We start from the raw sequence: 48,603 nt of genomic DNA on the forward strand, positions 1-48,603 counted from the left end.
CTAATTGAAAATGATCTTACTGCTGTTTTTTTAGGGCTTTATGTCCCAGCCTGTATTTTATTTTTGACGTTCATCAATCGATGTGTGTATTTGTTCGTCAGTTGGTTTAGTCGTGCGTGTTTCTGTAGATGTTGTATTATTAGAAGCTAAATCATTATCATCTTGTGAATTTAATGATTCGGATTTGTGCTTTTTGCTACTTTTTTTATCCTTTTTACTTTGAGACACATTGACTGGTTCTCCGTTGCGAATAAAGTATTGAACAACACCTAAAGTATTTAAGTAATGTATTATAATAGTGATAATTGCCACTAGTATGATTATAGCAATATGAATGTTATAAGCCAGTGTTTGTGACATATTTTGTAATAAATAGATATCCAACGATGATATAAGTGATATGATGAGTGCGATTAAGTTAATCAATAACACACCTACAAAAAATTTAAACCACGTTTTTTGTCCATTCGCAATTCCTTTAAAACCGTCTTCTAATGAGGCAATAGCTGTTTTATTACGGTCTTGAGTAAATTGTACAGTACTGTTTATCATAGGTATTAATACAATCCACAATAGAATTGAAATAATAAATGAAACAAAAACAAATGTTACAATTTGAATAATCAATAACGTATTTTGACTCTGAATTTCTAAAGGTTTAATTAATTCTCCAACAATTTTGAAGAGATATTTTAAAAGAAATGCATGTATCCAAGTTAAAGCGATATATAGTATTAAACTGATGATACCGAGTAAAATACTAGAAATGTATTTGCCACCTTTAAATGAAACAAGTAAATCTGAAAAGCCAAATTTTTGCTTTTTAATAGATTTTGATATGACATTAATAGAACCAGCTAGTAGTTGATATCCAACAAGAAGGAATATAATCGCTATAACAACCAAAACAATGATATTAATCGTCTGTAATTGCTCCTGTAATTGTTGAGGATCAACATTACCTTTTTGTATCAAAGTCTCTTGCATGTCATTACTAACTTTACTTAGATATAGTTTTGGAAGAAATTGACAAAGCACAAAGAGAATTAACACATTGATCATTGCAAAAACAAATGTTAACAACCAATGTGACTTTGTATTTTTGATTGCTAATTTATGAAATTTAAACAAAATGAAGCACTCCTTTACGTTAATATAAATACAATATCAAAATTCGAAAAAATTTTAAATGAATATCTAACATATTATGACATTAAGTGTTAGAATATGCTAATAAATGAACTAATGAAAGGAGATATCATCATGAAAATTGCAATTATAACCGATGTGCATGGAAATTATGATGCGCTAGAAACTGTTTTGGATGATATTGATCGTAGAGAAGATGTTGATAAAATTATAAACTTAGGTGACAATATTGGAATTGGTCACGAGACAAACAAAGTATTAGACAGCATCTTTGAACGTGAAGACATGGAGATGATTGCAGGCAATCATGATGAAGCGGTGATGTCAATAGTTAATGGCACACCTTATCCGGAAGACTTAAAAGATAAATTTTATGAACATCATCAGTGGATTGAAAGTCATCTTGACGAAGAATATCATGAGGTATTAAATCAGCTTCCACGATTTATTGAACAAACCATCTGTGGTAAAAAAATGCTATTTATTCATTATGAAATTGATAATAGTAAATTAAATACTACAATCGATGGACAACCTTTTAGTCCTATAGTTGAACCAAGTGCACAAAATATGTCAACGCTTTTCCAAGATAAAGATGCTGATGTGATTGTTTTTGGACATAATCATACGTTACATTTATTTGATGATAAGAAGAAACTGTACTTTAATCCAGGCTCTGTTGGTCTTAATAATGGTGCTTATGCCGTATATGGCATTCTGACAATTACTGATAGTGAATTCTCGGTGGAAAGAATCAAATTACCTTATGATAATGAAGAATTTCTTTTAGGATTTAGTGAAAAGCATGTTCCAGCAAAACAATTAATATTTGATAAATTTCTTTAAAAAATAAAGCTATCGTAGTTCCTAGTAAAGAAAGGATACGATAGCTTTTCAATTTAATGCTGGTGTACGTGAGCATGTGAATGATGAAGTCCTGTACATAATGTGGACGTGTCATGTTTATGTTTAGGTGTTTCTAACTGTATGGTCATGTGATGAACATTTAAATGTGATAAGTCATGTTCGATACGTTCGAGTAGTAATTCACATTGCTCTACAGTAAGGGCTTCACTTACTACGGCATGGCAGCTCAATGCATTCATATCATTTGAAATCGTCCAAACATGATAATCGTGAACATTTTGAACTTGACCATGTTGTGTAATAGTTTGAATTATTGCTTCTAAATCAACATCTGTTGGTGTTCCTTCCATCAAGATATTAAGCGATGATTTGGTAATGCCGAAAGCACTTTTTAAAATTAATAGTGAAACAATAATACTTGCTATAGGATCAGCCAGTGTAAAATCAAATAACCATATTAGGATAGCAGCAACGATAGCACCTAATGAGCCCAGTAAATCACCAAGCACATGAATAAAGGCACCACGCATATTTAAATTATGATGCGTATCACCACTTTTAAACATAATTGCTGCGACAATGATATTAACAAGTAATCCCATTACACTGATAACAAACATTTCAGTTGACTGTACTTCTGGTGGTGCGAAGAAACGTTTAATTGCTTCTATAATAATGAGTGCACTTATAATAAATAGAGTTACACCATTAAATAATGCCGCTAACACTTCAAAACGTTTATAGCCAAAGGTTTTTGATGTTGTAGCATTTTTTTCTGCATAGATAAAAGCAATAAGTGCTATGCCTAGTGAGACGGTATCACTGAACATATGGATTCCATCTGAGAGCAAAGCTAAGCTATTAGCGAGATAACCTCCGATAATTTCAATCAACATAAATGAGCCAATGATTAAAAACGAAATAAGTAATACTTTTTTGTTATTTGTGTGTACATGACCGTGGACATGGTCATGATGATGTTGATGTGTGTGATTAGTCATGATAAGATCCACCTTCTTTTGGATGATTTGCATGATGAATGGCTTGTTTTAACAACGTAGCGACATGTTGGTCATCAAGAGAATAAATCATAGATTGACCAGCTCGCTTGGCCTTAACAAGATGAGTTTGCTTCAACAATTTTAATTGATGAGAAACATTAGATTGGCTCATATTTAGCGTATGTGAAATATGGCCAACACTTGCTTCACCTTCTTGAAGTAATTCCATAATTCGAATACGATTTATATCACTTAATGCTTTAAAAATTTGGGTTACACGAGTAAGCGTATCGAAATCAGAACGATGTGATGGCATATGAGTCATATCCTTTCTGTATTTATGAATATATGTTCATATATTAATATAACTTTTTCTCATTGTTTGGTCAACTCATTCAAGAAAGTTAATGTTTGCCAGTTAAATGTAAGTGGTAAAATACAAATTAGCATTTCAAAAGGAGGACGTTATTATGGCTATTTTATTAATTGGTGCAAACGGTGGCGTTGGTAGTCAACTAGTTAAACAATTTAAAGCACAAAATGAAGATTTTACAGCCGGTGTTCGAAAAGAAGAACAAGTTTCTAAATTACAAGATGAAGGAATTCAAGCAATACAAATTGATGTTGAAAAAGATGATATTGATACGTTAATACAAACGTTTAAACAATTTGATACTATCATTTTCTCAGTAGGTAGTGGTGGTAGTACAGGAGCAGATAAAACCATTATTGTCGACTTAGACGGTGCAATAAAAACAATGATTGCTAGTAAAGAAGCAAAAATAAATCATTATGTAATGGTCTCAACATATGATTCACGTCGTCAAGCATTCGATGCTTCGGGTGATTTAAAGCCATATACTATAGCTAAGCATTATGCAGATCATTACTTAAGAGCATCAGGTCTAAACTATACAATCGTCCATCCTGGTGTGTTGACCAATGATGCTGGCACAGGACAGATTGATGCAGGTTTATATTTTGAAGGTAAAAATGCTATTCCTAGAGAAGATGTTGCGCGCGTGCTTAACGAAGTATCGACAAGTAATCAATATATGAATCAAGAATTTCAAATTATTGCAGGTGATAAATCGATTACCGAAGCGTTAGCTAGCTATAGACAGAAATAATTAACAAGTTAAATCAAATAATAAGAAGCTGGTCATATATTCACTCATGATACCAGCTTCTTTTTTTATAAAAGCATGATTACATTTTGCATTTATATTGTATTTTGCATGAAAAAGTAAAGCGCTTGCAATATTGTAAATAACGCAATTACTGTCAAATGTGATACAATCACTAGTGTTAAGTTAGCTATGTTATTATAAACTTAAGTAACGATAATAAATTTGAACTTTAAATGGCTAAATTAGCTTTTATAATAGACATAAATTTTGAAGAGGGGGGCTATGATGCCACTATTTTTAGAGCCAATATTTCACGAAAAGATTTGGGGTGGTGATAAACTCGAATCATTCGGTTATCACCTACCAGACAAACCAATAGGTGAATGTTGGTGTATCTCAGCTCACTCAAATGGTAAAAGTAAAATCTTAAATGGACAATATGCTGGTCAAACATTAGACCAAGTATGGACAGAGCATCGAGAATTATTTGGTGATTTTCCCAGTAAAGAATTCCCATTATTATGTAAAATAGTTGATGCAACGGCCCCGTTATCTATTCATGTGCACCCGGGAGATTCATATGCATATGAACATGAAAATGGACAATATGGTAAATCTGAATGTTTATATATTATTGAAGCAGCTGAACAGGCTGAGATTGTCTTAGGTACGACGGCACAATCACGAGCAGAAATGGCACAGGCTATAGAAGAACAACAAGTGGAAAGTATATTAAAACGTGTTCCTGTGCAAGCTGGTGAATTCTATTTTATTCCTGCAGGTACATTACACTCAATTAGCGCTGGCGTGTTAGCCTATGAAACGATGCAAAATTCAGATATATCGTATAGAATATATGATTTTAAACGTCATCGTCCTAATCAAACAACGCCTTTTCTTAATATAAATAGGGCCTTGGATGTTATAGAATACGGAATTGAAGTACCGAAATTAGTGCCTGAAAGTGAAATTATAGAGAATCATAAATGTTCACATATTGTATCCAGTGATTTCTTTACAATGGTAAAATGGGAAATTTCAGGTACTTTAAACTACATGAAGCCGAGAGAATTTTGTCTAGTATCGGTACTTGACGGTGAAGGCCAGATGATTACTGATGGAGAAATTTATAGAATTCAAAAAGGAAGCCATTTTATATTGACTTCAGAAGATTTAGATAGTGTATTTGAAGGGGATTTCACATTGATTATTAGCTATCTATAAAGAAATTAGTCTGTTTCTTGAATATTGGGAGGTATAAATTTGAAGCAATTTTTATACATTTCATTAGTTTGTGGTGTTATTGCTGGTGCAGGTATCTTTTTTAATCTGCCACATTATCCTACACGACTTATTCCTCAATTTATTGCGTTGATAGGTGTCATCAGTGCAATATTAACATTAAAAGATCATAAAACAAGTGGATTGTTATCATTAGGGGGTGTAATGATAAATTTAATGCCGCTTCTAGCAAGTATTGTGGGTGTTCAGCAATAATAGGAACCAAATAGCAATTAGATGATGAATACTACATCTAAGTAGAAAATATTATAAGAGAAAGTCATAAGCATATAGGCTAGTGATTTTCTCTTTTTTAAAATATGGTATTGAATTTTATGTTATATCTAATTGCTAATTTTTATGAAATTACACAAGATTTTTACGTGAAGTATGATAAAATGAAAAGAAATCATAAGAGAAAGTTATTTTTTCTCACAATGAATAATTAGGGTTAGGAGTTTCATAATGACTGAAGCAGTAAATTACTTTTGGCTAAATTGTGGCTATACAAGATGGAATCATAATGAACCATTAATTGGACAAACGACATTATTTGAATCAGGAGCTCAATTTAATCCTTCTCAAGGTTTTAGAGCATTTAAAAAAGCAGAAATTGGCGACAAAGTGATATTTTACCAAGTTCAAACAGATACTGGTTTATTAGGATTAGGTGAAATCACTAGCGTTCAAACAGGCGCTCAAAATAAAATTCGAGTCACTTTTCGATTTGATGAGCTACTAAAACCATTAACGATTGACTTTTTAAAACGCAGTGAAGCATTAGATTATAGAATGAATAATATGAAAGAAACTTTATTTAATCAACTAACTAAAGAGGAATTTGATCTTATTGTCGCCTTAGGACAAGGCCAAGAAAAATTACCACGCTATTTCTTTTTAGCTGAGTCAGAAGCGTTTGAACCTGGGGAAATTTATACAATATATACACATACCTATAATGGTATTAAACGAAATGGTTACCATTTTTATAATCAATTAGAAGTTGGTGACAACCTAGTATTTTATAATAGAAATAAAAATCAAGCTGTCATTGGTATTGGAGAAGTGACTAAGCATATTCATGAAAAGCCACCCATACCTGGTAGAACGAATAGCACCGCAATCGAAGTGCGCTATGATAAAAATATAACACCAGTGACATTAAGCCAATTAAATAAACATCCAAAGTTAAAGAATTTATATTTTTTACAAGAAAATACGAAACAGGCAATTGCTAGTATGTCTCAAACTCAATATGATGCCATTATTGATATGAGCAAAAATGATGGTGTAAATAAGCCATTTGAGACGATTAATCAACCTGTACATAGCGAACAAACTAAAGATGAAGCGCTTAAACCATTTATCTTACTTGTTGTAGGGCAACATGACGAAGGATTAAAAGCAGCAAATGAATTATTAGATAAGACCAATGCTAATCCAGTCATAACAACTGGACACCCTGATTTTTCTGAAGAAATGTTGTATGGTAAATACTTACCAAATGAAGCAGGTGCATTATATTATCGTGAAGGATTTATTACACATTTAATGCCTAAAAACGATAAAAGTTATTTAGTCATTGATAATTTTAACCGTGTTGATCCAGATATTTTTCAAACGTATATCAATGTGTTGGAAGGCTATGAAGTGACATTGCCACGATATAATAAAGATGGACAAATGATTATATGGTCACGCCAGAAAGATTCATTTTATCATTTTAATCCTAATTGGCATATTATTGGTATTACTTATGATGATATTGATGTAATTAAAGAGAAATATTCAGCTCAATTTTTAAAATATACACGCATTGTTAAAGTAAAACAAGATAAATAAAGTAGTCTTGTTCATGATATAACCTTTTGAAAATATTTTAAGTAGTGACAGTAAAAATAAGATAAAGCTATTCCTTTATGGAATAAGCCTTACAATACAAAATATTGAAATAAATGGAGCCACACTATGACAAAGTAGTGTGGCTCTTAAACTGCAATAATTGATTTTGCCTGTTTCTTAAATGTGTTTTAAGTTGTTTAGCTTGCAACCGAAGAGGAAATAGTAATAATAAAAGTAAGGATGTGAATTTATGCCAATTATTTATTATGATGGAAACTGTGTATATTGCTATAATTACGCAATATGGTTAATACAACATGGTTTATCTAAAAAATATCAATTTGCTACGCTTCAAGGTGAGATAGGGCAACATTTATTCAAACAACATCCAGAAGCACAGCATCAAAATAGTGTTATTCTGCAAGAAGGCCATCATCTTGAGTATCATTCGACTGCAATAGCGACGTTAATTACATCATTAACAACGTTTAAATGGTTAGGGATATTACTAAAATTGGTTCCAAAACCACTTAGAGATTGTGGCTATCATCTTTTTGCGAATAATAGGGATAAAATGTGGAAAACAAAATGGCATCGACCAACATCTTATGAAAAGTCGTTTTTCCTAGATGATAATCAACATGTAAAGTTGATTAATTGAAAATGATTTTCAATTAAGGGATAATAAGAATAACATATAGCTGAAAATAAGCTTATTCAAAGGTTAGGTATATGAATAAATCTTCAATTTGTTTATAATAATTATAAATAAGAGTGTTATTTTGCTTTACAGATTAGAATTATTATAATATAATGATAACATCATTACGATGATATAAGTTAAAAGGAGCGATGAATAATATGGCAAATCAACAAGATGTAGTAAAAGAATTAAATCAACAAGTTGCAAACTGGACGGTGGCTTATACTAAATTACACAATTTCCACTGGTATGTTAAAGGACCAAATTTCTTTTCATTGCATGTTAAATTTGAAGAATTATATAATGAAGCAAGTCAATATGTTGATGATTTAGCTGAACGTATTTTAGCGGTAGGCGGTCATCCTGTAGGAACGTTAAAAGAATGTTTAGATATGTCGATTGTTGAAGAAGCAGGTTTAAATTATTCTGCAGAAGAAATGGTCGAAGCATTTTCTAAAGATTTAACAAATATTTCACAACAACTTGAACAAGCTATTCAAGTGGCTGGAGAAGCTGAAGATGACGTATCAGAAGATATGTTTATCGGCATGCAAACTTCAGTAGATAAACATAACTGGATGTTTAAATCTTATTTAAGTAAATAAATTTAACCATATAATAAACCTTGATATTGTATTACACATGTGATTTTACTAGTGTAATTACAATATCAAGGCTTTTTTTATTCTGCAATTTCTAATGCGACTTCCATCATTTGTGTAAATGAATTTTGTCTTTCTTCCGCAGTTGTTTCTTCTTGTTTGATAATATGGTCGCTTACTGTAAAAATACCTAAAGCTTTTTTACCAGCATAAGTTGCATTAAGGTATAAAGCTGCTGACTCCATTTCGATACCTAAAATACCCATTCTTTTCCATTGATCATTGAAGTGTGGGTTCGCATTGTAAAATGTATCAGACGATAAGATATTACCAACGTGCGAAACTGCACCAAGTTCGTCTGCTTTCTGTTTAGCTTTAGTGATTAAGTCAAAATCAGCAATTGGTGCGAAGTGACCAGGAATTTGATATTGGTCTACATAATTAGAATTTGTTGAAGCGGCTTGTGCAATGATAATGTCATATAAATTGACATTTTCTTGTAGTGCGCCACAAGACCCAATACGAATAATCGTATCTACATTGAAGAAATGGTACAACTCATATGAATATATACCTATACTTGGAATCCCCATACCAGATCCCATAACAGAAATTTCTTTACCTTTATAAGTACCTGTATATCCAAACATATTTCTTACTTCATTAAATTGCACTACATTATCTAAGAAGTTTTCTGCTATGTATTTTGCTCTTAATGGATCGCCAGGCATAAGTACTGTTTTGGCGATTTTATGTTCTTTAGGTTGAATATGTGGTGTACCTTTAGACATTTGTTATCTCTCCTCGACTTTCATTCTTAACATAAAGATAACATTTGTTTAACTTTTTTGCGAATTTTTGTACTATAGAAGGGAAGGACAAAATGCCTATTTTTAAAGTTTAAACCATGCTACGAAAACTTTATCGTAGGCGCAAATATTAAACAACAATTTATAGGAGGGCGTTTTAATGGATTATGCAAAATATATAGATCATACCTTATTAAAACCAGAATCAACAAAGGCACAAATTGATAAGTTAATCAAAGAGGCTAAAACATATCACTTTAAATCAGTTTGTGTAAATCCAACTCAAGTGAAGTATGCGGCAGAACAATTACGAGATTCAGATGTATTAGTATGTACCGTGGTTGGCTTTCCATTAGGTGCGAGTACTACAGCAACAAAAACATTTGAAACAGAAGATGCAATAAAAAATGGTGCTTCTGAAATTGACATGGTTATCAATATTGGCGCATTAAAAGATGGGCGTTATGATGATGTGAAAAAAGATATTGAAGGTGTTGTTGGTGCAGCTAATGGGATTTTAGTTAAAGTTATCATTGAAACAATATTATTAACTGATGATGAAAAGGTCAAAGCTTGTGAGATTGCGCGAGCTGCTGGTGCTGATTTTGTTAAAACATCTACTGGTTTTGCTGGTGGTGCCACCGCAGAGGATGTGGCATTGATGAAGCAAACGGTTGGTAATGAGTTACAAGTTAAAGCTTCAGGTGGGGTACGAAACTTAGCTGATTTCAAAAAAATGATTGAAGCTGGTGCAACTCGAATTGGAGCGAGTGCGGGTGTTGAAATAATAGAAGGTCTTGAGGCTAACACCGATTACTAATGCCATAATCGCATTATCATAAAAAAGCAAACTAGTCGCTTATTGAAAGGGGATATGGCTATGAGAATGGTCGATATTATAGAAAAGAAACGCGATGGGAAAGAATTAACAACGGATGAGATTAACTTTTTTATTGAGGGCTATACAAAGGGAGATATTCCAGATTATCAAGCTGCAAGTTTAGCAATGGCTATTTTTTTTCAAGATATGACAGAACAAGAACGTGCAGCGTTAACGCTAGCAATGGTACATTCTGGTGATGTGATTGATTTATCCCAAATTAATGGGGTAAAAGTTGACAAACATTCTACAGGTGGCGTAGGCGATACAACAACGCTTGTTTTAGCACCTCTTGTGGCTGCAGTTGGTGTGCCAGTTGCAAAAATGAGTGGGCGTGGCTTAGGTCATACTGGCGGCACAATTGATAAATTAGAATCAGTTGAAGGGTTTCATGTTGAGATCAGTGAAGATGAGTTTATTAAATTGGTCAACGAAGATCGAGTTGCTGTAATTGGACAAACGGGTAACTTAACGCCGGCAGACAAAAAGCTATATGCTTTAAGAGATGTGACAGGGACAGTAAACTCTATTCCATTAATCGCGTCTTCGATAATGAGTAAAAAAATTGCTGCAGGTGCAGATGCAATTGTGCTTGATGTTAAAACAGGTAGCGGTGCATTTATGAAAACATTAGAAGATGCTGAACAACTTGCGCATGCCATGGTATCCATCGGCAATCATGTTGGCAGAAAGACGATGGCTATCATTTCAGATATGAGTCAACCGTTAGGCAACGCAATTGGTAATGCTTTAGAATTGCGAGAAGCTATTGAAACATTGAATGGACACGGACCTGAAGATTTAACAGAACTCGTGTTGACGCTTGGTTCTCAAATGGTAGTTTTAGGCCAGCAAGCTGATACATTAGAAGAAGCGCGACGAAAATTAAAACAAGCAATTCAAGATGGAACAGCATTAGCGAAATTCAAGCAGTTTATTGCTAACCAAGGTGGCGATTCACATATCGTAGATCACCCGGAATTATTACCACAAGCGCAATATAAAATAGAATTGCCAGCACAGAAAACAGGAACAATAACTGAGATGATTGCCAATGATATTGGTATTGCATCAATGATGTTAGATGCTGGTCGTCAGACGAAAGAAGATACAATCGATTTAGGAGTCGGTATAGTATTAAACAAAAAAGTTGGAGACACTGTCAAAGAGGGTGAACCATTATTAACGATTTATAGTAATCAGCCAGATATATTTGATGTAAAGGCTAAACTTTATGATAGTATAGCCATTCAAGATACAGGTCATAAACCAACATTAATTCATAAAATTATTACTGAGTAGGAGTGTTAAAATGATAACGCCTTTTAAACGTATACATCTTATTGTAATGGATTCAGTAGGCATTGGAGAAGCACCAGATGCAGCAGCCTTTAATGATGAAGGTGCACACACGCTTAAACATACATTAGAGGGATTTAAGGAATCATTACCTAATTTAGAACGACTTGGCTTAGGTAATATTACTGACTTGCCTGTAGTGCATAAAGTAGATCATCCTGAGGCTTTTTATACGAAGTTAAGTGAAGCATCTGTCGGTAAAGATACTATGACAGGACATTGGGAAATGATGGGCTTGAATATCATGCAACCATTTAAAGTTTATCCTAATGGTTTTCCAGAAGAATTGATTAAACAAATTGAAGAGATGACAGGACGTAAAGTGGTAGCGAATAAACCTGCTTCTGGTACGGCAATCATTGATGAACTTGGTGAACATCAAATGAAGACGGGTGATTTAATCGTTTATACAAGTGCTGACCCAGTATTACAAATTGCTGCACATGAAGATATTATACCGCTTGAAGAATTATATGATATTTGTGAAAAGGTAAGAGAGATAACAAAGGATCCAAAATATTTAATTGGACGTGTTATTGCCCGACCATATGTAGGAGAACCAGGTAACTTTACAAGAACATCAAATCGTCATGATTATGCATTGAAACCTTTTGGACACACGGTTATGAATGAATTAAAAGACAATGGTTACGATGTTATCGCTATTGGAAAGATTAATGACATTTTTGATGGGGAAGGTGTTACAGAGGCGATTCGCACTAAAAGTAATATGGACGGAATGGATCAATTGATAAATGTTACTCAAAAAGCATTTAATGGCATGAGCTTTTTAAATTTAGTTGATTTTGATGCTTTATATGGTCACCGACGTGATAAAGAAGGTTATGCACAAGCAATCAAAGATTTTGATAATCGTTTACCTGAATTGATTGCAAACTTGGATGAAGATGATTTGGTCATCATTACTGCTGACCATGGTAATGACCCGATTGCACCTGGGACAGATCATACGCGAGAGTATATTCCAGTATTAATGTATAGTCCTAAAATCAATCATGGTCATGAATTATCAAGTGACGAGACATTTAGTTCAATTGGTGCTACAATAGCAGATAATTTCAACGTAGAACTACCAAAATTCGGTAAAAGCTATTTAAAAGAAATGGGAGTGGAACATTAATGAAATTATTTAGATATTTGCTTGGTTTAGCATTTGGCACAGCAGGAGTCTTACATTTTACAAATGAACGTCAGTTTAGAAATATTGTGCCACATTACTTACCATTACGAAAAACTGCTGTACTTGTTACAGGAGTTTTTGAAATCTTTTTTGGTATGATGCTATTAATTAAAAGACCAGCAGAATGGTTGAAAAAAGGTATGAATTTATTTTTATTAGCAGTATTACCAGCAAATATTTATATGGCACGTAAAGAATTACCTTTAGGCGATAAAGAAGTGCCTAAGTGGGCACTATACTTGAGATTACCTTTACAATTTGTATTAATAGGATTAATTAAAAAGTTATAAGAAAGAGTTATAATACGAATTTAAGATATAGATTTATCTGACACTAGTAACACAGGCTGTGACATAAATTCCAAAATAATAGCACAAAGATGATTTGAAATTGTATATCATCTTTGTGCTTTATCTATTTTCTCTAATTTTTCTTTATTTGAAAAGGATTATTCAAGCATTTTTTTAAATCTGTTGAAAGTAATCTTTAGTTAGCAATTTGAATAGATAAACTAACAAATCCTACTTATCATAAAGTATTTATAAAAGTTGTACGATGAACCATTACATTGTCAAAGAGTTCATTTACAGGGATGGATTCAAATCGTCGCTTCTCCAATAATTGATAAAACGCATCGATAACGCTTTTTTAGTTTTTGTTACTCTTAAGTCTTGTTCCTTCATAATATAACCTCTCTCATCGGCACTGTAAGTTTAAACGATATCGTTGATAGAAAATGATCGTAATTAAGAAGAATTTAAAATTTATAGCAGTTCTATAAATCGACACAAATAGTTTTTGTAGATATTGTTTTTAATAAAAATTAGTCATATAATTTTCTTAATGATAATGATTATTAATTAATATTTAGAAAGTGTGAGTATTTTGTTGAATTTAAAGACTGGGATAAAAAATAAAAATTACAAAGTTAAAAGTATAAGTATATGTAATAAAAATATGTTATATCGATTAAGTGCATTAGGTATAAAAAAAGGCAGTGAAGTGTGTATTAAACGAAAATGCTTATTTAATGGACCAAGTATTATTGAAGTAAATGGTCAATTTTTGTGCATTAGACAATCTGACGCCAGAAACATTACATTAGAGGAGTAGGTTATATATATGGGCGAAAGTTTTTGTATTTTAGGAAATCCAAATGTAGGAAAGACGTCATTGTTTAATGCATTAACAGGGTCTTATGAATACGTAGGTAACTGGAGTGGTGTAACTGTTGAAAAAAAGGTAGGTAAATTAAAAGAAAACATAGGGCAGCTTATTGATTTACCTGGCATTTATGATTTATCTCCAGTTTCTAAAGATGAGACTGTAGTAACAGATTTTTTAATGGAATCTTCTTTTACAGGTATGATTAATATCATTGATACTAGCCAAATAAAAAGAAATTTGAACCTTACTATTCAATTGTTAGAACTTAATGCACCTTTAATTATTGGTTTAAACATGATTGACGTAGCAGTGCAACATGGTCTTAAAGTCAGATATGATACTTTAATGAAAAAATTAAAAGTACCTGTTTTTCCGATTGTAGCGAGAAAAGCTAAAGGGACTAATGAACTTTTACATGAATTGAAATTTTTAAAACCTGATAAAAGACAACAATTTAAAATTAACTATGGTCATGATATAGAAGATGCTATTGAAAAAATAAGTTCAATTATCTTAAAAGAGACAGAATATCCTAAAGAACGAATACGTTTTATAGCGATACAATATTTACTTGATAATAATCAAATTTATCAGGAAATAGGTTCTGAAATGATTAATTGTTTAGAACCAATAAAAAAAGAATTAGAAAAAAATTTGAATATGCGTGTACGTGAACGTATGGAATTGATTAGAGATAAATTTATAGATGATATCTTAAAAAATGTTGTCGAATATCCTAAAGAAGAAAAGCAATTTTTTACTGCTAAGTTAGATAAAATATTGATGAATAAGTATTTAGGGATACCCATATTTTTAGGCATTATATGGCTCATTTTTCAAATCACATTTACTTGGGTAGGTACGCCTTTATCCGACAAAATGGATGATTTCATTGGTGGGCAATTTACCGACTGGGTAAAGATGATGATGCAATACTTACACTTGTTGCCATTTCTACAAGATTTAATCACAGACGGTATTATTGCAGGTGTCGGCTCAGTGCTTGTGTTTGTTCCTCAGATCGTGGTATTATTCTTCTTTATTTCTTTGCTTGAAGATTCGGGTTATATGGCAAGAATAGCTGTTTTAATGGATAAGACAATGGAATCAATAGGGCTAAGTGGTAAGTCATTTATTCCTATGATTATTGGATTTGGCTGTAATGTACCAAGCATTATGGCTGCACGTAGTATTGAAAATGAAAAAGAACGGCTGATAACAATTTTAATAGCTCCCTTCATGTCTTGTTCAGCACGTTTGCCAATATATGCATTGTTTGTGGGAGTATTCTTTAAAACTTATCAATCTCTCATAGTTTTAAGTTTATACTTGCTTGGGATTTTAGTTGCTTTAATAGTTAGTACTATTATGAATCGATTTATTTTGAAAAACGATAGTTCAGTATTTATTGTTGAGCTACCAACTTATCGTGTACCTTCTATTAGAACTTTATGGCGTAGCACTTGGGAAAAGGCAAAAGGCTTTGTAAAAAAAGCAGGGACATTTATATTTGCTGGCTCAGTAATCATATGGGCATTAACATATACAGGACCTAATGGATTTGATGTAAAAATTAATCAAAGCTTTATGCATATAATAGGAGAAGCAATAGCTCCTATACTTTCACCTTTGGGATTTGGTACGTGGCAAGCAGGTGCCACTTTGATACCAGGATTTTTAGCGAAAGAAGTCATAATCAGTTCAATGGCGATACTTTATTCCTCAAATGAGAATGGGCTTGTTAACGTAATTCAACATCAATTCACATCCTTATCAGCCTATGCTTTTATGATATTTATACTATTATATGTTCCATGTATTTCGACAGTAGCTACAATAAGAAAAGAAACATGTTCATGGAAATGGACACTCATTGCATTATTTTACCCAATAGTTACAGCATATCTTTTAACATTGGCATTTTATCAAATAAGTAATCTTTTTATATAAGGACGATTTTTATGTATATATTTATAAACATCTTGATTATCGTAGTTATCATCTTTTATACGGTTTTAACATTAGTAAAATTTTTTAAACGTAGTAAAGAAGGGCAATGCGGAAGTTGCAAATCTAATTGTCATTGTGATACAACGTCACATAAGAAACATTTAAAGCCTTAAGAATCAAATTTTAAAATAAAAGTAAAAGCTTTTCTATTTTTGAATGAACGAATTCAAATAGAGAAGCTTTTTTGTTGTATGAAACATACTGAGATTAGTTATGTTTCTATTCATTATGAGTTACTTTCTTCTGCTAATAAAATGCCAGTTCACATGCATATACATCGTTTTGAGAGCAAAACTTTAAGTAGGGTTAGGATAAGTTGAATCGCGAGTATCCAATTAAGAAATATTCGAAAATAAAATATCGGTTACTATCCATTGGAATAAGATGGAGTACTGCACTTAGAAATATTAATACGTGATATAAAAAACTCTAGGGGTCGGGACAAAAATCATTTTTGAATTCTGTCCCGCTCCCTAGAGCGAATTTTGAGATTTATCATCCAGGATATTGTAACTAATTATTTAGCTTCACCGAACACATCATGCCATTGATTGCGTTTGTTTAAGAACGCTTTAGCGATTTCTTTTGCACCCTCTAATGAATGACTTGCAGCCCATCCACATTGTACTTCATTGCAAGCTGGAACTTCGTTAGCTTGTAATACGTCATTTAATGTTTTTTCAATAATATTTAAAACATCATTATAATCGTCATGATTAATAAAGGATACATAGAAGCCGGTTTGACAACCCATTGGACTTAAGTCTACAACTTTGTCAGTATGGTTTCTAATGTTTTCTGCCATTAAATGTTCAAGTGAGTGTAAACCAGGCATTTCCATATGTTCTTTATTTGGTTGTTTGAAGCGGATATCATATTTTTTGATTACATCACCGTTTAAGCCTTCCATCGTACCTGCTAATCTCACAAAAGGCGCGACAACTTTTGTATGATCTAAGTTAAAACTTTCTACATTCATTTTTGCCATTTGACATCCTCCTAAATTACTTTTAAAACTTATCTAATATATTGATTGTAACAAGACGACTGTATAATGACAATTTTGACCTAATGCATCATATGCCGTTGAGGCGGGTATAGAACATTATTGTTAGAAAATTTTGTAAATATAATGACAATCAAGTATTATTCCGATAAAATAAGTAATGATTAATTAAAAAACATATTGGGTAAAAGATGTTGTTCGATTATTTGGGTTACGTAAGGGAGATAGTTGTAATAATGAACAGTAAACAAAAAATTTTGGATTATATCGAAAATAATAAATACGATTATATAGAAATCAGTCATAGAATACATGAACGTCCGGAGTTAGGAAATGAAGAAATTTTTGCGTCTCGAATACTTATAGAGAAACTAGCTGAACAAGGATTTGAGATAGAGACAGATATCGCAGGTCATGCAACAGGATTTATAGCCACTTATGATTCAGAACGTAAAGGTCCAACGATTGGTTATTTAGCCGAATATGATGCTTTACCTGGGTTAGGACATGCATGCGGCCACAATATTATAGGTACTGCAAGTGTATTGGCTGGATCGGCATTAAAGCAAACGATTGATTCAATTGGTGGTAAAGTAGTCGTTTTAGGCTGTCCAGCAGAAGAAGGTGGAGAGAATGGAAGTGCAAAAGCATCATATGTTAAAGCCGGCGTGATTGATGATATTGATATAGCATTGATGATTCACCCTGGCAACGAAACATATCCAACCATCAATACATTAGCAGTAGATGTTTTGGATATTAAATTTTACGGAAAAAGTGCACATGCTTCTGAAAATGCAGATGAAGCGCTCAATGCTTTAGATGCTATGATTTCTTATTTTAATGGCGTGGCACAACTCAGACAACATATTAAGAAAGATCAAAGAGTACATGGTGTGATTTTAGATGGTGGTAAAGCAGCAAATATCATTCCAGATTTTACTCATGCACGTTTTTATACACGCGCAACAACACGCAAAGAATTAGATGTATTAACAGAACGTGTGAAACAAATTGCACGTGGTGCTTCAATTCAAACGGGTTGCGATTATGAATTTGGGCCTATTCAAAATGGCGTAAATGAATTTATTAAAACACCTAGATTAGATGCATTATTTGAAAAGTATGCCATTGAAATAGGTGAAGCAGTCAGCCATGACGATTTTGGATATGGATCTACGGATACTGGCAATGTGAGTCATGTCGTTCCTACGATACATCCACATATCAAAATAGGCTCAAGAAACTTAGTTGGTCATACACATCGTTTTAGAGAAGCTGCTGCAAGTGTACATGGAGATCAAGCGGTTGTTCGAGGTGCAAAAATTATAGCATTGATGGGTCTAGAGTTAATTGAAAATCAACCGCTGTTTGAGGCTATAGTCGAACAGCATTCTCATATAAAGGGGAATAACAAATAATGGTGAAAAATAAGCAAAATCAACCACTTACACTCAGTGATTTATACGCAGACAATGTTGTTTACTCATCAAGACCCTCTTATGTTTCTAATCCATGGTTAGAACCAGAAGAACATCAATCGAATTTTTTGACCGGTAGAGAGTTATTGATAGCTAATCAATTACCTGTAATCGTACACGAAGCCAGTGTTACCGATAAATTGGAAGCACTTTTTAATACTATAGGAAAAACGATACCGACCTCAATTTATAAATTTCATGATCAGCAATCTTATGAATCGCTTATTCAACATCTCGCTTATCAAGAAGGGAAAAAGATTTATTTTCAATATATACATGGAGAAGATGTACTTGAATCTTCTTATTACGCTTTAAATAAGGATACATTTGTTGCATTAAATAATAAAGCGCGCATTCCTGAATGGACGAATCATCATTACTTGCCTAACAGAGAAATTGTATCAATCAAAGATTTTAAAGCGCGAGTTCAAGATTGGACATTTCCTTTTGTTATTAAACCTGGAGATGATTTGCCAACTGCAGGAGGATATGGTGTTATGATTTGTTATCATCAAAATGATTTGCAAAAAGCAATGACACGTATTTTTGAAGCAGAAGCAGCTACATCACATTTGATTATTGAACAAAAAATCGAAGAGGTTCACAATTATTGTGTTCAGTTCTCTTATTCTTCAGAGCTAGGTATCCAGTATTTAGGAACCGCACAGCAACTTACAAATAAATATGGCTTTTATGCTGGTAACGAGAATGTCCATGATATACCTCAGCAAGTGATAAACGCTGGTTACGAAATTATGGAAATAGGTGTAAAACAAGGATTCTTTGGAGTGGCAGGGTTTGATTTATTATTAGATCAACATGGAGATGTCTTTGCGATTGATTTGAATTTTAGACAAAATGGTTCTACGAGTATGTTGCTATTAGAAGATGAGCTACATCCAAATTATCAAAAGTTTTATAGCTATGTAGCTAAAGGTGATAATGAACACTTTTTTAATACTATATTAAAATTTGTAAAAAAAGGCGTATTGTACCCACTATCTTATTATGATGGTGATTGGTATGGTAAAAATAAAGTTAATTCTAGATTTGGCTGTATTTGGCATGGGAATAGCAAAACAGAAATAGATCATTATATTAAAGCATTTTATGAGGAGTTAGATTTATAAATAATAAATACTGTACAATCAGACATTTGTTTTAATTTAATAGTTAGGGAGCGGGACAGCATTCATTATGAATTCATAGTCATGCACCGGCAAGGTTGACCAGGATTGGAAAAGGCCTAGTATAAGCGTATGTTCAGTCCAGTCAACTATTGCCAATATTTAGTTCGTATCTTAAAACATAATGATGTCCAAGCTTTATTGACTATCAAAAACGAGTCATTTAAAATTTGGAATAAATTAAAATGAATTGAGGGTTGTTACATGTCATTTAAAAATGAAACATTTTTCAAAGATATATTAATCAATGAGGAATTTTTCTTTGCGAGTACATCTAAAAAATTAGTAAGGATTTATTATCAAGGTCAATTATATCCAGCAGCATGGACGAATGAATACATGGCGCGCACATTCCTTGAAGATCATCAGGTAGATTATGATAAAGTAGTTCAAATTGACATTGATACCTTTGCGACATATGAGCTTGATGATTTATTTGATAAAGGAGACAAAGTGGTTATTAATGCTTCAGAAAATCATCCTGGCCAGTTGATTAACGTCGTTGATACAACTGATGAAATCATGACAGAATTAGATCGCATTCGCACTAAAGAATTTGTTAAAGATATAGCAAAAAATGATGAAGTATTTGGACTAACTCGAAAAGGACAAAAATCTTTTATTTTAATCGGGGATGATAAAAAAGAAAAACCATATATTATGCCTGTTTGGAGTATGAAAGGGCGCGCTTTGAAAGTACGAGATCAAGATTTTGAAGAATGCGAACTTATAGAAGTAGAAAGTAGCGTTTTTGGTGAGTGGTTAGATGAATTAAGAGATGATAATAAAGCTGTAGCTATTGACTTGAAACCCGGTGTGGTTGGTACTATTGTCTCGGCACAGTACTTGTCAAACGAAGCAACATTTTAAATTGATGAATGACGCCCTTCGATGCAAATGCTGAAGGGCGTTTGCTATTATGATAAATGAATAGCACCAATGGCTCCTGAAAAGGCACCATGTTCAATATAATATGGTTGACAACCTCTTAACTTAGTATAATCTTCAATGACTTCTCTTAACAATGGATTATTGTTGAAGGATGACCCGATGTACACGACATTATTTGTTTTATATTCACGAGCTACAGTAATGGACATCGTTGTGATTACCTCGCCAACAACACCGACAACCGATGCTAGTTGATTTGCTGATGTAAAATTTGCATCCAAATGATGCAGGACATTACCAAAATTTGCGGCAGTTAATTCGCCTGGTATAGGAGGTGGGGTATCTTTATAAATATGTTTGACCTTTAAATCAATATGATTTCGATCACCTTGTTGAGCTAAAGTTGTCAATGCCTCATAATCTGATATTTGAGTTAAAAGGTATCCTAAACCTTGTATCATACCGCCACCTGTACCAATACCCCCAACACGTTGTTGAGATATCCCATCATAATAATGGATAGACGTCCCAGTTCCTACGTTAGTAAAAATATATTGGTCAATATCGTGGCCTTGTTCTTTAAGTAACATGCTTAAACCTTTAGAAGAAGCATCAAATTCAACATAGGTTTGCACAGGGTAATCAAGTTGTTCAGCAATGACTCCGGCATTACCACCTGTTAAACTTAAAGAATCATATGATTCATTTTTCAACCAATGAATTACCTGTTGTATATTTGTAGTTAATTCTGTTTTATAAATACGTTCATCAGGCGTTTCTTGAACAATTTTGATTAATGTTCCACCTGCATCGATACCGATATTCATTTCTTTCACCTCTGCAATTAATTAGGGTCAATGTTTATAGTATAATAAAATCACTGAAATACAAGTAGAAATTAAAAAAATTAGGGTATAACATGATATGATAAAATTTAAATAAGTAGTCAGAAGGCTAACAATGTTAGAAATAAGGGGATAGATTATGGTTATAAAACAGCAATATGATAATATAACAATTCAGGTATTTGAAGAACGTTATCGACAACATGTTTTAGATTTTGAATTAAGCGAAAGACAACAAGTTTATTCATCATTACCTAAAACAGTGCTTCAAGAAGCATTAGAAGATGAAAATCGTGTCGCTAACATTGCTATAAATGAACAAGGAGATGTGGTTGGATTCTTTATACTACATCGTTACTATCAACATGAAGGATACGATACACCAGAAAATGTCGTTTATGTAAGATCATTATCAATAAATGAAAAATATCAAGGACGTGGCTATGGCACTACAATGATGATGCATATTCCACAATATGTTCAACTATTATTTCCAGATTTTAATCACTTGTACCTCGTGGTTGATACTGAAAATCAAAGTGCATGGAATGTATACGAGCGTGCTGGTTTTATTCATACAGCAACTAAAGAGGAAGGGCCAATAGGGAAGGAAAGATTATATTATCTAGATTTAGATACGAAACATGTGTCTTCACTAAAGTTACAAGCCAATAGTCAATCTAGTATTGGAACAGTGCAAATCATAGACTTATTGAAAGACGGGGATAAAGTAGGATTTATAGCTGTAGAACAGCATGCGACAAGAATGAATATTGCTGCAATAGAAGTTAATAAAGAACACAGACAATCAGGCATTGCTGAAAGCGCATTGCGTCAGTTACCAACGTATGTTAGAAAACATTTTAATAATATACAAACATTAAATATAATGTTATTTGGTGAACATAATGAATTAAAACCGTTATGTCAGAATAGTGGATTTGTTGAGATTGAACAATCAGAAGATGTCGCAATTTTTGAAAAGTATATTAATTATTAGTAGACATTGCGAAATCAAGAGTTGTCATTTATAATTTAATTTTGTTACTATTAATAAATGCAAAATAACTTATAAATTTCAAAAAATCCTGTGAAAGGAAGTATTTTTTAATGAAAATTCAAGATTACACAAAAGAAATGATCGATGAGAGATCATTCATTGATATGACTTATACGTTATTACATGAAAAAGGCGCAACAATGAATTTATATGATATTATTGATGAATTTAGATCTTTAGGTGGTTATGATTACGAGGAAATTGAAAATCGAGTTGTGCAATTCTATACTGATTTAAATACTGATGGACGCTTTTTAAATGTTGGTGAAAATGAATGGGGATTACGTGACTGGTACTCAGTAGATGATATCGAAGAAAAAATTGCACCAACAATTCAAAAATTTGATATTTTAGATGATGAAGATGAAGAAGATAAAAATCTTAAATTATTGGGCGAAGACGAAATGGATGACGACGATGATATTCCAGCTCAAACTGACGATCAAGAAACATTAGATGATGATGACAATGAACCAGTAGAAGATGAAATGAATGAAACAGATATTGTTTTAGATGAAGATGATGAAGATTTAGACGACGAAGAGGAAATTGACGACGAAGAAAAATTTTAATTTAGTGAGGCCTTGAATGGTAAGGCTTTGCTTAAGTTAATAAAATTGACAATTGACTTTTATTAAAAAAATGATAAAATTTTATTCGGGCTCCTTTAATTAGGACACGTGTATAAATGTTATGCGCTCCCCTTACAATGGATGTGAGAGGGAGCGATTTTTTTATTTTAAAAATTATTTCAGCATTAAATGTATAGAGAAGGAAATGAATAAAAGTTTAAATTATAACTATACATTTTGAATGGAATATTTTAATAATCAAGACTTGTTAAAAAGTGTTAAATAAAGAAAGCAACCCTTTATATATGCAGGAGGTCAAAATATGACAAAGTTTATTTTTGTAACAGGTGGCGTAGTTTCATCTCTAGGGAAAGGTATTACAGCTGCTTCTCTAGGAAGATTATTAAAAGACAGAGGATTAAAAGTTACAATACAAAAGTTTGATCCATACTTAAATGTTGACCCAGGTACGATGAGTCCTTATCAACACGGTGAAGTTTTTGTAACGGACGATGGTGCAGAGACCGATTTAGATTTAGGACATTATGAACGCTTTATTGATATTAATCTTAATAAGTATTCTAATGTAACAGCTGGGAAAGTATATTCACATGTTTTGAAAAAAGAACGTCGTGGTGACTACTTGGGTGGTACAGTTCAAGTCATTCCACACATTACAAATGAAATTAAAGAACGTTTATTACTGGCTGGTGAAAGTACTAATGCAGATGTAGTAATAACAGAAATAGGCGGAACAACAGGTGATATCGAGTCTTTACCGTTTATTGAGGCTATACGACAAATTCGCAGTGATTTAGGTAGAGATAATGTGATGTATGTTCACTGTACATTATTACCATTTATTAAAGCAGCTGGCGAAATGAAAACAAAACCAACACAACACAGTGTTAAAGAACTTCGTGGATTAGGTATACAACCTGATTTGATTGTCGTTCGTTCTGAATATGAAATGACTCAAGACTTAAAAGATAAAATTGCATTGTTCTGTGATATCAATAAAGAGAGTGTTATTGAGTGTAGAGATGCGTCATCGCTATATGAAATTCCACTGCAACTTAGCGCACAGAATATGGATGATATCGTTATTCGACGTTTGGGCTTAGATGCTAAATATGATACGCAATTAGATGAATGGCAATATCTATTAGATACTGTTAATCACTTAGATGGAACAATCACTATTGGCTTAGTTGGAAAATATGTTAGCTTACAAGATGCCTATTTATCAGTTGTTGAAGCTTTAAAACATGCAGGTTATCCATTGAAAAAAGATGTCGTAGTAAAATGGATTGATTCTAGTGTGGTTACAGATGAAAATGTTGCGAGTTATCTGAGTGATGTGGATGGTATCCTAGTCCCGGGTGGTTTCGGATTCCGAGCGAGTGAAGGAAAAATCGCTGCAATTAAATATGCACGAGAAAATAACGTACCATATTTTGGAATATGTTTAGGTATGCAATTAGCTACGGTTGAATTTGCACGTAATGTGCTAGGATTAGAAGGCGCACATTCTGCAGAATTAGATCCAAATACACCACATCCAATTATTGATTTATTGCCTGAACAAAAAGACATTGAAGATTTAGGCGGTACATTACGCTTAGGCTTATATCCAAGTAAAATTAAAAAAGATACATTAGCATACGATATTTATGGTGTAGATCACGTTGAAGAAAGACATCGACATCGTTATGAATTTAACAATGATTATCGTCAACAAATTGAAGATAAAGGAATGGTCTTTTCTGGTACAAGTCCTGATGGCCGTTTAATTGAAATGGTTGAAATTCCAGCAAATGATTTCTTTATTGCTTGTCAGTTCCATCCAGAATTTTTATCTCGTCCGAATAGACCTCAGCCTATATTTAAGGCGTTTGTTGAGGCAGCTTATAAATATCAAAATAAATAATGTAACAAAGCACATCTAACTGTGATAAGGTTAGATGTGCTTTATTGCTATAACTCTAAATCTCGTGTCATTTCCACCATTTGAGTGTAAATATCATAATAAATATAATTAAATGCCATTGAGTGTGGTTGGACAATTTTATCGTAATCTTCAGTATAGACGATAGGTCTCGGTGTCGATAAGTTAATAAAATGTAGTAAGTGTTCTGGGAAATCGTCTGATTTAGGGCGATTACTAACGAGTACAATATCAATATCGCGCTGAAGTAAAGCGGATATATCTTGAGCAACAGCTTCATTATAAAAAGGTGAAAATAAAAATACTCTATCTGTTGTATCTAAATCATCAAAACTGTTTAATGTTGAGAGTTGACGACTCGATCGCAAACGTTCTTGGCTTTGTAATATAAAGGGCTCAAAAAATGCCAAATCTTCATATCCTTTAATATAGACAAAACCTTCTCCACCAATAGCTTGTACGATACATTGAGCAGCCATTTGAATTTCCATAGCTTGTTTTTCTATGCGATTAAAAATACCAGTTAGCTGTGTATTTAATATTTTAGACATTTAAATCCTCCATTCTATGATAATAGTGTAAAACGATGCAATATAATATTCAATAAGTTAGATACTTTAATAATGACATTGTAGGCTATGATAAATGATAAAAACATATATTCAGAAAACAAAGTATATTCCAATGCATTACTAATATAAATTTGGTATAATAAACAAACAAATCGTGCATATGCACAACAAGGAGGAACTTTCATGCCTTTAGTTTCAATGAAAGAAATGTTAATCGATGCAAAAGAAAATGGTTACGCTTTGGGTCAGTACAACTTAAATAATTTAGAATTTACTCAAGCAATTTTAGAAGCATCTCAAGAAGAAAAAGCACCAGTTATTCTTGGAGTTTCAGAAGGTGCAGCACGCTATATGAGTGGTTTTTACACTGTAGTAAAAATGGTTGAGGGCTTAATACATGATTTAAATATCACGATTCCTGTGGCAATACATTTAGACCATGGTTCAAGCTTTGATAAGTGTAAAGAAGCGATTGATGCTGGTTTCACCTCAGTGATGATTGATGCTTCACACAGTCCGTTTGAAGAAAATATTGAAATCACATCAAAAGTGGTTGAATATGCGCATCAACATGGTGTATCTGTTGAAGCTGAATTAGGAACGGTTGGTGGTCAAGAAGATGATGTTGTTGGCGGCATAATCTATGCTGATCCTAAAGAATGTCAAGAGCTTGTTGAAAAAACTGGAATAGATGCTTTAGCACCTGCCTTAGGTTCTGTTCATGGACCGTATAAAGGCGAACCTAAATTAGGATTTAAAGAAATGGAAGAAATTGGAGCTTCAACTGGTTTACCATTAGTACTACATGGTGGTACTGGTATCCCTACTAAAGATATTCAAAAAGCAATTCCATATGGAACAGCAAAAATTAATGTTAATACTGAAAACCAAATTGCATCTGCAAAAGCGGTACGCGATGTATTAAATAAAGACCAAGACGTTTATGATCCACGTAAATATCTAGGACCAGCGCGTGAAGCAATTAAAGAAACGGTAAAAGGTAAAATTAGAGAATTTGGTACTTCTAATCGTGCGAAATAAGTGCAACATAAAAAAGTCATTGAGCCTACGGGTTTAATGGCTTATTTTTTATGCTATAATAAATGAAGAATTTTACTAAACGATAATTAAACTTATTACATTATAAAAAATTGGGGGAGCTGGCGATATTATATATTAGCTGGACTACTAAATGTAATAAAAACAAAGCAGGGAAGTACAATATTTATAATGTTAAATATTGTATTTTGTTGAATGGATTATGTACAATTTTATTAAATATCTAGAGAAACAAAGGAGATTAATCATATGACTCAAGAGGTAATCAAAATTCGTGGTGGTCAAACGCTTAAAGGAGAAGTCAATATTAGTGGTGCAAAAAATAGTGCGGTTGCTATCATACCAGCTACTTTACTTGCACAAGGTAAAGTGCAATTAGACGGATTACCACAAATCTCTGATGTAGAAACGCTAGTAAGCTTATTAGAGGATTTAAATATTAAAACACAACTTAATGACACAGTTTTAGAAGTTGATACTACTGAAATTAAAAATGCACCATTGCCAAATAATAAAGTTGAATCATTGCGAGCTTCTTATTATATGATGGGGGCGATGTTAGGTCGCTTTAAAAAATGTGTGATTGGCTTGCCTGGTGGCTGTCCGCTTGGACCCCGACCGATTGATCAACACATCAAAGGTTTTAAAGCATTAGGCGCAGAAATTGATGAATCAAGTGATACTTCTATGAAAATAGAAGCAAAGGAACTTATAGGAACTACTATCTTTTTAGATATGGTAAGTGTGGGTGCGACAATCAATATTATGCTTGCTGCTGTACATGCTAAAGGCCAAACGATTATTGAAAATGCAGCTAAGGAGCCAGAAGTAGTAGATGTAGCTAATTTTTTAATGAGCATGGGTGCTAACATCAAAGGTGCTGGTACAAGTACATTAAAAATTAAAGGCGTTGATGCATTACATGGTTCTGAATATCAGGTGATACCCGATAGAATCGAAGCGGGAACTTATATGTGTATGGCGGCTGCTTGTGGACAAGAAGTAAAGATAAATAACATCGTACCTAAACACGTTGAAGCTTTAATGGTTAAACTACAAGAATTAGGTGTTGATATTACAGTAGAAGATGAATATGCAATCATAAAAGGTAAAGCAAAATATAAAAATGTAGATATTAAAACATTGGTTTATCCAGGGTTTGCTACAGATCTTCAACAACCGATTACACCATTATTATTTAAAGCAAGTGGGCCTTCTTTTGTCACAGAAACAATCTATCCAGCTCGTTTCAAACATGTAGAGGAATTACAACATATGGGTGCTAATATTGAAGCAGATGAAGTAACCGGTACTGCCACAATTAAACCTTCAACGCTTCATGGTACAGAAGTCTATGCAAGTGATTTACGCGCAGGTGCTTGTCTAATTATTGCAGGATTGATTGCTGAAGGAGTAACGACCATTTATAATGTTAAACATATCTACCGAGGATACACAGATATAGTAGAGCATTTAGAACAGCTAGGCGCAGATATTTGGACGGAGAAAGTTGATTAGTGGTATACTATTTATATCGAAGTTGTACAATTCATTGGATAATTATTAATGAGCAAACGTATGGGAAATAAATTGAAAATGCAAGTTTAGTAAGTATCAACATAGAAGCAGATAGAATTGAGGTGAGCATATTGGAAATTTGTCCTTATTTAGAAGAAACCTTTAAAATTGTAGGAAGAAGTTGGAACGGTTTAATTATTAATTATTTATCGAGATGCGAACAACATTCTGCACATTTTTCAGATATGAAACGAGATTTAAAAACGATAACGCCAAGAGCATTAAGTATTAAACTTACAGATTTAGCCGAATGGGGACTCGTTGAAAAGAAAATTATTTCAACAAGCCCAGTGTCAATTATTTATGAACTAACCAACAAAGGTCAAGCTTTAGCGGAAGCACTAGTGCCTATAGAAAAATGGGCGCAATCATATATTGAATTAGAAGAACCACAACAGAATTAATTTTAAATACAGCGCTCCTTTCAAAGCAGATGATAAATCATATAGCTATGAAAGGAGTACTTTTTGTATCTTAGCAGGTTATGTTAATGCAGGTCATTGAGTGCTAATTAATATTTATGAGTTGCTGTCACTTTTTAATGATTAACTATTTAATATAATCGTTTTCGCGTGAGCAATAAGATGTTTGAAATTAGCGGACAATGGTTATTAAAGTACTATGACTTAAATTACTAAGGAGTGAATATGCAATGAGAAATTTCACTAAACAATATATAAACGGTGAATGGGTTGAAAGTGCGAGCAATGAAACAATAGACGTTATTAATCCAGCCACTGAAGAAGTAATCGGTAAAATAGCAAAAGGAAATAATGAAGATGTTAATAAAGCTGTCCAAGCTGCAGATGAAGTTTATTTATCATTTAGACATAGTAGCGTGGATGAAAGAAAAGCATTGTTAGATAAAATTGTTGCTGAATATAAGAATAGAAAAGACGATATCGTTGATGCCATTACAGATGAACTAGGTTCACCTATTACAGTATCAGAAAATGTACATTATCAAATGGGACTTAACCATTTCCAAGCTGCACGAGATGCTTTAGATACTTTCCAATTTGAAGAACAACGTGGTGATGATTTAGTTGTTAAAGAGGCAATTGGTGTTGCTGGTTTAGTCACACCTTGGAATTTCCCAACAAATCAAACATCACTTAAATTAGCGGCAGCGTTTGCAGCAGGTAGTCCTGTCGTGTTAAAACCGTCTGAAGAGACACCTTTTGCAGCAATTATTTTAGCTGAAATTTTCGATAAAGTAGGCGTTCCTAAAGGTGTATTTAACTTGGTAAATGGCGACGGTGAAGGCGTTGGTACACCATTAAGTGAACATCCAAAAGTAAGAATGATGTCTTTCACAGGTTCTGGTCCAACAGGTGCCAAAATAATGGAAAAAGCTGCGCATGATTTTAAAAAAGTGTCACTTGAATTGGGAGGTAAATCACCTTATATCGTCCTTGATGATGTTGATATTAAAGAAGCTGCAAAAGCAACAAAAGGTAAAGTTGTTAATAATACAGGACAAGTGTGTACAGCTGGAACAAGAATATTAGTTCCTAATAGTATTAAAGAAGAATTTTTAACGGCTTTAAAAGAAGAGTTCAGTCAAGTAGTGGTAGGAGATCCTCGTAATGAGGACACTGAAGTTGGCCCAATAGTAAGCAAAAAGCAATTTGATACGGTACAATCCTATATTGATAAAGGCATTGCTGAAGGCGCAGAATTGTTTTACGGAGGTCCTGGCAAACCTGAAGGCTTGGATGTTGGCTATTTTGTTCGTCCAACAGTATTTGTCAATGTTGATAATCAAATGACAATTGCACAAGAAGAAATATTCGGTCCGGTTGCCTCTGTGATCACGTATAATGATCTAGATGAAGCTATTCGTATAGCAAATGATACAAAATACGGTCTGGCTGGTTATGTGATTGGGCAAGATAAAGACACATTAATTAAAGTAGCTCGTAGCATTGAAGCTGGCACAGTAGAAATTAATGAAGCAGGCAGAAAACCAGATTTACCATTCGGCGGTTATAAACAATCAGGAATTGGACGCGAATGGGGCGATTATGGTATTGATGAATTCTTAGAAATCAAGTCTATAGCTGGATATTATAAATAATTTAAATTTTAATTTAAAAATAAAAAGAAACAGTGCAATGAACGTTTAATGTTCATTGTGCTGTTTTATTTTGTCTATAGTTAATAAAATCATTTTGTAATTAAAATGAAAATTTGCTATATTTAATCTAGTGTTTAACGTCATTTTGTTTTTGGCGTTTATAAAAATATAATGAAATGGGTGCAATCTATGCCTGAAAGATTAAGAACATCACCGCAATATGAGTCATTTCATGAACTCTATAAAAATTATACAACGAAAGATTTAACGCAAAAAGCAAAAGATTTAAAGTTATCTAATTACAGTAAATTAAATAAAAAAGAATTAGTATTAGCCATTATGGAAGCCCAGATGGAAAAAGATGGGAATTATTACATGGAGGGTATTTTAGATGATATCCAGCCAGATGGTTATGGTTTTTTAAGAACAGTCAACTATTCAAAAGGGGAAAAAGATATTTACATATCTGCGAGCCAAATTCGTCGCTTTGAAATTAAACGTGGCGACAAGGTGACTGGGAAAGTTAGAAAGCCAAAAGATAATGAAAAGTATTATGGTCTATTACAAGTAGATTTCGTCAATGATCAGAACGCCGAAGAAGTAAAAAAACGTCCTCACTTCCAAGCTTTAACTCCACTTTATCCGGAAGAACGTATCATTTTAGAAACTGATTCTCACAACTATTCAACAAGAATTATGGATTTAGTTACACCAATTGGCCTTGGTCAACGTGGACTTATTGTTGCACCACCCAAAGCTGGTAAAACATCGTTATTAAAAGAAATAGCTAATGCAATTAGTGTGAATAAACCTGAAGCAAAATTATTTATTTTACTTGTAGGTGAACGTCCTGAAGAAGTCACTGACATTGAACGATCAGTGGAATCTGCTGAAGTAGTAAACTCGACGTTTGACGAACCTCCAGAACACCATACTAAAGTTGCTGAACTTTTATTAGAACGTGCTAAGCGTTTAGTTGAGATAGGGGAAGATGTTATCATTCTCATGGATTCCATTACACGTCTAGCAAGAGCATACAACTTAGTTATACCTCCTAGTGGCCGTACTTTATCTGGTGGATTAGACCCAGCTTCGTTGCATAAGCCAAAAGCTTTCTTTGGTGCTGCACGTAATATAGAAGCTGGTGGCAGTTTAACCATTTTAGCGACAGCTTTAGTAGATACGGGATCACGAATGGACGATATGATTTACGAAGAGTTTAAAGGTACTGGTAATATGGAACTTCACTTAGACAGAAAATTAGCAGAACGTCGTGTATTCCCTGCTATTGATATTGGACGAAGCTCAACACGTAAAGAAGAATTGCTTATTAGTAAATCAGAGTTGGATTCATTATGGCAATTGCGCAATATGTTTACAGATTCAACTGATTTTACTGAGCGATTTATTCGTAAGTTAAAACGTTCTAAATCAAACAAAGAATTTTTTGAGCAATTACAGCAAGCTGCAAAAGAAAGTACTAAAACAGGAAAACCAATTATTTAATAATCTGCTTTAAAGGGTTGCGTTTTAGTATCAAAGCTATTATACTTATCAAGTATTGGGTAAAAACTCACAAATAACTCTGTTCCAGATGGTTCAGGGCAAAGGAGCTGAAAATAATGAAACAAGGAATTCATCCTGAATATCACAAAGTTATCTTTTTAGATACTACTACAGACTTCAAATTTTTAAGTGGTTCTACTAAGACTTCATCAGAAACAATGAAATGGGAAGATGGAAATGAATACCCAGTTATTCGTTTAGACATTTCTTCTGATTCACATCCTTTCTACACAGGACGTCAAAAATTCGCTGCTGCGGATGGTCGTGTGGAACGATTCAACAAAAAGTTTGGTCTCAAATCAAACAACAACTAATAGTGAATATCAACTGTCTGCGTAATCTATCTATAAAGAGATGCAGACAGTTTTTTGTATTTTTACATATCTAAGTACGATATTGTAATCGTGCTAAAGTTTATATAATTGAATAAATTTAATTAAATTCTGAATAACTTGTAGTAGTAAAATATGATATAATTAAGCGATTATGTTTTTAAAAAAGGGTGGAACTAACATGTATGAGACATATCACTCTGGGTGGATTGAGTGTATAACTGGTAGCATGTTTAGCGGTAAATCAGAAGAGCTGATTCGTCGACTTCGTAGAGGAATTTATGCTAAACAAAAAGTAGTTGTGTTCAAACCAGCAATCGATAATCGCTACCATAAAGAAAAAGTGGTATCACATAATGGTAATGCTATTGAAGCAATTAATATTGTAGCTGCCAAAGAAATATTATCACAAGATTTAACGAATGTTGATGTGATAGGTATCGATGAAGTACAGTTTTTTGATGATCAAATTGTTGATATAGCTGAGCAACTAGCTGAAAATGGACATAGAGTTATTGTTGCAGGGTTAGACATGGATTTTAAAGGTGAACCATTTGAGCCAATGCCAAAACTATTAGCGGTCAGCGAGCAAGTTACGAAATTACAAGCTGTTTGCGCAGTTTGTGGTTCGCCATCAAGCCGAACTCAGCGATTGATAAATGGCCAACCGGCTAAAATAGATGACCCTATTATACTCGTTGGGGCTAATGAAAGTTATGAACCAAGATGTAGAGCGCATCATATTATAGCACCAAGTGATGATGAGAAGGAGGAATTGTAGTGTTTGATCAACTAGATATTGTTGAGGAACGATATGAACAATTAAATGAGATGTTAAGTGATCCAGACGTTGTAAATAACGCGGATAAATTAAGAAAGTATTCTAAGGAGCAGGCCGAGTTACAAAAAACAGTTGATGTTTATCGAGAATACAAAAATAAAAAAGAAGAATTATCAGATATAGAAGATATGTTATCTGAAACGGATGATAAAGAAGAAATTGAAATGTTAAAAGAAGAGAGCTCTAATTTGAAAGATGCCTTGCCTTTACTTGAAGAAAAATTAAAATTCTTGTTAATCCCTAAAGATCCAAATGATGACAAAGATGTAATCGTTGAAATACGTGCGGCAGCCGGTGGAGATGAAGCGGCAATTTTTGCTGGCGATTTAATGAGAATGTATACGAAATATGCAGAAGCAAACGGATTTAGAACAGAAGTAGTTGAAGCAACAGAGAGTGATCATGGTGGTTACAAAGAGGTCAGCTTCCAAGTATCAGGTGCTGGAGCATATAGCAAACTTAAATTTGAAAATGGCGCACATCGTGTTCAACGTGTTCCTGAAACAGAGTCAGGTGGTAGAATTCATACGTCTACAGCAACAGTTGCAGTATTACCTGAAGTAGAAGATGTAGAAATTGAAATTCGCAATGAAGATTTGAAAATTGATACGTATCGTTCCAGTGGTGCAGGGGGGCAACACGTTAATACGACAGATTCAGCAGTAAGAATCACACATATTCCTACAGGTGTCATTGCCACATCATCAGAAAAATCTCAAATTCAAAATAGGGAAAAAGCACTTAAAGTATTAAAAGCTCGTTTGTATGATATGAAGTTACAAGAAGAGCAACAAAAATATGCAGCACAGCGTAAATCAGCTGTCGGAACAGGAGACCGTTCAGAGCGTGTTAGAACCTACAACTATCCACAAAGTAGGGTCACTGATCATAGAATTGGATTGACACTTCAAAAACTAGATCAAATTATGGAAGGTAAATTAGATGAAATTATAGATGCTTTAACGCTTTCTGAACAAACTGAAAAGCTGAAAGAACTTAACAATGGTGAACTTTAAAGATAAGTTAACAGAAACAATCCAATCAACCTCACAAAAAGGGTTTGAACAGTCACGTGCAGAATGGTTAATGCTAGATTTGTTTCATTGGACGAGAACAGATTATTTAATGCATATGTATGATGAAATGACTATTGCACAAGAAACCAAATTCAATTTGGCTGTGCAACGTATGCTATTAGGTGAACCAATACAGTACATAGTTGGTTTTCAGTCGTTTTATGGTTATCCGTTTAAGGTTAATGAAAACTGTTTGATTCCTAGACCGGAGACTGAGGAGGTAATGCTCCATTTTCTTAATGGTTGTCATTCTCAAGGAAGCATAGTTGATGTGGGAACTGGAAGTGGTGCAATCGCTATTACGATCAAAAAGCTCAATCCGCAATTGAAAGTCATTGCCACTGATTTATATAAAGAGACCTTGACTATTGCACAAGAAAACGCAAGTTATTTAGACGCTGATATTATCTTTATGCAAGGTGAGGTGTTAAAGCCACTGATTCAAAAGAATATAAAAGTTGATGGCTTAATCTCTAATCCACCATACATTAGTGAAAAAGAAACATGTCAAATGACAAATACAGTTTTAAAATACGAACCGCATCATGCACTATTTGCAGAAAATAACGGTTTTGCAATCTACGAAGCGATTTTAGATGACTTACCAAAAGTATTAAATGAAGATGCGTTTGTAACCTTTGAAATTGGTTATCAGCAAGGTCTTCAATTAAAACAACTTGTATTACAACGTTATCCAAAGTTAGACGTTAAGGTAACGAAAGACATAAATGGTTTAGATCGAATTGTCTCATTTAAGTGGATATAGGTGAAAGACTAACAGTACCGAGGGATGTTTGATAAACTTAGTTAAAACCTTTTTATTATAATTAATGATAAAGGATTTGATAGAACGATGAAGACACAAATTTGGGATATGCGTCAATATAGTCATCATAGCGAGGATTATCCATACTTAGATGAAATTAAGCATGTATATGAACAAGGTGGGTTAATCGCGCTTCCAACTGAGACAGTCTATGGGTTAGGTGCTAATGCAAAGGATCAAGAGGCAGTAACAAAGATTTATGAGGCAAAGGGTAGACCTAGTGATAATCCATTAATTGTTCATATCTATGACCAGCAACAATTAACGCCTTTTATTGAAACAATAACCGATAAAGTACAAATACTAATGAATTATTTTTGGCCTGGTCCTATCTCATTTATTTTACCTTTAAAAAGAGGCTATTTATGTGAAAAAGTCACTGGTGGTTTAGATTCAATTGCAGTTAGAATGCCAAGTCATCCAATTGGGAGAGCTATTTTGAAATATGTTGATTTACCTATAGCTGCGCCGAGCGCGAATACGAGTGGGAAACCATCTCCAACAACATTTGACCATGTTTACCATGATTTAAATGGAAAAATCGACGGTATTATTAATGGCGATCAAAGTGAAGAAGGATTAGAAAGTACAGTTTTAGACTGCACTACATATCCGTTTAAAATAGCAAGACCTGGGGCGATTACGCAGTCTATGATTAACGCAATTTTGCCTGATGCAGTTGTTGACAGTAATTATAATGATATGGTTCGGCCCATTGCACCAGGCATGAAGTATAAACATTATGCACCTGACACACCAGTGACGATTGTAAAAATGAAGGGTAAACATATACCAGAAATCATGGACAAGGAACATGCTGCATTCATTTTTCCTGAAGTCTATCGCCAACAAATACCTTCTGAAAGCCTATTTATACCTTTGTGCAAAGATGACCAGGATATTAAAACAGCTAATCATAATTTATATAAAATTTTACATGACTTAGATAACATGGATCATGTTCACAAGGCCTATATTTATGGTTTTGATATTAATGATGGCACGCAAGCTATTATGAATCGTATGCTAAAAGCCGCTGCGAATAGAATGATAGGTGAGTGAGAGCAATGAGAATTATTTTTGTCTGTACAGGTAATACATGTCGAAGTCCGATGGCGGAGAGCATAGCGAAGCATCTTTTACCAGAGCATCAGATAGAATCTAGAGGTTTGTTTGCTGTGCCACAACAAACAATTTCTAAACATGCCCAAACAATACTTGAAAAACATCATTTGGAATTGCCTACAAATGCGCAGCCTTTTACTAAAGATGATTTAACTGCAGACCTTATATTAACTATGACACAGGAACATCTTGGATTATTAATCCAATCGTTTGGCTCGTATCCTCAAATGGATACATTATCTCATTTTGTACAAGAAACAGGAGATATCAAGGATCCATATGGTTTATCGTTAGATGTTTATGAAGAAACATACCAACAATTAGCGCGTAAAATTAACAAGATAGTTAAGGATAAGCTTGTGTAAAAATCTTTTACAATTAGTATATGTTGGTAAAGAAATAAGTTATAATAAAGGAGTATAGCAAATTGCTATGTTCCTTTTTATTTTATGCAAAAGGTGGGTGTTTTTAAAATGCAAGAGTTAACAATATTATTAAGCGAATTAAAATCCCAATCCTTTTTCAAAAAGGGGGAAATCGTTGTTATTGGTTGTTCAACATCGGAAGTGTTAGGTGAGAAAATAGGTTCAGTTGGCTCAATGGAAGTAGCACAAGAAATATTTACTCAATTGCAGCAAGTTCAAGAAGAAACGGGTGTATCATTTGCCTTTCAAGGCTGTGAACACATCAATAGAGCTATTACCATTGAACGCAAAAATTTCAATCCACTTACAATGGAAGAAGTGACAGTGGTGCCAGATGTCCATGCTGGAGGTAGCCTTGCAACATATGCCTATCGTCACATGCAAGATCCTATCGTTGTTGAACACATTACAGTGCCTAAGGGTATTGATATTGGTCAAACACTTATTGGTATGCATGTGAAACACGTGTGTGTGCCAGTGCGTACAACTGTTGACAAAATTGGTGAAGCAGTTGTAACGATTGCAACTTCACGTCCTAAAAAGATTGGTGGAGAAAGAGCGAAATATGAATAGTTGATGAAAGAAGGGTAGTGCTATGTCTTATATCGAAAAGCAAGATAAAGCCATTTTTGATGCCATACAAAGTGAATATAATCGTCAAAATAATAACATTGAATTAATTGCCTCTGAAAATTTTGTTTCAGAAGCTGTTATGGAAGCGCAAGGTTCAGTGTTGACGAACAAGTATGCTGAAGGTTATCCAGGGCGACGTTATTATGGTGGTTGTGAATATGTGGATGTAACTGAAACGATAGCAATTGAACGTGCTAAAGCATTGTTTGGAGCCGAACATGTTAATGTACAGCCGCATTCAGGTTCACAAGCCAATATGGCAGTATATCTTGTAGCTTTAAACATGGGAGATACAGTTTTAGGAATGAATTTGAGTCACGGTGGTCACTTAACACATGGGTCTCCCGTCAATTTTAGTGGTCAATTTTACAATTTTGTTGAATATGGTGTGAATGAGGAAACAGAATTGCTTGATTATGAAGCGATTCGACAACTCGCAGTGCAACATCAACCCAAATTAATCGTTGCCGGTACATCAGCTTATTCAAGAACAATTGATTTTAAAAAGTTCAAAGAAATTGCTGATGAAGTTGGTGCAAAATTAATGGTTGATATGGCACATATTGCAGGTCTGGTAGCTGTTGGTTTGCATCCCAATCCTGTACCATATGCAGATTTTGTAACAACAACTACTCATAAAACATTAAGAGGACCTCGTGGTGGCTTAATATTGTGTAAGGAAGAATATAAAAAAGACATAGACAAAGTAATCTTTCCTGGTATTCAAGGTGGCCCATTACAACATGTCATTGCGGCAAAAGCCGTAGCGTTTGGTGAAGCATTGAATCAGAATTTTAAAGCATATCAACAACAAGTGATTGATAACGCGCGTGTTTTGGCAGAAACATTACAACAAGAAGGTTTTAGAATTGTGTCAGGAGGCACGGATAATCATTTAGTTGCAGTAGATGTTAAGGGCTCGGTCAACATTACTGGTAAGGAAGCCGAATCATTACTCGATTCCGTTGGTATTACTTGTAATAAAAACACAATCCCATTTGATCAAGAGAAAGCATTTGTAACAAGTGGAATCAGATTAGGTACACCAGCAGTGACGACTCGAGGATTTGATACCGACGCTATCAAGGAAGTTGCACTAATCATGAGTCTTGTACTAAAAAATCCCAATGATGCAGAGAAAATAAAAGAAGCAACAAAACGTGTGAGTGCATTAACTGCTAAACACCCGTTGTACGAATAAGTTTAACTGGAGGAAATGTAAATGAGTAAAGTACACGTATTTGATCATCCGTTAATTCAACATAAATTGAGTTATATTCGTGATGTAAATACCGGAACAAAAGAATTTAGAGAGCTTGTGGATGAAGTAGGTATGCTCATGGCGTATGAAGTAACAAGAGACTTAGAGTTACAAGATGTAGAAATAGAAACGCCAGTTACAAAAATGACCGCTAAACGTTTAGCTGGGAAAAAGCTAGCTGTTGTACCTATTTTGCGCGCAGGCCTAGGTATGACGGATGGTGTTTTATCTTTAGTTCCAGCTGCAAGAGTGGGACATATTGGACTATATAGAGATCCACAAACATTAAAAGCAGTAGAATATTTTGTTAAACTGCCACAAGATATCGATGAACGTCAAATAATCGTTGTAGATCCAATGTTAGCTACAGGTGCATCTGCTATTGAAGCAATTACTTCATTGAAAAAACGCGGAGCCAAAAATATTAGATTTATGTGCTTGATTGCTGCGCCAGAAGGTGTAGAAAAAATGAAAGAAGCACACGATGATGTGGATATTTACATTGCAGCTTTAGATGAAAAACTAAATGACAAAGCTTATATTACACCAGGTTTAGGCGATGCTGGAGATAGATTGTTTGGTACAAAATAGTAACTGGTAGTTAGTTATGACTGATGTTAATACGTGTCGTTAGCAAGTGAACTAGTGTTAACTAAAAGGGTTGCCACATGACTTTTAGCAATATTGACCAAACAGCCTTAGAATTTGCTAAAAAAGATGATTAAATGTGTCGGTTTTGTGTCGTAAACGATGTCATTTGTAACATCTCTATGAATAGAATTGACACACAATTGTTTACTATATTATTATTGAGATTGTATGAGTGGAACGGTTTACATGGTTGATATAAGTTGTTTGGAGGCACACTTTAATGTTGCGTTTTAGCTTCATTTTTAAACAATTTATACAATATTATCTTTATTCATTGATAATATTGTATATTTTGTATCTAATATGGTCTTCACCATATATTCTAGGTATGATTCTTGGTTTAATAGGTTCTTTAATAAATACCTTCATCTTTGAAATTTACTTAGCGCGAGCGAAACAACCGGATACAATACATATTTCAACGGGCAGCGTTTGGCGTTATTTAGTTGCACTTGTCGTTTGTGCCTTCTGGTATTTATTTAAGGATGAAATGAATATTCTTGGTGTTGTAGTAGGTCTTATGATTTCTTATGTTTTAATCATACTTCGCCCTCTACTTGTAAGGGAGTAAAATTTAAAAGTGAAAGAGGTGAGATTATGGATCATAAATCACCAAAGGTAAGTTGGGACGTATTCGGTTTCGATATTGTTTTTAACTTGTCTAGCATTTTAATGTTAGTGATTACCGCTGCAATTGTGTTCCTTATAGCTATCATCTGTACGCGTAATCTACAAAAGAGACCTACAGGTAAACAAAATTTTATTGAATGGGTTTTTGATTTTGTCAGAGGTATTATAGAAAGTAATTTAGCATGGAAAAAAGGTGGTCAATTCCACTTCTTAGCAGTCACATTGATATTATTCATCTTTGTTGCCAACATGTTAGGATTACCATTCTCTATCGTGACACATGAGCATTACTTGTGGTGGAAATCACCAACAGCAGACGCGACTGTAACACTGACGTTGTCTACCATGATGATTTTACTCACACATTACTATGGTGTTAAGATGCGCGGTGGTAAAGCTTATGTTGGCAATTATTTTAAGCCGTTCTGGCCACTTGTAATTATAAACGTCTTTGAAGAGTTTTCATCTACGTTAACACTTGGTCTTCGTTTGTACGGTAACATTTTTGCTGGGGAGTTACTGTTATCCTTATTAGCAGGACTTGTATTCCAACAACCACATTGGGGTTGGATCATTAGTTTACCTGGCTTAATCATCTGGCAAGGATTCTCAATCTTTGTTGGAACTATCCAAGCATATATTTTCATTATGCTTTCAATGGTTTATATGTCCCATAAAGTATCGGACGCACACTAATAACTAACAAATTTTAGGAGGAATTATTAATATGGGTTTAATCGCAGCAGCAATTGCAATCGGTCTATCAGCACTAGGTGCAGGTATTGGTAACGGACTTATCGTTTCTAGAACAGTTGAAGGTGTAGCACGTCAACCAGAAGCGCGTGGTCAATTGATGAGTATTATGTTTATCGGTATCGGTTTAGTTGAAGCTTTGCCAATCATTGGTGTAGTTATTGCATTCATGACATTATTTAGATAAGAAGCACTAAAGGCGAAGTCTCTTTGACCTTCGCCATTCATTTTATTTGATGACCAAGTGATGATTATTAACGAAAGGAGTGTCATATGCCGTGACTGCTTTAACTCACACATTCGTTTTTGGTGCAGCAATCAAAGATGTGGAATGGGGAACAATTATTGTAACATTAGCTACTTTCGCCATTTTATTAGCACTTTTGAAAAAATTTGCTTGGGGTCCATTAAAAGAAGTAATGGATAAACGTGAGCGAGACATTAATAAAGATATTGATGACGCTGAACAAGCAAAAGAAAATGCTCAAAAACTTGAAGAAGAAAATCAAAAAACATTAAAAGAGACACAAGAAGAAGTACAACGTATTCTTGAAGACGCGAAAGTTCAAGCGCGTAAGCAACAAGAAGAGATTATTCATGAAGCCAACGTACGAGCGAATGGCATGATTGAAACCGCACAAAGCGAAATCAACAGTCAAAAAGAACGTGCATTAGCTGATATCAACAATCAAGTATCTGAACTATCAGTATTAATTGCTTCTAAAGTACTCCAAAAAGAAATCTCAGAACAAGATCAAAAAGCGTTAGTTGATAAGTATATAAAAGAGGCAGGCGATAAATAATGGCAAATGTAGCACAAAAATACGCCAAAGCCCTATTTGATGTATCAGTTGACCAAGATATCTTAGATGATATATTTAATGAATTTAAAACTGTCAGTAATGTGGCTAGCACACAAATTGATGAATTAAAAGCTTTCGATGAAAATCCTACACGCTCTGCAAGGGACAGACATACGTTTGCAGTTAATGTTTTTGGTGAAGTAAATGACTATTTGAAAAATATGATGTTTGTGTTAGCGAATAATCGTCATTTAGCTTTAATAAATGATATTTTTAGTTCATTTCAAAAACTATACAACAAGAAATATAATCAAGATTTTGCAGAAGTAGAATCAGTATATGAACTTGATGAAGAGGAACTTGCTCAAATTGAGAAAGTGATTACACAACAAATGAATTTATCTCACGTTATACTTACTACTAAAATTAATCCGGAATTAATTGGTGGTATACGCGTGAAGGTTGGAACAACTGTTATTGATGGCAGTGTTAAAAATGACCTTCAACAATTAACAACGAAATTTAAAAGATCGAATTAATAAAAGAGGAGTGACATAGATGGCCATTAAAGCTGAAGAAATCAGTGCATTACTTCGCTCACAAATCGAAAATTATGAGTCTGAAGTCTCAGTAACTGATGTTGGTACCGTTCTTCAAATCGGTGACGGTATTGCATTAATTCACGGACTAAACGATGTTATGGCTGGTGAGTTAGTAGAATTCCAAAATGGCGTACTTGGTTTAGCACAAAACCTTGAAGAATCAAATGTAGGGGTTGTAATTTTAGGACCATATACTGATATCACTGAAGGTGATGAGGTTAAACGTACAGGACGTATCATGGAAGTTCCAGTTGGTGACGAATTAATTGGTCGTGTCGTAAATCCATTGGGTCAACCTATTGATGGGCAAGGTCCAGTAAATACGGATAAAACACGTCCAGTAGAACAAAAAGCAACAGGTGTAATGGACCGTAAATCAGTTGATGAACCATTACAAACAGGAATTAAAGCGATTGATGCGCTAGTTCCTATTGGTAAAGGTCAACGTGAATTAATCATTGGTGACCGTCAAACTGGTAAAACGACAATTGCAATAGATACAATCTTGAATCAAAAAGGCCAAGATACTATTTGTATTTACGTAGCTATTGGTCAAAAAGATTCTACAGTGAGAGCGAACGTTGAAAAATTAAGACAAGCTGGTGCTTTAGATTATACAATTATCGTCTCAGCTTCTGCAGCTGAACCAGCACCATTATTATATATTGCACCTTATTCTGGCGTAGCCATGGGTGAAGAGTTTATGTTTAATGGTAAAGACGTCTTAATTGTATATGATGATTTAACAAAACAAGCCGCTGCATATCGTGAATTATCATTATTATTACGTCGTCCGCCAGGTCGTGAAGCTTATCCAGGTGACGTTTTCTATCTACATAGTAGATTATTAGAACGTGCAGCTAAATTAAATGATACATTGGGTGGCGGTTCAATTACGGCTTTACCAATTATCGAAACACAAGCTGGGGATATTTCAGCATATGTACCAACTAACGTAATTTCAATTACAGATGGACAAATCTTTTTACAATCAGATTTATTCTTCTCAGGTGTGCGACCAGCGATTAATGCAGGACAATCCGTATCTCGTGTAGGTGGTTCTGCTCAAATCAAAGCAATGAAGAAAGTTGCCGGAACGTTACGTCTTGATTTAGCTTCATATAGAGAATTAGAATCATTTGCTCAATTTGGTTCTGACTTAGATGAATTTACAGCACGCAAATTAGAACGTGGTAAACGTACGGTAGAAGTATTAAAACAAGACCAAAACAAGCCGCTTCCAGTAGAGAATCAAGTTTTGATTATTTATGCACTTACTAAAGGATATTTAGATGATATTCCTGTTGAAGATATTATTCGTTTTGAAGATGAATTAAATCAATGGGCTAAATCGAATGCGGCTGAATTGTTAAGTGAAATTAGAGAAACAAAATCATTACCTGACGGTGAAAAATTTGAACAAGCGATTAATGAATTCAAGAAAAGTTTCAGTAAATCAGAATAATTAAAGTTAAGTTCGAAAAGGTGGTGAGATAATGGCTTCTCTAAAGGAAATTGATGGTCGAATTAAATCGACTAAGAAAATGAAACAAATTACTAAGGCAATGAACATGGTTTCAAGTTCTAAATTGCGTAGAGCGGAAAAGAATACGAAACAGTTTCAACCTTATATGGAAAAAATGCAAGATGCTATAACTGCGATTGCAGGTGCTAATTCAAATTCAAGTCATCCTATGTTGCGACCTCGCGAAGTACACCGTACAGGCTATCTAGTTATAACTAGTGATAAAGGCTTAGCCGGTGCCTATAGTGCTAACGTACTAAAAAAATTAGTTAACGATATTACTAGCAAGCACGCGGATGCCAGTGAATATTCAATTGTGGCTTTAGGTCAAATAGGTGTAGACTTTCTTAAAACACGGAATTATGACATTGAAGATTCACTTGTAGATGTTCCAGACCAACCTTCTTTTAAATCGATACAATCCATTGCAAAACATGCAATTGATTTGTATACGGAAGGACATATCGACGAACTTAAAATTTATCATAGCCATTATGTCAGTGTTCTTGAGAATAAGCCAACGGTTAAACAAGTTCTACCTTTATCTCAAGAAGATTCTAGTCAAGGCCAAGGTCAAATGTCATCATACGAATTTGAACCTGATAAAGAAGCAATATTAAGCGTTATTTTACCTCAATATGTAGAAAGCTTAATATATGGCACGATATTAGATGCCAAAGCAAGTGAACATGCGGCACGTATGACTGCTATGAAAAATGCATCTGATAATGCTACTGAACTTATTGACGACTTATCATTAGAATATAACAGAGCAAGACAAGCTGAAATCACGCAACAAATTACAGAAATCGTAAGTGGTTCTGCTGCATTAGAATAATTATTTAAAGGAGGAAACAACATGGGAATTGGCCGTGTAACTCAAGTTATGGGTCCTGTAATTGATGTCCGTTTTGAACATAATGAAGTGCCTGAAATAAATAATGCGCTCATTGTTGAAATTCCTAAAAGTGATACAACAATCAGTTTAACACTTGAAGTTGCTTTGCAATTAGGTGACGATGTTGTACGTACTATTGCAATGGATTCAACTGATGGTGTTCAACGTGGTATGGAAGTTCAAAACACAGGTAAAGACATCAGTGTACCTGTTGGAGATGAAACATTAGGAAGAGTATTTAACGTTTTAGGAGAATCTATTGATTTAGAAGAAAAGCTAGATGACTCTGTGCGTAGAGATCCAATTCATAGACTAGCACCTAAATTTGATGAATTATCTACAGAAGTAGAAATTCTTGAAACTGGTATTAAAGTTGTTGATTTATTAGCACCATATATTAAAGGTGGTAAAGTTGGATTGTTTGGTGGTGCCGGAGTAGGTAAAACGGTATTAATTCAAGAATTAATCAACAATATTGCTCAAGAACATGGTGGTATTTCTGTGTTTGCCGGAGTAGGTGAACGTACACGTGAAGGTAATGACTTATATTATGAAATGAGCGATAGTGGCGTAATTAAGAAAACAGCGATGGTATTTGGCCAAATGAATGAACCACCTGGTGCACGTATGAGAGTTGCGTTATCTGCCTTAACAATGGCTGAATATTTCCGTGACGAGCAAGGACAAGACGTATTGCTGTTTATCGATAATATATTCCGTTTTACACAAGCAGGTTCAGAAGTATCTGCATTACTTGGACGTATGCCATCTGCCGTTGGTTATCAACCAACATTGGCTACAGAAATGGGACAATTGCAAGAAAGAATTACATCTACAAATAAAGGTTCTGTAACATCTATTCAAGCTGTATTCGTTCCAGCCGATGACTATACTGACCCAGCGCCAGCGACAGCATTTGCTCACTTAGACTCAACGACTAACTTAGAACGTAAATTAACCGAAATGGGTATCTATCCAGCAGTTGATCCACTTGCTTCAACATCAAGAGCATTAGAACCTTCAATCGTTGGTCAAGAGCACTATGATGTAGCACGTCAAGTGCAATCAACGTTACAAAAATATAGAGAATTACAAGATATTATTGCTATTTTAGGTATGGATGAATTATCTGAAGAAGATAAACAAACGGTTGAACGTGCAAGACGTATTCAGTTCTTCTTATCTCAAAACTTCCATGTAGCTGAACAATTTACAGGTCAAAAAGGCTCTTATGTACCAGTTAAAACAACTGTTCAGGATTTTAAAGGCATTCTTGATGGTAAATATGATCATATTCCTGAAGATGCATTCCGTTTAGTTGGAAGTATGGAAGATGTACTTGCAAAAGCTAAAGATATGGGTGTTGAAGTCTAATCAAATTAGGAGGAATGGATAATGAATACATTAAATCTAGATATTGTCACTCCTAATGGTTCAGTCTACAAAAGAGAAGATGTTGAACTTGTTGTGTTACAAACCACAGCAGGTGAAATGGGTATCATGAGTGGACATATTCCGACAGTAGCCGCATTAAAAACAGGCCATATCAAAGTTAGATTTCACAATGGTTCTGAATACTTAGCTGTTAGTGGTGGCTTTGTTGAAGTTAGACAACATAAACTTTCTGTTATTGTACAAACGGCTGAAACAGCTGAAGAAATAGACGTAGAAAGAGCTAAATTGGCTAAGCAACGTGCCCAATCTCATTTGAATGATGAAGATAATAGTGATATTTATCGCGCACAACGCGCACTTGCTAGAGCAGAAAATAGATTACGAGTAGCTAACTTAAAATAAAAAGGTTTGGAAGTACAGAGTAACTGTATTTCCAAACCTTTTTAATTTGTGTTTTAATTTGTTTAATAATGAATAGTATCATTATTAAACAAATTCAGGTACAATGTACTACAGAATAATTATTAGAGAGGTTAACTATGAATTATTTAGGACAATTTGCAGTTGTACATTTGGTTTTACACGTCATCTGCATTTGTGTGGCTTATTGGGCACTTAATGCTTTAAGACTTGAACAATTATTTAAAAAAGGGCATATAAGACAAATTCAAATTTGTATGATATTTTTTGCTATTTTGTTAGGTACAAGTGTTAGCAATTTTATTATTGATTTAATGCAATATTCAACACAGGTAAAATATTTGTTAAAATAAAGTATTCTTATAATTCTTTATTATAAATTCTGTCATTAAAGTAATGATGACTGTCTTGTAGATAATTGTATTTTTTTTGAAAAAATAGCTATAATTAATGAATGAATAATAAAATATAGGGAAATGAAAGTAAGTATATTGTAGTCTTAAGTGGAGGATATGTATGGATAGAATAGTTATAAAAGGTGGGCATCGCCTATCAGGAGAAGTTCAAGTAGAAGGTGCTAAGAATGCAGTATTACCAGTGCTAACAGCATCATTATTGGCAACAGAAGGTACTAGCAAACTGATTAATGTTCCCAAATTGAGTGATGTTGAAACAATAAATAATGTGTTATCAACACTGAATGCTGATGTTTCATATGATATTGCAGGAAATGCTGTGACTGTTGATGCAACTGCGACATTAAATGAAGAGGCGCCTTATGAATATGTAAGTAAAATGCGTGCAAGTATCTTAGTTATGGGACCTCTGCTAGCGCGTTTAGGTCATGCAATTGTAGCTTTACCAGGTGGTTGTGCTATTGGAAGTAGACCGATTGAGCAACATATTAAAGGGTTTGAAGCCTTAGGTGCCGATATTCATTTGGAAAATGGAAATATTTATGCCAATGCAAAAAATGGCTTGCAAGGAGCTAATATTCATTTAGATTTTCCAAGCGTAGGAGCTACACAAAATATTATAATGGCTGCATCTTTAGCTAATGGCAAATCTGTGATTGAAAATGCAGCTAAAGAACCAGAAATTGTTGATTTAGCGAATTATATAAATGAAATGGGCGGTAGAATTACTGGCGCAGGTACTGATACGATTACAATTCACGGTGTGAATAAATTAACCGGAGTTGTTCATTCTATTATTCCAGACCGCATTGAAGCTGGAACAATGATTATTGCAGGTGCAATAACGCGAGGAGACGTTTATGTAAGAGGTGCTATTAAAGAACATATGACAAGCTTAGTGTACAAACTTGAAGAAATGGGTGTACAACTAGCCTTTGACGAAGAAGGTGTACGTGTAACAGCGCCAGATACATTACAGCCTGTTGATGTGAAAACGTTACCTCATCCAGGTTTTCCTACAGATATGCAATCACAAATGATGGCTTTATTGTTGACAGCTGAGGGCCATAAAGTTATTACAGAAACGGTATTTGAAAATCGTTTTATGCATGTTGCAGAATTTAGAAGAATGAATGCCAATATTACTGTAGAAGGTCGTAACGCTAAAATTGAAGGCAAAAGTGAATTACAAGGTGCACAGGTTAAAGCAACTGATTTAAGAGCTGCAGCAGCACTTATTTTAGCTGGTTTAGTAGCAGATGGTACAACACAAGTTACTGAACTTAAACATTTAGACCGTGGTTATGTGAACTTCCATGGTAAATTAAAAGAATTAGGAGCAGATATACAACGTATAAATGCTTAATAATAGAGCTATAAGTTATTAGGAGGATGCTCAATTATGGAAACAATATTCGATTATAATGACATTAAAAAAATTATTCCCCATAGACAACCCTTTTTATTAATTGATAGAGTAGTTGAATATGAGGAAGGCAAAAGATGTGTAGGATTAAAACAAGTTTCAGGTAATGAACCTTTTTTCCAAGGTCATTTTCCTGATTATGCAGTGATGCCGGGTGTTCTAATAACTGAAGCACTAGCTCAAACAGGTGCAGTTGCTATGTTAAACAGTGAAGCAAACAAAGGCAAAATCGCATTGTTTGCAGGTATAGATAAATGTCGTTTTAAAAAGCAAGTAACACCAGGGGATACTTTAATGTTAGAAGTTGAAATTACTAAAATAAAAGGTCCTATTGGTAAAGGTACAGCAAAAGCGACTGTTGATGGGCAACTTGCATGTAGCTGTGAATTAACATTTGCGATTCAAGACGCAAAATAATATAAAAAGAGTCAGGACAGAATCCATTATGAATTCGTAATATCGTCCTGGCAAGGTTGATTAGGGTTGAAAAAGCTTAGAATAAGTATATTTTTAATCCTAGTTACCAATATATAGTTAAGTTCCTAAGACATAATGATTATGTCTTAGGTTTTTTTCTTTATTTACAATAATTCATATAATTGGCTCGCTTGCTTAGGAGACAGCTTCAGTCACTATAGCTTGCTTTGTTTGTTGAAATGCGAAGCGCATTTCTCTTTGTTGTGGTCCGGCCCCAACTTGCTTTGCTTGGTGAATTTCTT

The 48,603-nt window shown here is 34.0% G+C and carries 53 protein-coding genes; 46 read left to right on the forward strand and 7 right to left on the reverse strand.

Annotated features, from left to right (window positions below):
- Positions 1 to 57: 57 nt before the first annotated feature.
- Positions 58 to 1,131: a hypothetical protein gene (locus HMPREF2597_RS00540; protein WP_002478933.1), complete on the reverse strand. Its 1,074-nt coding sequence runs from the start codon at positions 1,129 to 1,131 to the stop codon at positions 58 to 60.
- Positions 1,132 to 1,263: 132 nt separating this feature from the next.
- Between HMPREF2597_RS00540 and HMPREF2597_RS00545 the strand changes: the two genes are divergently transcribed.
- Positions 1,264 to 1,995, forward strand: coding sequence for a metallophosphoesterase family protein (locus tag HMPREF2597_RS00545; RefSeq protein ID WP_002478934.1), 732 nt, complete (start codon positions 1,264 to 1,266; stop codon positions 1,993 to 1,995).
- Positions 1,996 to 2,048: 53 nt separating this feature from the next.
- Here HMPREF2597_RS00545 and czrB read toward each other — a convergent pair whose 3' ends face one another.
- Together czrB and HMPREF2597_RS00555 are read right to left on the reverse strand one after the other, a co-directional pair.
- Positions 2,049 to 3,017 (reverse strand): CDF family zinc efflux transporter CzrB, encoded by a 969-nt coding sequence (czrB, locus tag HMPREF2597_RS00550; RefSeq protein ID WP_002461286.1) that lies wholly within the window; start codon positions 3,015 to 3,017, stop codon positions 2,049 to 2,051.
- A complete protein-coding gene (locus tag HMPREF2597_RS00555) occupies positions 3,010 to 3,333 on the reverse strand; it encodes an ArsR/SmtB family transcription factor (RefSeq protein ID WP_002461285.1) in 324 nt (107 codons plus the stop codon). Before HMPREF2597_RS00555 ends, czrB begins: the two co-directional genes overlap by 8 nt.
- 154 nt (positions 3,334 to 3,487) lie before the next feature.
- Here HMPREF2597_RS00555 and HMPREF2597_RS00560 point away from each other — a divergent pair, with 154 nt between their 5' ends.
- The 6 genes from HMPREF2597_RS00560 (at position 3,488) to HMPREF2597_RS00585 (ending at position 8,578) form a co-directional block, all read left to right on the forward strand.
- Positions 3,488 to 4,147: an SDR family oxidoreductase gene (locus HMPREF2597_RS00560; RefSeq protein ID WP_002492363.1), complete on the forward strand. Its 660-nt coding sequence runs from the start codon at positions 3,488 to 3,490 to the stop codon at positions 4,145 to 4,147.
- A 285-nt stretch (positions 4,148 to 4,432) separates the two neighbouring features.
- The gene (locus tag HMPREF2597_RS00565; RefSeq protein ID WP_002478936.1) at positions 4,433 to 5,371 is read left to right on the forward strand and encodes a type I phosphomannose isomerase catalytic subunit; all 939 of its coding nucleotides are present in this window, start codon (positions 4,433 to 4,435) and stop codon (positions 5,369 to 5,371) included.
- A gap of 39 nt (positions 5,372 to 5,410) precedes the next feature.
- Complete coding sequence (locus tag HMPREF2597_RS00570; RefSeq protein WP_002478937.1) at positions 5,411 to 5,644, forward strand: hypothetical protein; 234 nt, start codon at positions 5,411 to 5,413, stop codon at positions 5,642 to 5,644.
- A 249-nt stretch (positions 5,645 to 5,893) separates the two neighbouring features.
- The gene (locus HMPREF2597_RS00575; RefSeq protein ID WP_002478938.1) at positions 5,894 to 7,270 is read left to right on the forward strand and encodes an EVE domain-containing protein; all 1,377 of its coding nucleotides are present in this window, start codon (positions 5,894 to 5,896) and stop codon (positions 7,268 to 7,270) included.
- A gap of 250 nt (positions 7,271 to 7,520) precedes the next feature.
- The gene (locus tag HMPREF2597_RS00580) at positions 7,521 to 7,931 is read left to right on the forward strand and encodes a thiol-disulfide oxidoreductase DCC family protein (protein WP_002478939.1); all 411 of its coding nucleotides are present in this window, start codon (positions 7,521 to 7,523) and stop codon (positions 7,929 to 7,931) included.
- A 200-nt stretch (positions 7,932 to 8,131) separates the two neighbouring features.
- Entirely contained in the window at positions 8,132 to 8,578 is a 447-nt protein-coding gene (locus HMPREF2597_RS00585) for a Dps family protein (protein WP_002478940.1), read from the forward strand.
- A 77-nt stretch (positions 8,579 to 8,655) separates the two neighbouring features.
- Here HMPREF2597_RS00585 and deoD read toward each other — a convergent pair whose 3' ends face one another.
- Positions 8,656 to 9,366: a purine-nucleoside phosphorylase gene (gene deoD / locus HMPREF2597_RS00590; protein WP_002461274.1), complete on the reverse strand. Its 711-nt coding sequence runs from the start codon at positions 9,364 to 9,366 to the stop codon at positions 8,656 to 8,658.
- 178 nt (positions 9,367 to 9,544) lie between these two features.
- On the opposite strand from deoD, the gene deoC reads away from it, so the two are divergent.
- The 7 genes from deoC to HMPREF2597_RS12325 all read left to right on the forward strand — a co-directional run bounded on the left by deoC (position 9,545) and on the right by HMPREF2597_RS12325 (position 16,114).
- The gene (gene deoC, locus HMPREF2597_RS00595; protein WP_002478941.1) at positions 9,545 to 10,204 is read left to right on the forward strand and encodes a deoxyribose-phosphate aldolase; all 660 of its coding nucleotides are present in this window, start codon (positions 9,545 to 9,547) and stop codon (positions 10,202 to 10,204) included.
- Positions 10,205 to 10,264: 60 nt separating this feature from the next.
- Entirely contained in the window at positions 10,265 to 11,566 is a 1,302-nt protein-coding gene (locus HMPREF2597_RS00600; RefSeq protein ID WP_070817107.1) for a pyrimidine-nucleoside phosphorylase, read from the forward strand.
- Between the two features lie 10 nt (positions 11,567 to 11,576).
- On the forward strand, positions 11,577 to 12,764 hold the full coding sequence (gene deoB / locus HMPREF2597_RS00605; RefSeq protein WP_002461270.1) for a phosphopentomutase: 1,188 nt from the start codon (positions 11,577 to 11,579) through the stop codon (positions 12,762 to 12,764).
- The gene (locus HMPREF2597_RS00610) at positions 12,764 to 13,114 is read left to right on the forward strand and encodes a DoxX family protein (RefSeq protein WP_002461269.1); all 351 of its coding nucleotides are present in this window, start codon (positions 12,764 to 12,766) and stop codon (positions 13,112 to 13,114) included. Before deoB ends, HMPREF2597_RS00610 begins: the two co-directional genes overlap by 1 nt.
- Before the next feature lie 595 nt (positions 13,115 to 13,709).
- Positions 13,710 to 13,937, forward strand: coding sequence for a FeoA family protein (locus HMPREF2597_RS00615; protein WP_037540521.1), 228 nt, complete (start codon positions 13,710 to 13,712; stop codon positions 13,935 to 13,937).
- Positions 13,938 to 13,946: 9 nt separating this feature from the next.
- Positions 13,947 to 15,941 carry a ferrous iron transport protein B gene (gene feoB / locus HMPREF2597_RS00620; protein ID WP_002478944.1) on the forward strand — a complete coding sequence of 665 codons (1,995 nt, stop codon included), beginning with the start codon at positions 13,947 to 13,949 and terminating at the stop codon, positions 15,939 to 15,941.
- Positions 15,942 to 15,952: 11 nt separating this feature from the next.
- Entirely contained in the window at positions 15,953 to 16,114 is a 162-nt protein-coding gene (locus HMPREF2597_RS12325; protein WP_002478945.1) for a FeoB-associated Cys-rich membrane protein, read from the forward strand.
- A gap of 404 nt (positions 16,115 to 16,518) precedes the next feature.
- Here the strand turns inward: HMPREF2597_RS12325 and HMPREF2597_RS00625 are convergent, their stop codons facing one another.
- Positions 16,519 to 16,989, reverse strand: coding sequence for an S-ribosylhomocysteine lyase (locus tag HMPREF2597_RS00625; protein WP_002461265.1), 471 nt, complete (start codon positions 16,987 to 16,989; stop codon positions 16,519 to 16,521).
- Positions 16,990 to 17,243: 254 nt separating this feature from the next.
- Here HMPREF2597_RS00625 and HMPREF2597_RS00630 point away from each other — a divergent pair, with 254 nt between their 5' ends.
- The 3 genes from HMPREF2597_RS00630 (at position 17,244) to HMPREF2597_RS00640 (ending at position 20,545) form a co-directional block, all read left to right on the forward strand.
- Positions 17,244 to 18,428 (forward strand): M20 family metallopeptidase, encoded by a 1,185-nt coding sequence (locus HMPREF2597_RS00630; protein WP_002478946.1) that lies wholly within the window; start codon positions 17,244 to 17,246, stop codon positions 18,426 to 18,428.
- 2 nt (positions 18,429 to 18,430) lie between these two features.
- On the forward strand, positions 18,431 to 19,618 hold the full coding sequence (locus tag HMPREF2597_RS00635) for an L-aspartate--L-methionine ligase LdmS (RefSeq protein ID WP_176744372.1): 1,188 nt from the start codon (positions 18,431 to 18,433) through the stop codon (positions 19,616 to 19,618).
- A 261-nt stretch (positions 19,619 to 19,879) separates the two neighbouring features.
- Positions 19,880 to 20,545, forward strand: a complete 666-nt coding sequence (locus HMPREF2597_RS00640) for a DUF2750 domain-containing protein (protein ID WP_002461261.1) — start codon at positions 19,880 to 19,882, stop codon at positions 20,543 to 20,545.
- Positions 20,546 to 20,592: 47 nt separating this feature from the next.
- Here HMPREF2597_RS00640 and coaW read toward each other — a convergent pair whose 3' ends face one another.
- The gene (gene coaW, locus HMPREF2597_RS00645; RefSeq protein WP_002478948.1) at positions 20,593 to 21,393 is read right to left on the reverse strand and encodes a type II pantothenate kinase; all 801 of its coding nucleotides are present in this window, start codon (positions 21,391 to 21,393) and stop codon (positions 20,593 to 20,595) included.
- A gap of 157 nt (positions 21,394 to 21,550) precedes the next feature.
- On the opposite strand from coaW, the gene HMPREF2597_RS00650 reads away from it, so the two are divergent.
- From HMPREF2597_RS00650 to HMPREF2597_RS00660, 3 genes are all read left to right on the forward strand, one after another.
- Complete coding sequence (locus tag HMPREF2597_RS00650; protein ID WP_002461258.1) at positions 21,551 to 22,411, forward strand: GNAT family N-acetyltransferase; 861 nt, start codon at positions 21,551 to 21,553, stop codon at positions 22,409 to 22,411.
- 110 nt (positions 22,412 to 22,521) lie between these two features.
- Complete coding sequence (gene rpoE, locus HMPREF2597_RS00655) at positions 22,522 to 23,043, forward strand: DNA-directed RNA polymerase subunit delta (RefSeq protein ID WP_002478949.1); 522 nt, start codon at positions 22,522 to 22,524, stop codon at positions 23,041 to 23,043.
- Positions 23,044 to 23,365: 322 nt separating this feature from the next.
- Positions 23,366 to 24,973, forward strand: a complete 1,608-nt coding sequence (locus HMPREF2597_RS00660; protein ID WP_002478950.1) for a CTP synthase — start codon at positions 23,366 to 23,368, stop codon at positions 24,971 to 24,973.
- Positions 24,974 to 25,020: 47 nt separating this feature from the next.
- Here the strand turns inward: HMPREF2597_RS00660 and HMPREF2597_RS00665 are convergent, their stop codons facing one another.
- Positions 25,021 to 25,542, reverse strand: coding sequence for a DUF2529 family protein (locus HMPREF2597_RS00665; protein ID WP_002461255.1), 522 nt, complete (start codon positions 25,540 to 25,542; stop codon positions 25,021 to 25,023).
- 204 nt (positions 25,543 to 25,746) lie between these two features.
- Here HMPREF2597_RS00665 and fdaB point away from each other — a divergent pair, with 204 nt between their 5' ends.
- The 26 genes from fdaB to fabZ all read left to right on the forward strand — a co-directional run bounded on the left by fdaB (position 25,747) and on the right by fabZ (position 48,301).
- Positions 25,747 to 26,604, forward strand: a complete 858-nt coding sequence (gene fdaB, locus HMPREF2597_RS00670) for a class IIb fructose-bisphosphate aldolase FdaB (protein ID WP_002478951.1) — start codon at positions 25,747 to 25,749, stop codon at positions 26,602 to 26,604.
- Between the two features lie 267 nt (positions 26,605 to 26,871).
- Entirely contained in the window at positions 26,872 to 28,140 is a 1,269-nt protein-coding gene (locus HMPREF2597_RS00675; RefSeq protein WP_002461253.1) for a UDP-N-acetylglucosamine 1-carboxyvinyltransferase, read from the forward strand.
- A 131-nt stretch (positions 28,141 to 28,271) separates the two neighbouring features.
- On the forward strand, positions 28,272 to 28,604 hold the full coding sequence (locus tag HMPREF2597_RS00680; protein ID WP_002478952.1) for a winged helix-turn-helix transcriptional regulator: 333 nt from the start codon (positions 28,272 to 28,274) through the stop codon (positions 28,602 to 28,604).
- 248 nt (positions 28,605 to 28,852) lie between these two features.
- A complete protein-coding gene (locus HMPREF2597_RS00685) occupies positions 28,853 to 30,280 on the forward strand; it encodes an aldehyde dehydrogenase family protein (RefSeq protein WP_002478953.1) in 1,428 nt (475 codons plus the stop codon).
- A 189-nt stretch (positions 30,281 to 30,469) separates the two neighbouring features.
- On the forward strand, positions 30,470 to 31,786 hold the full coding sequence (gene rho, locus HMPREF2597_RS00690) for a transcription termination factor Rho (protein WP_002478954.1): 1,317 nt from the start codon (positions 30,470 to 30,472) through the stop codon (positions 31,784 to 31,786).
- Positions 31,787 to 31,902: 116 nt separating this feature from the next.
- Positions 31,903 to 32,160, forward strand: coding sequence for a type B 50S ribosomal protein L31 (locus tag HMPREF2597_RS00695; RefSeq protein ID WP_002461247.1), 258 nt, complete (start codon positions 31,903 to 31,905; stop codon positions 32,158 to 32,160).
- Between the two features lie 199 nt (positions 32,161 to 32,359).
- Positions 32,360 to 32,959 (forward strand): thymidine kinase, encoded by a 600-nt coding sequence (locus HMPREF2597_RS00700; protein WP_002478955.1) that lies wholly within the window; start codon positions 32,360 to 32,362, stop codon positions 32,957 to 32,959.
- Entirely contained in the window at positions 32,959 to 34,035 is a 1,077-nt protein-coding gene (gene prfA / locus HMPREF2597_RS00705) for a peptide chain release factor 1 (protein ID WP_002461245.1), read from the forward strand. The genes HMPREF2597_RS00700 and prfA overlap by 1 nt, the downstream gene beginning before the upstream one ends.
- Positions 34,022 to 34,861 carry a peptide chain release factor N(5)-glutamine methyltransferase gene (gene prmC, locus HMPREF2597_RS00710; protein ID WP_070817108.1) on the forward strand — a complete coding sequence of 280 codons (840 nt, stop codon included), beginning with the start codon at positions 34,022 to 34,024 and terminating at the stop codon, positions 34,859 to 34,861. Before prfA ends, prmC begins: the two co-directional genes overlap by 14 nt.
- Before the next feature lie 87 nt (positions 34,862 to 34,948).
- Positions 34,949 to 35,983, forward strand: a complete 1,035-nt coding sequence (locus HMPREF2597_RS00715; RefSeq protein ID WP_002478957.1) for an L-threonylcarbamoyladenylate synthase — start codon at positions 34,949 to 34,951, stop codon at positions 35,981 to 35,983.
- Between the two features lie 5 nt (positions 35,984 to 35,988).
- On the forward strand, positions 35,989 to 36,411 hold the full coding sequence (locus tag HMPREF2597_RS00720; protein ID WP_002478958.1) for a low molecular weight protein arginine phosphatase: 423 nt from the start codon (positions 35,989 to 35,991) through the stop codon (positions 36,409 to 36,411).
- 108 nt (positions 36,412 to 36,519) lie between these two features.
- Positions 36,520 to 37,044: a TIGR01440 family protein gene (locus HMPREF2597_RS00725; protein WP_002478959.1), complete on the forward strand. Its 525-nt coding sequence runs from the start codon at positions 36,520 to 36,522 to the stop codon at positions 37,042 to 37,044.
- A gap of 22 nt (positions 37,045 to 37,066) precedes the next feature.
- On the forward strand, positions 37,067 to 38,305 hold the full coding sequence (glyA, locus tag HMPREF2597_RS00730; RefSeq protein WP_002478960.1) for a serine hydroxymethyltransferase: 1,239 nt from the start codon (positions 37,067 to 37,069) through the stop codon (positions 38,303 to 38,305).
- Between the two features lie 21 nt (positions 38,306 to 38,326).
- A complete protein-coding gene (gene upp / locus HMPREF2597_RS00735) occupies positions 38,327 to 38,956 on the forward strand; it encodes a uracil phosphoribosyltransferase (RefSeq protein WP_002461237.1) in 630 nt (209 codons plus the stop codon).
- Positions 38,957 to 39,236: 280 nt separating this feature from the next.
- A complete protein-coding gene (locus tag HMPREF2597_RS00740; protein WP_002478961.1) occupies positions 39,237 to 39,587 on the forward strand; it encodes an ATP synthase subunit I in 351 nt (116 codons plus the stop codon).
- A 26-nt stretch (positions 39,588 to 39,613) separates the two neighbouring features.
- Entirely contained in the window at positions 39,614 to 40,342 is a 729-nt protein-coding gene (atpB, locus tag HMPREF2597_RS00745) for a F0F1 ATP synthase subunit A (protein ID WP_002478962.1), read from the forward strand.
- Between the two features lie 31 nt (positions 40,343 to 40,373).
- On the forward strand, positions 40,374 to 40,586 hold the full coding sequence (gene atpE, locus HMPREF2597_RS00750) for a F0F1 ATP synthase subunit C (RefSeq protein ID WP_002478963.1): 213 nt from the start codon (positions 40,374 to 40,376) through the stop codon (positions 40,584 to 40,586).
- Positions 40,587 to 40,677: 91 nt separating this feature from the next.
- Positions 40,678 to 41,202 carry a F0F1 ATP synthase subunit B gene (locus tag HMPREF2597_RS00755; RefSeq protein WP_002461233.1) on the forward strand — a complete coding sequence of 175 codons (525 nt, stop codon included), beginning with the start codon at positions 40,678 to 40,680 and terminating at the stop codon, positions 41,200 to 41,202.
- Complete coding sequence (locus HMPREF2597_RS00760; protein WP_002478964.1) at positions 41,202 to 41,741, forward strand: F0F1 ATP synthase subunit delta; 540 nt, start codon at positions 41,202 to 41,204, stop codon at positions 41,739 to 41,741. The genes HMPREF2597_RS00755 and HMPREF2597_RS00760 overlap by 1 nt, the downstream gene beginning before the upstream one ends.
- A gap of 19 nt (positions 41,742 to 41,760) precedes the next feature.
- Positions 41,761 to 43,269, forward strand: coding sequence for a F0F1 ATP synthase subunit alpha (atpA, locus tag HMPREF2597_RS00765; protein ID WP_002461230.1), 1,509 nt, complete (start codon positions 41,761 to 41,763; stop codon positions 43,267 to 43,269).
- Positions 43,270 to 43,300: 31 nt separating this feature from the next.
- A complete protein-coding gene (atpG, locus tag HMPREF2597_RS00770; RefSeq protein ID WP_002461229.1) occupies positions 43,301 to 44,167 on the forward strand; it encodes an ATP synthase F1 subunit gamma in 867 nt (288 codons plus the stop codon).
- A 21-nt stretch (positions 44,168 to 44,188) separates the two neighbouring features.
- The gene (gene atpD, locus HMPREF2597_RS00775; RefSeq protein ID WP_002461227.1) at positions 44,189 to 45,601 is read left to right on the forward strand and encodes a F0F1 ATP synthase subunit beta; all 1,413 of its coding nucleotides are present in this window, start codon (positions 44,189 to 44,191) and stop codon (positions 45,599 to 45,601) included.
- Between the two features lie 21 nt (positions 45,602 to 45,622).
- On the forward strand, positions 45,623 to 46,024 hold the full coding sequence (locus HMPREF2597_RS00780; protein WP_002461226.1) for a F0F1 ATP synthase subunit epsilon: 402 nt from the start codon (positions 45,623 to 45,625) through the stop codon (positions 46,022 to 46,024).
- 137 nt (positions 46,025 to 46,161) lie between these two features.
- Positions 46,162 to 46,395 (forward strand): DUF1146 family protein, encoded by a 234-nt coding sequence (locus HMPREF2597_RS00785; RefSeq protein WP_002478965.1) that lies wholly within the window; start codon positions 46,162 to 46,164, stop codon positions 46,393 to 46,395.
- A gap of 163 nt (positions 46,396 to 46,558) precedes the next feature.
- Positions 46,559 to 47,824, forward strand: a complete 1,266-nt coding sequence (murA, locus tag HMPREF2597_RS00790; RefSeq protein ID WP_002461223.1) for a UDP-N-acetylglucosamine 1-carboxyvinyltransferase — start codon at positions 46,559 to 46,561, stop codon at positions 47,822 to 47,824.
- A 36-nt stretch (positions 47,825 to 47,860) separates the two neighbouring features.
- On the forward strand, positions 47,861 to 48,301 hold the full coding sequence (fabZ, locus tag HMPREF2597_RS00795; protein WP_002461222.1) for a 3-hydroxyacyl-ACP dehydratase FabZ: 441 nt from the start codon (positions 47,861 to 47,863) through the stop codon (positions 48,299 to 48,301).
- Positions 48,302 to 48,603 lie beyond the last annotated feature (302 nt).

The organism is Staphylococcus sp. HMSC063A07 (assembly GCF_001836955.1).
Taxonomy (GTDB): domain Bacteria; phylum Bacillota; class Bacilli; order Staphylococcales; family Staphylococcaceae; genus Staphylococcus; species Staphylococcus lugdunensis.

Excerpts from the sequence above, each read along its gene's own strand:
- HMPREF2597_RS00545 (WP_002478934.1), top strand. The coding sequence starts at position 1,264 with ATGAAAATTGCAATTATAACCGATGTGCATGGAAATTATGATGCGCTA.
- czrB (WP_002461286.1), bottom strand. The coding sequence starts at position 3,017 with ATGACTAATCACACACATCAACATCATCATGACCATGTCCACGGTCAT.
- HMPREF2597_RS00555 (WP_002461285.1), bottom strand. The coding sequence starts at position 3,333 with ATGCCATCACATCGTTCTGATTTCGATACGCTTACTCGTGTAACCCAA.
- HMPREF2597_RS00560 (WP_002492363.1), top strand. The coding sequence starts at position 3,488 with ATGGCTATTTTATTAATTGGTGCAAACGGTGGCGTTGGTAGTCAACTA.
- HMPREF2597_RS00565 (WP_002478936.1), top strand. The coding sequence starts at position 4,433 with ATGCCACTATTTTTAGAGCCAATATTTCACGAAAAGATTTGGGGTGGT.
- HMPREF2597_RS00575 (WP_002478938.1), top strand. The coding sequence starts at position 5,894 with ATGACTGAAGCAGTAAATTACTTTTGGCTAAATTGTGGCTATACAAGA.
- HMPREF2597_RS00580 (WP_002478939.1), top strand. The coding sequence starts at position 7,521 with ATGCCAATTATTTATTATGATGGAAACTGTGTATATTGCTATAATTAC.
- HMPREF2597_RS00585 (WP_002478940.1), top strand. The coding sequence starts at position 8,132 with ATGGCAAATCAACAAGATGTAGTAAAAGAATTAAATCAACAAGTTGCA.
- deoD (WP_002461274.1), bottom strand. The coding sequence starts at position 9,366 with ATGTCTAAAGGTACACCACATATTCAACCTAAAGAACATAAAATCGCC.
- deoC (WP_002478941.1), top strand. The coding sequence starts at position 9,545 with ATGGATTATGCAAAATATATAGATCATACCTTATTAAAACCAGAATCA.
- HMPREF2597_RS00600 (WP_070817107.1), top strand. The coding sequence starts at position 10,265 with ATGAGAATGGTCGATATTATAGAAAAGAAACGCGATGGGAAAGAATTA.
- deoB (WP_002461270.1), top strand. The coding sequence starts at position 11,577 with ATGATAACGCCTTTTAAACGTATACATCTTATTGTAATGGATTCAGTA.
- HMPREF2597_RS00610 (WP_002461269.1), top strand. The coding sequence starts at position 12,764 with ATGAAATTATTTAGATATTTGCTTGGTTTAGCATTTGGCACAGCAGGA.
- feoB (WP_002478944.1), top strand. The coding sequence starts at position 13,947 with ATGGGCGAAAGTTTTTGTATTTTAGGAAATCCAAATGTAGGAAAGACG.
- HMPREF2597_RS12325 (WP_002478945.1), top strand. The coding sequence starts at position 15,953 with ATGTATATATTTATAAACATCTTGATTATCGTAGTTATCATCTTTTAT.
- HMPREF2597_RS00625 (WP_002461265.1), bottom strand. The coding sequence starts at position 16,989 with ATGGCAAAAATGAATGTAGAAAGTTTTAACTTAGATCATACAAAAGTT.
- HMPREF2597_RS00630 (WP_002478946.1), top strand. The coding sequence starts at position 17,244 with ATGAACAGTAAACAAAAAATTTTGGATTATATCGAAAATAATAAATAC.
- HMPREF2597_RS00640 (WP_002461261.1), top strand. The coding sequence starts at position 19,880 with ATGTCATTTAAAAATGAAACATTTTTCAAAGATATATTAATCAATGAG.
- coaW (WP_002478948.1), bottom strand. The coding sequence starts at position 21,393 with ATGAATATCGGTATCGATGCAGGTGGAACATTAATCAAAATTGTTCAA.
- HMPREF2597_RS00650 (WP_002461258.1), top strand. The coding sequence starts at position 21,551 with ATGGTTATAAAACAGCAATATGATAATATAACAATTCAGGTATTTGAA.
- rpoE (WP_002478949.1), top strand. The coding sequence starts at position 22,522 with ATGAAAATTCAAGATTACACAAAAGAAATGATCGATGAGAGATCATTC.
- HMPREF2597_RS00660 (WP_002478950.1), top strand. The coding sequence starts at position 23,366 with ATGACAAAGTTTATTTTTGTAACAGGTGGCGTAGTTTCATCTCTAGGG.
- HMPREF2597_RS00665 (WP_002461255.1), bottom strand. The coding sequence starts at position 25,542 with ATGTCTAAAATATTAAATACACAGCTAACTGGTATTTTTAATCGCATA.
- fdaB (WP_002478951.1), top strand. The coding sequence starts at position 25,747 with ATGCCTTTAGTTTCAATGAAAGAAATGTTAATCGATGCAAAAGAAAAT.
- HMPREF2597_RS00675 (WP_002461253.1), top strand. The coding sequence starts at position 26,872 with ATGACTCAAGAGGTAATCAAAATTCGTGGTGGTCAAACGCTTAAAGGA.
- HMPREF2597_RS00685 (WP_002478953.1), top strand. The coding sequence starts at position 28,853 with ATGAGAAATTTCACTAAACAATATATAAACGGTGAATGGGTTGAAAGT.
- rho (WP_002478954.1), top strand. The coding sequence starts at position 30,470 with ATGCCTGAAAGATTAAGAACATCACCGCAATATGAGTCATTTCATGAA.
- HMPREF2597_RS00695 (WP_002461247.1), top strand. The coding sequence starts at position 31,903 with ATGAAACAAGGAATTCATCCTGAATATCACAAAGTTATCTTTTTAGAT.
- HMPREF2597_RS00700 (WP_002478955.1), top strand. The coding sequence starts at position 32,360 with ATGTATGAGACATATCACTCTGGGTGGATTGAGTGTATAACTGGTAGC.
- prmC (WP_070817108.1), top strand. The coding sequence starts at position 34,022 with ATGGTGAACTTTAAAGATAAGTTAACAGAAACAATCCAATCAACCTCA.
- HMPREF2597_RS00715 (WP_002478957.1), top strand. The coding sequence starts at position 34,949 with ATGAAGACACAAATTTGGGATATGCGTCAATATAGTCATCATAGCGAG.
- HMPREF2597_RS00720 (WP_002478958.1), top strand. The coding sequence starts at position 35,989 with ATGAGAATTATTTTTGTCTGTACAGGTAATACATGTCGAAGTCCGATG.
- HMPREF2597_RS00725 (WP_002478959.1), top strand. The coding sequence starts at position 36,520 with ATGCAAGAGTTAACAATATTATTAAGCGAATTAAAATCCCAATCCTTT.
- glyA (WP_002478960.1), top strand. The coding sequence starts at position 37,067 with ATGTCTTATATCGAAAAGCAAGATAAAGCCATTTTTGATGCCATACAA.
- upp (WP_002461237.1), top strand. The coding sequence starts at position 38,327 with ATGAGTAAAGTACACGTATTTGATCATCCGTTAATTCAACATAAATTG.
- HMPREF2597_RS00740 (WP_002478961.1), top strand. The coding sequence starts at position 39,237 with ATGTTGCGTTTTAGCTTCATTTTTAAACAATTTATACAATATTATCTT.
- atpB (WP_002478962.1), top strand. The coding sequence starts at position 39,614 with ATGGATCATAAATCACCAAAGGTAAGTTGGGACGTATTCGGTTTCGAT.
- atpE (WP_002478963.1), top strand. The coding sequence starts at position 40,374 with ATGGGTTTAATCGCAGCAGCAATTGCAATCGGTCTATCAGCACTAGGT.
- HMPREF2597_RS00760 (WP_002478964.1), top strand. The coding sequence starts at position 41,202 with ATGGCAAATGTAGCACAAAAATACGCCAAAGCCCTATTTGATGTATCA.
- atpA (WP_002461230.1), top strand. The coding sequence starts at position 41,761 with ATGGCCATTAAAGCTGAAGAAATCAGTGCATTACTTCGCTCACAAATC.
- atpG (WP_002461229.1), top strand. The coding sequence starts at position 43,301 with ATGGCTTCTCTAAAGGAAATTGATGGTCGAATTAAATCGACTAAGAAA.
- atpD (WP_002461227.1), top strand. The coding sequence starts at position 44,189 with ATGGGAATTGGCCGTGTAACTCAAGTTATGGGTCCTGTAATTGATGTC.
- HMPREF2597_RS00780 (WP_002461226.1), top strand. The coding sequence starts at position 45,623 with ATGAATACATTAAATCTAGATATTGTCACTCCTAATGGTTCAGTCTAC.
- HMPREF2597_RS00785 (WP_002478965.1), top strand. The coding sequence starts at position 46,162 with ATGAATTATTTAGGACAATTTGCAGTTGTACATTTGGTTTTACACGTC.
- murA (WP_002461223.1), top strand. The coding sequence starts at position 46,559 with ATGGATAGAATAGTTATAAAAGGTGGGCATCGCCTATCAGGAGAAGTT.
- fabZ (WP_002461222.1), top strand. The coding sequence starts at position 47,861 with ATGGAAACAATATTCGATTATAATGACATTAAAAAAATTATTCCCCAT.